General features: G+C 56.7%; 47 protein-coding genes, 1 pseudogene and 1 riboswitch (1 of these 49 running past the window's edge). Of the genes and pseudogenes, 17 read left to right on the top strand and 31 right to left on the bottom strand.

Translation table 11 applies throughout. From position 1 onward, the window contains the following. Positions 1 to 880, top strand: partial view of a pca operon transcription factor PcaQ gene (gene pcaQ / locus CU102_RS10825; RefSeq protein WP_106711114.1) — the 3' portion only. It extends 44 nt beyond the left edge of the window; 880 of the gene's 924 nt are visible here — the last part of the coding sequence; its start codon lies off the left edge, out of view; the stop codon is at positions 878 to 880. A gap of 12 nt (positions 881 to 892) precedes the next feature. Here pcaQ and pobA read toward each other — a convergent pair whose 3' ends face one another. Continuing rightward, positions 893 to 2,065, bottom strand: a complete 1,173-nt coding sequence (pobA, locus tag CU102_RS10820; protein ID WP_106711113.1) for a 4-hydroxybenzoate 3-monooxygenase — start codon at positions 2,063 to 2,065, stop codon at positions 893 to 895. A 109-nt stretch (positions 2,066 to 2,174) separates the two neighbouring features. Here pobA and CU102_RS10815 point away from each other — a divergent pair, with 109 nt between their 5' ends. Further along, entirely contained in the window at positions 2,175 to 3,068 is an 894-nt protein-coding gene (locus tag CU102_RS10815) for a helix-turn-helix domain-containing protein (RefSeq protein WP_106711112.1), read from the top strand. A gap of 9 nt (positions 3,069 to 3,077) precedes the next feature. Here the strand turns inward: CU102_RS10815 and CU102_RS10810 are convergent, their stop codons facing one another. Beyond that, positions 3,078 to 3,833, bottom strand: a complete 756-nt coding sequence (locus CU102_RS10810; RefSeq protein WP_106711111.1) for an IclR family transcriptional regulator — start codon at positions 3,831 to 3,833, stop codon at positions 3,078 to 3,080. A gap of 132 nt (positions 3,834 to 3,965) precedes the next feature. On the opposite strand from CU102_RS10810, the gene CU102_RS10805 reads away from it, so the two are divergent. From CU102_RS10805 to CU102_RS10770, 8 genes are all read left to right on the top strand, one after another. After that, a complete protein-coding gene (locus CU102_RS10805; protein WP_106711110.1) occupies positions 3,966 to 4,826 on the top strand; it encodes a CoA transferase subunit A in 861 nt (286 codons plus the stop codon). A gap of 11 nt (positions 4,827 to 4,837) precedes the next feature. After that, positions 4,838 to 5,611, top strand: a complete 774-nt coding sequence (locus CU102_RS10800) for a CoA-transferase subunit beta (protein WP_106711109.1) — start codon at positions 4,838 to 4,840, stop codon at positions 5,609 to 5,611. Then, complete coding sequence (gene pcaF, locus CU102_RS10795; protein ID WP_106711108.1) at positions 5,611 to 6,816, top strand: 3-oxoadipyl-CoA thiolase; 1,206 nt, start codon at positions 5,611 to 5,613, stop codon at positions 6,814 to 6,816. The genes CU102_RS10800 and pcaF overlap by 1 nt, the downstream gene beginning before the upstream one ends. A 119-nt stretch (positions 6,817 to 6,935) precedes the next feature. Beyond that, the gene (locus CU102_RS10790) at positions 6,936 to 7,607 is read left to right on the top strand and encodes an amino acid ABC transporter permease (RefSeq protein ID WP_106711304.1); all 672 of its coding nucleotides are present in this window, start codon (positions 6,936 to 6,938) and stop codon (positions 7,605 to 7,607) included. Further along, positions 7,607 to 8,278, top strand: a complete 672-nt coding sequence (locus tag CU102_RS10785; protein WP_106711107.1) for an amino acid ABC transporter permease — start codon at positions 7,607 to 7,609, stop codon at positions 8,276 to 8,278. Before CU102_RS10790 ends, CU102_RS10785 begins: the two co-directional genes overlap by 1 nt. Position 8,279: 1 nt before the next feature. Continuing rightward, complete coding sequence (locus CU102_RS10780) at positions 8,280 to 9,014, top strand: amino acid ABC transporter ATP-binding protein (protein WP_106711106.1); 735 nt, start codon at positions 8,280 to 8,282, stop codon at positions 9,012 to 9,014. A gap of 2 nt (positions 9,015 to 9,016) precedes the next feature. Continuing rightward, positions 9,017 to 9,952: an isoaspartyl peptidase/L-asparaginase gene (locus CU102_RS10775; RefSeq protein WP_106711105.1), complete on the top strand. Its 936-nt coding sequence runs from the start codon at positions 9,017 to 9,019 to the stop codon at positions 9,950 to 9,952. A gap of 10 nt (positions 9,953 to 9,962) precedes the next feature. Continuing rightward, positions 9,963 to 10,760: a transporter substrate-binding domain-containing protein gene (locus CU102_RS10770; protein WP_106711104.1), complete on the top strand. Its 798-nt coding sequence runs from the start codon at positions 9,963 to 9,965 to the stop codon at positions 10,758 to 10,760. 39 nt (positions 10,761 to 10,799) lie between these two features. Here the strand turns inward: CU102_RS10770 and CU102_RS10765 are convergent, their stop codons facing one another. The 17 genes from CU102_RS10765 to CU102_RS10685 form a co-directional block, all read right to left on the bottom strand. Further along, a complete protein-coding gene (locus CU102_RS10765; protein ID WP_106711103.1) occupies positions 10,800 to 11,798 on the bottom strand; it encodes a LacI family DNA-binding transcriptional regulator in 999 nt (332 codons plus the stop codon). Between the two features lie 121 nt (positions 11,799 to 11,919). Beyond that, the gene (locus tag CU102_RS10760) at positions 11,920 to 13,689 is read right to left on the bottom strand and encodes a CDC27 family protein (RefSeq protein ID WP_166648373.1); all 1,770 of its coding nucleotides are present in this window, start codon (positions 13,687 to 13,689) and stop codon (positions 11,920 to 11,922) included. Continuing rightward, positions 13,686 to 14,525 (bottom strand): glycoside hydrolase family 16 protein, encoded by an 840-nt coding sequence (locus tag CU102_RS10755; protein WP_106711101.1) that lies wholly within the window; start codon positions 14,523 to 14,525, stop codon positions 13,686 to 13,688. Before CU102_RS10755 ends, CU102_RS10760 begins: the two co-directional genes overlap by 4 nt. After that, on the bottom strand, positions 14,522 to 15,871 hold the full coding sequence (locus CU102_RS10750) for a polysaccharide pyruvyl transferase family protein (protein WP_106711100.1): 1,350 nt from the start codon (positions 15,869 to 15,871) through the stop codon (positions 14,522 to 14,524). The genes CU102_RS10755 and CU102_RS10750 overlap by 4 nt, the downstream gene beginning before the upstream one ends. Positions 15,872 to 15,873: 2 nt before the next feature. After that, positions 15,874 to 18,738 carry a glycosyltransferase gene (locus CU102_RS10745; RefSeq protein ID WP_106711099.1) on the bottom strand — a complete coding sequence of 955 codons (2,865 nt, stop codon included), beginning with the start codon at positions 18,736 to 18,738 and terminating at the stop codon, positions 15,874 to 15,876. A 6-nt stretch (positions 18,739 to 18,744) separates the two neighbouring features. Continuing rightward, a complete protein-coding gene (locus CU102_RS10740) occupies positions 18,745 to 20,271 on the bottom strand; it encodes a DUF6212 domain-containing protein (protein WP_106711098.1) in 1,527 nt (508 codons plus the stop codon). A 343-nt stretch (positions 20,272 to 20,614) separates the two neighbouring features. After that, entirely contained in the window at positions 20,615 to 21,631 is a 1,017-nt protein-coding gene (gene galE, locus CU102_RS10735) for a UDP-glucose 4-epimerase GalE (protein ID WP_106711097.1), read from the bottom strand. Between the two features lie 136 nt (positions 21,632 to 21,767). Then, positions 21,768 to 22,955 carry a polysaccharide pyruvyl transferase family protein gene (locus tag CU102_RS10730; protein WP_106711096.1) on the bottom strand — a complete coding sequence of 396 codons (1,188 nt, stop codon included), beginning with the start codon at positions 22,953 to 22,955 and terminating at the stop codon, positions 21,768 to 21,770. 39 nt (positions 22,956 to 22,994) lie between these two features. Next, the gene (locus CU102_RS10725; protein WP_106711095.1) at positions 22,995 to 24,320 is read right to left on the bottom strand and encodes a glycosyltransferase family 4 protein; all 1,326 of its coding nucleotides are present in this window, start codon (positions 24,318 to 24,320) and stop codon (positions 22,995 to 22,997) included. Next, a complete protein-coding gene (locus CU102_RS10720; RefSeq protein WP_106711094.1) occupies positions 24,317 to 26,557 on the bottom strand; it encodes a hypothetical protein in 2,241 nt (746 codons plus the stop codon). Before CU102_RS10720 ends, CU102_RS10725 begins: the two co-directional genes overlap by 4 nt. 18 nt (positions 26,558 to 26,575) lie before the next feature. Then, positions 26,576 to 27,349 carry a hypothetical protein gene (locus tag CU102_RS10715; protein WP_106711303.1) on the bottom strand — a complete coding sequence of 258 codons (774 nt, stop codon included), beginning with the start codon at positions 27,347 to 27,349 and terminating at the stop codon, positions 26,576 to 26,578. 10 nt (positions 27,350 to 27,359) lie between these two features. Then, positions 27,360 to 28,622 (bottom strand): glycosyltransferase family 4 protein, encoded by a 1,263-nt coding sequence (locus tag CU102_RS10710; RefSeq protein ID WP_106711093.1) that lies wholly within the window; start codon positions 28,620 to 28,622, stop codon positions 27,360 to 27,362. Beyond that, the gene (locus CU102_RS10705; RefSeq protein ID WP_245425294.1) at positions 28,622 to 29,464 is read right to left on the bottom strand and encodes a class I SAM-dependent methyltransferase; all 843 of its coding nucleotides are present in this window, start codon (positions 29,462 to 29,464) and stop codon (positions 28,622 to 28,624) included. The genes CU102_RS10710 and CU102_RS10705 overlap by 1 nt, the downstream gene beginning before the upstream one ends. After that, positions 29,461 to 31,722 (bottom strand): glycosyltransferase family 2 protein, encoded by a 2,262-nt coding sequence (locus CU102_RS10700; RefSeq protein WP_106711092.1) that lies wholly within the window; start codon positions 31,720 to 31,722, stop codon positions 29,461 to 29,463. Before CU102_RS10700 ends, CU102_RS10705 begins: the two co-directional genes overlap by 4 nt. A gap of 71 nt (positions 31,723 to 31,793) precedes the next feature. Then, positions 31,794 to 32,453, bottom strand: coding sequence for a calcium-binding protein (locus tag CU102_RS10695; protein WP_106711301.1), 660 nt, complete (start codon positions 32,451 to 32,453; stop codon positions 31,794 to 31,796). A 294-nt stretch (positions 32,454 to 32,747) separates the two neighbouring features. Beyond that, complete coding sequence (locus CU102_RS10690; protein WP_106711091.1) at positions 32,748 to 34,166, bottom strand: HlyD family type I secretion periplasmic adaptor subunit; 1,419 nt, start codon at positions 34,164 to 34,166, stop codon at positions 32,748 to 32,750. Further along, a complete protein-coding gene (locus CU102_RS10685) occupies positions 34,163 to 35,875 on the bottom strand; it encodes a type I secretion system permease/ATPase (RefSeq protein WP_245425293.1) in 1,713 nt (570 codons plus the stop codon). Before CU102_RS10685 ends, CU102_RS10690 begins: the two co-directional genes overlap by 4 nt. A 256-nt stretch (positions 35,876 to 36,131) precedes the next feature. Here CU102_RS10685 and CU102_RS10680 point away from each other — a divergent pair, with 256 nt between their 5' ends. The 3 genes from CU102_RS10680 (at position 36,132) to CU102_RS10670 (ending at position 39,354) form a co-directional block, all read left to right on the top strand. After that, entirely contained in the window at positions 36,132 to 36,701 is a 570-nt protein-coding gene (locus CU102_RS10680; protein ID WP_106711300.1) for a MarR family transcriptional regulator, read from the top strand. A gap of 47 nt (positions 36,702 to 36,748) precedes the next feature. After that, positions 36,749 to 37,969 carry a glycosyltransferase family 4 protein gene (locus tag CU102_RS10675; protein ID WP_106711089.1) on the top strand — a complete coding sequence of 407 codons (1,221 nt, stop codon included), beginning with the start codon at positions 36,749 to 36,751 and terminating at the stop codon, positions 37,967 to 37,969. A gap of 155 nt (positions 37,970 to 38,124) precedes the next feature. After that, positions 38,125 to 39,354 (top strand): adenylate/guanylate cyclase domain-containing protein, encoded by a 1,230-nt coding sequence (locus tag CU102_RS10670; protein ID WP_425351540.1) that lies wholly within the window; start codon positions 38,125 to 38,127, stop codon positions 39,352 to 39,354. A gap of 364 nt (positions 39,355 to 39,718) precedes the next feature. Here the strand turns inward: CU102_RS10670 and CU102_RS10665 are convergent, their stop codons facing one another. The 3 genes from CU102_RS10665 to CU102_RS10660 all read right to left on the bottom strand — a co-directional run bounded on the left by CU102_RS10665 (position 39,719) and on the right by CU102_RS10660 (position 41,739). Next, positions 39,719 to 40,126: a hypothetical protein gene (locus tag CU102_RS10665; RefSeq protein WP_245425292.1), complete on the bottom strand. Its 408-nt coding sequence runs from the start codon at positions 40,124 to 40,126 to the stop codon at positions 39,719 to 39,721. A 550-nt stretch (positions 40,127 to 40,676) separates the two neighbouring features. Continuing rightward, on the bottom strand, positions 40,677 to 40,832 hold the full coding sequence (locus CU102_RS29800; RefSeq protein WP_166648372.1) for a hypothetical protein: 156 nt from the start codon (positions 40,830 to 40,832) through the stop codon (positions 40,677 to 40,679). Positions 40,833 to 40,908: 76 nt separating this feature from the next. After that, complete coding sequence (locus CU102_RS10660) at positions 40,909 to 41,739, bottom strand: helix-turn-helix transcriptional regulator (RefSeq protein WP_106711088.1); 831 nt, start codon at positions 41,737 to 41,739, stop codon at positions 40,909 to 40,911. Between the two features lie 161 nt (positions 41,740 to 41,900). Here CU102_RS10660 and CU102_RS10655 point away from each other — a divergent pair, with 161 nt between their 5' ends. After that, a complete protein-coding gene (locus CU102_RS10655) occupies positions 41,901 to 43,031 on the top strand; it encodes a GSU2403 family nucleotidyltransferase fold protein (RefSeq protein WP_245425291.1) in 1,131 nt (376 codons plus the stop codon). A 194-nt stretch (positions 43,032 to 43,225) separates the two neighbouring features. Here CU102_RS10655 and gcvP read toward each other — a convergent pair whose 3' ends face one another. The 4 genes from gcvP to CU102_RS10635 all read right to left on the bottom strand — a co-directional run bounded on the left by gcvP (position 43,226) and on the right by CU102_RS10635 (position 49,056). Beyond that, positions 43,226 to 46,027 (bottom strand): aminomethyl-transferring glycine dehydrogenase, encoded by a 2,802-nt coding sequence (gcvP, locus tag CU102_RS10650; RefSeq protein WP_106711086.1) that lies wholly within the window; start codon positions 46,025 to 46,027, stop codon positions 43,226 to 43,228. A gap of 70 nt (positions 46,028 to 46,097) precedes the next feature. Then, positions 46,098 to 46,466: a glycine cleavage system protein GcvH gene (gene gcvH, locus CU102_RS10645; RefSeq protein WP_106711085.1), complete on the bottom strand. Its 369-nt coding sequence runs from the start codon at positions 46,464 to 46,466 to the stop codon at positions 46,098 to 46,100. Between the two features lie 5 nt (positions 46,467 to 46,471). Beyond that, the gene (gcvT, locus tag CU102_RS10640) at positions 46,472 to 47,590 is read right to left on the bottom strand and encodes a glycine cleavage system aminomethyltransferase GcvT (protein WP_106711084.1); all 1,119 of its coding nucleotides are present in this window, start codon (positions 47,588 to 47,590) and stop codon (positions 46,472 to 46,474) included. Between the two features lie 162 nt (positions 47,591 to 47,752). After that, positions 47,753 to 47,850, bottom strand: a riboswitch (glycine riboswitch). A 159-nt stretch (positions 47,851 to 48,009) separates the two neighbouring features. Then, entirely contained in the window at positions 48,010 to 49,056 is a 1,047-nt protein-coding gene (locus CU102_RS10635) for an adenylate/guanylate cyclase domain-containing protein (RefSeq protein WP_106711083.1), read from the bottom strand. Between the two features lie 287 nt (positions 49,057 to 49,343). Here CU102_RS10635 and CU102_RS30815 point away from each other — a divergent pair. After that, positions 49,344 to 49,394 (top strand): annotated as a pseudogene (locus CU102_RS30815) (hypothetical protein); the annotation flags it as partial. Positions 49,395 to 49,574: 180 nt separating this feature from the next. On the opposite strand, the gene CU102_RS30810 reads toward CU102_RS30815, so the two are convergent. Continuing rightward, on the bottom strand, positions 49,575 to 49,697 hold the full coding sequence (locus CU102_RS30810; protein WP_280951893.1) for a hypothetical protein: 123 nt from the start codon (positions 49,695 to 49,697) through the stop codon (positions 49,575 to 49,577). Between the two features lie 142 nt (positions 49,698 to 49,839). On the opposite strand from CU102_RS30810, the gene CU102_RS10625 reads away from it, so the two are divergent. After that, a complete protein-coding gene (locus tag CU102_RS10625; RefSeq protein WP_106711082.1) occupies positions 49,840 to 50,649 on the top strand; it encodes an ABC transporter permease in 810 nt (269 codons plus the stop codon). A 21-nt stretch (positions 50,650 to 50,670) separates the two neighbouring features. Here the strand turns inward: CU102_RS10625 and CU102_RS10620 are convergent, their stop codons facing one another. The 3 genes from CU102_RS10620 to CU102_RS10605 all read right to left on the bottom strand — a co-directional run bounded on the left by CU102_RS10620 (position 50,671) and on the right by CU102_RS10605 (position 55,254). Then, positions 50,671 to 53,070 (bottom strand): aldehyde dehydrogenase family protein, encoded by a 2,400-nt coding sequence (locus CU102_RS10620; RefSeq protein WP_166648371.1) that lies wholly within the window; start codon positions 53,068 to 53,070, stop codon positions 50,671 to 50,673. Positions 53,071 to 53,081: 11 nt separating this feature from the next. Further along, positions 53,082 to 54,086, bottom strand: a complete 1,005-nt coding sequence (gene deoC, locus CU102_RS10615) for a deoxyribose-phosphate aldolase (RefSeq protein WP_166648370.1) — start codon at positions 54,084 to 54,086, stop codon at positions 53,082 to 53,084. Positions 54,087 to 54,258: 172 nt separating this feature from the next. Further along, positions 54,259 to 55,254 carry a sugar-binding transcriptional regulator gene (locus tag CU102_RS10605; protein ID WP_106711081.1) on the bottom strand — a complete coding sequence of 332 codons (996 nt, stop codon included), beginning with the start codon at positions 55,252 to 55,254 and terminating at the stop codon, positions 54,259 to 54,261. A gap of 228 nt (positions 55,255 to 55,482) precedes the next feature. Between CU102_RS10605 and CU102_RS10600 the strand changes: the two genes are divergently transcribed. Then, positions 55,483 to 56,436 (top strand): threonine/serine dehydratase, encoded by a 954-nt coding sequence (locus CU102_RS10600; RefSeq protein WP_106711080.1) that lies wholly within the window; start codon positions 55,483 to 55,485, stop codon positions 56,434 to 56,436. 430 nt (positions 56,437 to 56,866) lie between these two features. Here the strand turns inward: CU102_RS10600 and CU102_RS29795 are convergent. Then, on the bottom strand, positions 56,867 to 57,671 hold an 805-nt coding region (locus CU102_RS29795; RefSeq protein ID WP_106711078.1), incomplete at its 5' end, for a relaxase/mobilization nuclease domain-containing protein.

Genomic DNA, 57,671 nt, shown 5'->3' with positions numbered 1-57,671 from the left:
GGAAGTCGCGCGCCAAAAGAGTGTGATGAAGGCTGCCTCCATTCTTAATATCAGCCAGCCGGCCGTCACCAAAACTATCCGTGAGATGGAAGAAGCTTTGGGTGTCTCCGTTTTTGAGCGGGACGGACGCGGCATCAGGATCACCCGCTACGGCGAAGTCTTCCTTCGTTACGCCGGCGCTGCCATCACCGCATTGCGGCAAGGCATCGATTCCGTCACCAATGAGCAGTCTGGTGAGGGAATACCGGTCCGGATTGGCGCATTGCCTACAGTCTCCACCCGGATTATGCCTGAAGCAATAAGCCTGTTTCTGCAGGAGAAAACCCAGAGCCGGTTGAAGATCGTCACTGGCGAGAATGCTGTCCTGTTGGAGCAGTTGCGGCTCGGCGATCTCGATCTCGTGGTCGGGCGGCTTGCCGCTCCGGAGAAGATGACCGGGTTTGCCTTTGAACATCTCTACTCCGAACAGGTGGTTTTCGCCGTGAGCGCCCGGCATCCTTTGATGCACGCACATGGGGACATCTTTGCCCGCCTCGCTGAATTTCCCGTATTGATGCCGACGCGAGCATCCGTCATCCGCCCCTTTGTCGACCGGTTTCTCATCGCCAATGGCGTCGCCAAGCTGCCGCAACAGATCGAAACCGTGTCTGATGCCTTTGGCCGCGCTTTCGTCCGCTCGAAGAACGCCGTGTGGATCATCTCATTGGGCGTGGTCGCCCGCGATGTCGAGGACGGCGCGCTCGCTTTGCTTCCCATTGACACAACGGAAACAAAAGGACCGGTCGGGCTGACAACGCGTGCGGATATAACGCCGTCTCTTCCGCTGTTGATCCTTATGCAAACGATCCGCGAGGCAGCAAACAGCGTGCGAGCCGGTTAATACCAACCTTCTCTAAAAAGGGAGCCCGACGTAATTTTCGGCCAAAGCTGTCGATGCAGCGCGAGAATGCACCAGATAGTCCAGTTCGGCGTGCTGGATCTTCTGTCCAAACGCGCCAGTATCCGGGAAACGGTGCAACAGCATCGTCATCGACCAGGAAAAGCGCACGGCCTTCCACACTCTTTGCAGCGCGCGCTGGGAATAGGCGTCGAGCGCCGCCATCGTCCCGTCGGCATAATGATCACGCAAGCCTTCGAACAGATAATGGACGTCACTTGCCGCCAGGTTGAGCCCCTTGGCTCCGGTTGGCGGGACGATATGGGCAGCATCGCCTGCAAGGAACAAACGGCCAAATCGCATGGGTTCAGCGACAAAGGAGCGGAGCGGTGCGATAGACTTTTCGAATGAAGGGCCAGTCGTCAACGCTTCCGCATCTTCTTTTGGCAATCTGCGCCGCAACTCGTCCCAGAACCGATCATCTGACCAGTCCTCAACTCTGTCATCCAGGGAACATTGCACGTAATAGCGGCTTCGCGTCGCCGAACGCATGGAGCAAAGGGCAAAGCCCCGCGGATGGTTGGCGTAAATCAATTCATGCGAAACTGGTGGCACCTCTGCCAGCACGCCGCGCCATCCGAAAGGATAGACGCGCTCGAATGTGCCGATCGCGCTTTCAGGGACAGATCGTCTGCTGACGCCGTGAAACCCGTCGCATCCAGCAATAAAATCACAGTCGATGCGGTGGGTCCTGCCGCCGCTTTCATATGTCACGAATGGCCTGTTCAAACCGAAGTCGTGGATAGCGACGTTGTCTGCCGCATAGATCGTCCTTGCCCCGTCGCTCTCCCGCTTGTGCATGAGATCCCGCGTGACCTCGGTCTGGCCGTAAACCGTGACGTGTTTACCTCCGGTCAGGCCCGCGAGGTCGATGCGATGGTTGCGTTCGTCAAAGGCCAGAGAGAATCCGCTGTGCAGCAATCCTTCAGCATGCAGCCGTTCGCTTGCACCCGCTTCGTCGAGCAGTCTGACAGTCCCTTCCTCCAGCACTCCGGCACGTACGCGGCCGAGGATGTAGTCCTTACTGACGCGATCGAGAATGACATTGTCGATACCCGTGCCGGTCAGAAGCTGGCCAAGCAATAGCCCAGCGGGTCCCGATCCAATGATTGCAACCTGAGTGCGCATTGTGCCTCCCAACAAATGATCGCATAAGCCTATGCCGCACGGCGGCAGCCGCAATGGATTATCCGGGCAAAAAATAGGATAATCCGAACATAGCTTTTGGGAGATAAAGATGCGCAGATCTGCTCCGACCTATGGTCTCTACGGCGAGAGCAATGCACAGCGTCCGGACTTCTGGCTGCACTGGGAGACGATCGCCTCACGTAGTCAATTGCACAATTGGGAGATCAAACCTCACAAGCATGATGCATTCTTGCAAATTCTGTACCTCCGGGGAGGAACCGGAGACGCTGTGTTCAACGGCGAAGTACATGCGATTCTGCCACCTGTCATGATCGCCATCCCCGCGAAATACGCACACGGGTTCAGATTCTCGAAAGACATGGACGGTGTGGTCATCACCATGGCCGCTTCACGCTTTGGTGCGCTGGGGCGCAGCTTTGTTGATGCGGAAATCGGCAAATGGTTCTCGACGCCACACCTGGTTCTGCTTCATCAGACTGAAGGCGACCGGGGCTTCCTTGCGCAAACCCTTGAAAAGCTCTGTCAGGAGCTCATGCAAGGCGGTCTGTTCCATGCCGATCTGGTAGAAGTTCATTTGCGAACAGCGATGCTGATGGCCGCTCGTATTACAGCGGCCGGGCAGCCAGAATTTAACGCTGGCGTCGAAATAAATGCACGTATGAAAGCATTGGACGCGCTTGTGAACCGGCATTTGCGCGATCATCATCCTGCAGAATTTTACGCAGGTCATCTCGGGATTTCGGTGACCCATCTCAACCGCATCGTCAAGGCAGCAACCGGGCAGAGTACCAATGCCCTGGTGGCAAGCCGCCTGATAGACCAGGCGAAGCGCGATCTGGTCTTCACGACCACTCACATCAAGCAGATTGCCTACGATCTTGGCTTTAACGACCCGGCCTATTTCTCGCGCTTCTTTACCAGGCAAACTGGATCGACACCCCGTCAATATCGTGCCGAGCAGCACGCGAAACTGACCGCGTGATGCCGGGATCTAAACCAGAAGGCTGGTGATCGTGTCGCGCGTCGACTGCATTATTGGAAGATAGCGTTCGATCATCTCATCGATCGTCACCCGCACGGCCTGCGTGCCGACATTGATGGCGGCGACTGTCGTGCCGCGCATGTTGCGGACTGGAATGGCGATCGAGCACAGGCCAATCTCCAGCTCCTGATCGATAACCGCGTAGCCCTGTGCGCGTACGCGCTGCAACTCATCCAGAAGATCTGCGATGGCCGTTTTGGTCGTTAGTGTGTTCGCCGTCCGATTGCTGTTCTCCAGAATGCGTTGTGCTTCATCCTCAGGCATCGCAGCCAGCAGAACCCGCCCCATGGAAGAACAATAGGCCGGGAGGCGGCTGCCAGGGTTGAGATTGATCGACATGACACGCTTGTGCGACGCACGGGCGATGTAGACGATCTCGTTGCCATCAAGCACCGACGCCGAAGCACTTTCACCTGTCTTTTCAGAAAGCTGATCGAGGAATGGCTGCACCAGGCGGGGCAGGGGTGTCGATGAAAGATACGAATGGCCGAGACGGAGTATGCGCGGGGAAAGCGTGAAAAACTTCCCGTCATAATCGGCATAGCCGAGTTCGGACAGCGTCAGAAGGCAACGGCGAGCCGTTGCACGCTCGAGGCCCGTAATCCGTGAAACGTCCGTGATGGAAAGGCGGGAATTGCCGGCATCAAACGCTTCGATGACCGACAGGCCCTTGGCAAAGCCGCTGATGAAGTCCGTTTCTCGCATTGATAAATCCCCAATTTCCGTACACGTTGTGCGATATACGAACAAAAGTCAAATAACGCACAAAATGATTTGACCACGGAATACCCGCGGGACTACGCGTACAGCCAAGCTACCAATAGCAGGGAGAGAGACGTGGCACGCATTTGTACGCTTTCCGAAGCGATTGAAGAGAATGTCCGGGATGGCGATACGCTCGCCATGGAAGGGTTCACCCATTTGATACCCTATGCTGCGGGGCATGAGATCATTCGCCAGGGCCGAAAGGAACTCTTCCTTGTCCGGATGACGCCGGACTTGATCTATGACCAGTTGATTGGTGTTGGCGCCGCACGGGGCATGAAATTTTCCTGGGGCGGCAATCCTGGCGTAGGCTCACTGCACCGGTTTCGTGATGCAGTCGAAAATCAGTGGCCCAGGCCGCTTGAGATCGAGGAGCACTCCCATGCCGCCATGGCGAATGCCTATGAAGCCGGTGCTGCCAACCTGCCTTTCGCAACGCTTCGAGGGTACATCGGCGCGGATCTCGCGAAGGTGAACCCCAATATCAAATCCGTCACATGCCCGTTCACCGGCGAAGTGCTGGCGGCGGTGCCGTCTATCCGCCCCGACGTTTCCATCATTCACGCCCAGCGTGCTGATCGAAAGGGCAACGTTCTTATCGAGGGCATTGCAGGTGTTCAGAAGGAAGCTGTTCTGGCGGCAAAACGCTCTGTCGTAACGGTGGAAGAAATCGTCGACGAACTCGATCCGCCTTCCCCCAATGCGGTGATCCTGCCGACATGGGCAATATCGTCGGTTGTCCATGTGCCGGGTGGCGCTTTCCCGTCCTACGCTCACGGCTATTACCCGCGCTCGAACGCGTTCTATATCGCGTGGGACAAAGTTGCCCGCGACCGCGACAGCTTTACCGCATGGATCAAGGAAAACGTGCTCGCTGGTACGCCAGCGGATTTCGCTCGCCATGTCACCAAACGCGCAGCCAACGCAGCATAGGGAGAAGCGCCATGTCGAGCGAATTCACGCCCACGGAAATGATGACAATCGCGGCCGCCCGCGCCCTTACCAGTGACGACGTATGCTTCGTTGGCATAGGCGCACCCTCAGCCGCTTGCAACGTCGCGCGGCTCACCCATGCTCCGGACATCACCTTAATCTACGAGAGCGGAACGATTGGCACCAAGCCGGATGTCCTGCCGCTTTCGATTGGCGACGGCGAACTCTGTGACACTGCCTTGTGTACCGTTTCCGTGCCCGAGATGTTTCGTTACTGGTTGCAGGGCGGACGCATCACCACCGGATTTCTCGGGGGCGCGCAGATTGATCGTTTTGCCAATCTGAACACCACGGTCGTGGGAGAGTACGACCAGCCGAAGGTTCGTCTGCCGGGCGGCGGTGGGGCGCCGGAAATCGCCAGCAATTGCGGACAGATCTATATCACGATGGCACTTAGCAAGCGTGGTTTCGTCGATCATCTCGACTTTATCACGTCGATGGGACACGGTGAGGGCGGTGACCACCGAAAAAGACTGGGCATGACGACGAAGGGGCCGACACGCGTCATCACCGACATGTGCGTTTTCGAGCCTGATCCTGTAACAAAGGAACTGTCCGTGGGGTCGATCCACAAGGGAGTCTCACGCTCGCAAATCGAGGAGAATTGCGGCTGGCCGGTTCGCTTTTCACCCAATCTGACGGAGACGCCGGTGCCGACGGAAAGAGAAATCTCCGTGTTGCGCGACATCAACGCCCGCACCAAGAAAGCGCATGAGGCTGCCTGATGACTGAAGTCTATATTTGCGACTATATCCGTACCCCAATCGGCCGTTTTGGCGGAGCATTGTCTTCCGTCCGTGCTGATGATCTTGGTGCTATCCCGCTCAGAGCACTGGTGGACCGCAACAGGAATGTTGATTGGGAAGCGATAGACGAAGTTATCTATGGCTGTGCCAACCAGGCCGGCGAAGACAACCGCAATGTTGCAAGGATGGCGCTGCTGCTTGCAGGATTACCGGAAACGGTACCCGGCACGACAATGAACCGCTTGTGCGGCTCAGGCATGGATGCTGTGATCACCGCCGCCCGGGCAATCAAGGCTGGCGAAATCGAACTCGCAATCGCCGGCGGCGTCGAATCCATGTCGCGCGCACCTCTCGTGATGCCGAAGGCGGAAAGTGCGTTTTCCCGCCACGCGGAAATCCATGACACGACCATCGGCTGGCGCTTCGTCAATCCGCTGATGCAGGAGCAATATGGCGTCGACTCGATGCCGGAGACCGGCGAGAATGTCGCGGAGGACTACCATATATCGCGTGCCGATCAGGATGCATTCGCCGTGCGTTCTCAACAGAAGGCCGGGGCTGCAATGGGAAACGGACGCCTGGCCCGTGAAATCACTCCGGTTCGTATTTCTCAGCGCAAGGGTGATCCGATCATCGTCGATCGCGATGAGCATCCGCGACCCGAGACAACCATCGAACAACTCGCCAAACTGCCGACACCTTTCCGCAAAGGCGGTTCCGTTACGGCGGGCAATGCATCGGGTGTGAATGACGGTGCCGCAGCACTCATCATTGCGTCCGAATCAGCTGCCAGGAAACACGACCTGACCCCCATCGCCCGCATTCTCGGCGGCGCAACGGCGGGTGTTCCGCCGCGCGTCATGGGAGTCGGCCCTATTGCCGCAACTCAAAAGCTTTGCGCACGTCTTGGCATCACGCCTGAAGATTTCGGCATCGTCGAACTCAACGAAGCCTTCGCGTCTCAAGGCCTTGCGACCTTACGCGCGCTTGGCATTCCCGAAGACGCCGAATTCGTCAATCCCAACGGCGGCGCCATCGCACTGGGGCATCCGCTTGGCATGAGCGGCGCCCGAATTACCGGTACTGCCGCGCTTGAACTCGGTGTGCGCGGCGCAAGACGGGCTCTTGCCACCATGTGCATTGGTGTGGGGCAGGGAATTGCCATCGGGCTCGAACGGGTATGAAGTCTCGAAGACATTATTGACGATGGGTAATTTCCCCCGTTGATGTTGGTGCGGTCGTCTTGACACTCTAATCTCATCCAGCAATAGTGAAACCGGTTTCACTATTGCTGGATTCCCGCTTGCCGTTTGATGTGACGATACTAGCGCCGCATGTGCCCTTTCTGCTGAAAGGGGCTTTGCTGACGGCTGAGGCCTGCGCGCTCGCGCTTGTTGGCAGCCTCATCATCGGACTGCTCGTTGCCGCGCTGAGAACGTCCTCCTCGCCGCTGCTCTCGCGCGCAGCCTTCGTCTACGTGGACCTGTTCCGTAACATTCCATTCATCGTCCAGCTTTTCTTCTTCTTTTACGGCCTTCCCGAAATTGGCATTTATGTGGATGCATTTACCACCGGCGTCATTGCCCTGTCGATTGCAGGCGGCGCCTTCAGCTCGGATGTCATCCGTTCCGGGATTCTGGCGATCGACACGGGTATCATCGAAGCAGCCGAGGTGAGTGGCCTTTCAAAGCCGGTCATATTTCGCAAGATCGTCATGCCAATCGCGCTCAGGACATCTATCCGGCCACTTGGCTCGGTCTTCATCAACCTCGTGCTGACATCGTCGATCCTCTCGACAATCACCCTGAATGAACTGACCGGGTCGGCAAAGATCGTGGCGTCGGACACGTTCCGGCCGTTCGAGGTATATGCGGTGCTGCTGATCGCCTATGCGAGCTTGACGTATCTGGTATCGCTGGCGATCGGTGTCTTGCATCGGAGGCTTAACCGCGACCGTATGCCGGAGGTCGCCTGATGCGATATACCAGTTTTACGCCGTATGATTTTGTTCTGTTAGCGCAGGGTCTGGGCGTTTCGCTTGCGCTCTTCCTCGCAACAAGTCTCATCGGCCTCGTCATCGGTACGATCTGGGCGGTGATCCGCTTCTATCGCGTACCGGTGCTTACTCCGTTCATCGCCTTCCTTGCTGAGCTTCTCAAGAACTCACCAGTTCTCGTTCAGCTTTTCCTGGTTTTCTTCGGCCTTCCGGCACTTCTGAAAATCAACGTAACACCGGTCGAAGCAGCGGTGATCACACTCTCGGGCAACACGGCCGCGTTCATCTACGTGATCGCCGTTTCGGCCATCGAATCGATTGGCCGGGACCAGATTGAATCGGCGCGCGTGTTCGGGCTGTCGCGCTGGCAGGTGCTGCACCACATCATTGCGCCCCAGGCAATGGCTTTTGCGGTGGGGCCCTTGACCGGTCTTCTGGTGAACCAGCTGCAGGTGACGTCGCTCATATCCGTTATCGGCGTAGTCGACCTGACAAAGATCGGCAACATCCTGAACCTGCGAACCCTCAAGCCCTTCATCGTCTGGACGATCGTCGGTGGTCTCTACTACGTGACGGCCAAGCTCGTCGCCCTTGGCGGTGCAATGCTCGAAAAACGGCTGCGCGCCCACACTGCATGGAAAGGTCTCTGATATGATCCGCGCCCGAGGCGTCCGCAAATCCTTCGGTTCGGCCATCGTGCTTGACGGCATCGATCTCGATGTCGAGAGCGGCGAGGTGGTTTCGATCCTGGGCTCAAGCGGCTCCGGAAAATCGACGCTGATCCGCTGCATGAACGGGTTGGAAAAACTTGACGCCGGCAGCATCACCATTGATGACTTCGATGTTTCAAGACCGAAAGACCTCGCCGAGGCACGAAAGCGTTCTGCCACCGTCTTCCAGCTATTCAACCTCTACCCGCACATGACCGCTGTGCAGAACATCACGCTGGCGCCGATCCAGGTCCTGAAGCGGTCGCGCGCCGAGGCGGAGGCAGCAGCACGAACCCTGCTCGACTCGGTAGGGCTTGGCGCGCGAGCCGACGCCTATCCAGCCCAACTCTCGGGCGGACAGCGTCAGCGCGTCGGGATCTGCCGGGCACTCGCCATGAACCCGCGCTACCTGCTTCTCGACGAAATCACCAGCGCGCTTGATCCCGAGATGACTGCGGAAGTTCTTAATATTCTCGCACAACTGGCGAAGAATGGAACGACGATGGTCTTCGTCACGCATGAGATTGAATTTGCGCGAACGATTTCCTCGCGCATCGTATTCCTCGACAAGGGCCAACTGGTCGTTGATTTGCCAACGGAGGAATTCTTCGCAGCCGATGGCGGCATGGCAAGGCCGCGTATTTCCCAGTTCCTCTCCAAGATGCGCAAAGACTGATCATGATCCTGTTGGCAAATTCTGAAGCCTGGCCCGGCTTCGACAAAACGGTCGAACTGCTGAAGAACAATAGCCACGGCATTGACGCCATGATCGCCGGCATCAGTGAGGTGGAGCGGGAGGTCAAGGTTCGAAGTGTCGGCTATGGCGGCTGGCCAAACATGCTCGGCAAGATGGAGTTCGACGCTGGTGTCATGGATGGGACGACCCGCGACGTCGGCGCGGTTGGCGCGGTTCCGGATACGCTGCCGGTGGCCGCTCTCGCACGCGAAGTGATGCAGCGCCTGCCACATGTCATGCTGACCGGCGAGGGCGCCCGCCGATTTGCCACGGAGATCGGTTTTTCGGTCGATGACACCTTGTACGAAGACAGCCGGAAGGTCTGGTGGAAGCGACTACAGAAAGAGCTGTCGGCGGCCGAGCTTTCGGCTTTTCCCGATATTCCGCTAGCTCCATTGAGCCGGACCATCACGGATCCTGAACGGGTTCGCGACACAACCGTGTTCCTCGCACAGGATTCAGCCAGTGGCATCCATGCTGTTACGTCCACTTCTGGCTGGGCGTGGAAGTACCCCGGCAGGCTTGGCGATTCGCCCATTCCCGGTGCCGGCTTTTATGCGGACAGCCGCTACGGCGCTGCCGCCTGCACCCATACCGGCGAAATGACGATGCGTTGCGGAACGGCACGAAGCATCGTCCTCGCTGTGCGCTTTGGCCATACGCTTCGGGCGGCGGTCGATATGGCCATCGAAGATCTTGCCGAGCTGAAAACGGGGTTTCTCGCCGGCGTCGTCATTCACGCGATTGATGCCGCGGGCAATCACGAGGTTGCAAGTTTCCAGTGCCCTGAAGACATCAAGTACTGGATCTGGGAACCAGGAATGGCCAATCCGCAAAAGCGGATTGCCCGGAAGTATGATCCACTGCTCACAACATAAGGGGAAGTTTATGAAAACGATGATGATCAAATTGGCCGCCCTTGCGCTGACGGCTGCCATGACATTCGCAAGCAGCGCCCATGCCGGAAAGATCGAAGAGATTCGCGATCGCGGCACGGTGCGTATCGGTGTATCACTGGGCGGGGAACCGATCGGGTTCCGCGACGACAAGAACAATCCTGTCGGCTACGATGTGGATGTCGCCACACAGCTGGCACAGAAACTCGGCGTTCCGGTAGAGTTCACCGATGTGTCCGGTGATGCCCGCATCTCGATGCTCGTGTCCGGCCAGCTCGACATCGTGGTCGCCAACACATCGGCGACGCTCGAACGCGCCAAGACAGTGGATTTCTCGATTCCCTACAATCGTGCTGGCTTGCGCGTCATCGTGCAAAAGGATGCCGGCATCGCAGATCTTAAGGACCTTGCAGGCAAGAAAGTCGTTGTCGGTCGTGGAACAACTGGAGAGAGCTTCATCAAGAAAACCGTGCCGGATGCCGAGCTGGTGTATACCGATACCTTTTCCCCCGACGGCGTGTTGTTGCTACAACAAAAACGGGCAGATGCAGCTATCGAGGATTCCTCGCTCCTTGATTATCTCGCCACCAAGAATGATAATCTCGTAACCCTGTCGGGGCTCTATTCGAATGATCCGATTGGCATTGCTGTTGCCAAGGGGGACCCGGAATTGGTTCGCTGGCTCGACATGTTCGTTTCAGATTACATCCAGTCCGGCGCCTATGAGGCCAACTACAAGAAGTGGTGGGGCGAAAAGTCCAATCCGCCGGCACTTACGCCTCTCTGGTAAGATGGAAAAGGCCGGGGCCATGCGGCCCCCGGCCTTTTATCAGGAACTCGACCGGGCGACGAAATACGTCGGGACTTGGACCAATATGCCGCCTGACTGGAAACGGTCTGGCGCCGTAAGGAACCCCAAAATTTCTTTGATATAGACCGTCTTGTCATAGCCGATCGAGGAAATCGGGTAGGCCTCATATTCCGCCAGTGTGACATCGTCGAAACCGTAGAGCCGAAACTCTCTCGCCCTGTTTTCAGAAAACGCATCCCTGTGAACATCAAGCACACCCATTGCCATTGCGTCTGACGTACAAAACACCGCGTCTGCCTTCTGCCATGCCGGAGATGCAGCGAGCGCTCGCCCGCTTTGATAGGAGTAATCCCCTCGCAACTCCGCCACCAATTCGATCCCGTGACGCCGTATCTCTGATTTATAATGCCCGATCCGGGCTTGCTCGACAGGCGAGGCCGATCGTCCTGTTACAAGCATCGCTGTTCGCACGTCCTTTCCTGCGGCGTCGGCAACTGCCGCCGCGATCCCGGTCAGTTCGTCTGGAATGATCGCGGGAGCACCTTCGTCGCGCATGCCATTCAACATCAATACCCGGTCGTTGCGAAACATCTTGCGCACTGTTGCCGCGTCGGCAAAATCGGAAAACACCAGGGCGGCATCGACATGGTAGGCGATGCCATTGCGCAGGAATTCTTCTATTCTCTCGGCAGATCCGACGCGCACGAAGATAACCTGCTTGCCGATCGACTGGATTTCGCTGATCAAGAGATCGAAAAGATCGAGATCGGATAGATCATGAATATGGTTGACGACCACAGCAACCAGATTAACTGTCTTGGTCGTGAGGCTTCGCGCCAGAAGGTTGGGTTTGTAGCCCAGTTGGTGTGCAGCCTGCAGGACGCGTTCACGTTTGTCTGCAGAGACGGGTCTTGGCTCGCTCGAAAGCGCGCGTGACGCTATCGCCCGGGAAACGCCTGCAAGCTCGGCTACATCGGCTATCGTGGGCTGATCATCGCTCTTGCGCGGTGCCATCATGTCGTCCTTCAACGGTCGACGTTACATGCTTTCCGAGCCGAGCGCGCACGGGCATGGGGCGACCAGCCCCATGCTTACCTGCTTCGCCACACTACGTTCAACGATAAAGTATGAGCAATTGCTATTCCGGCTTTACCCCGGAAGTCTGGCGGGTTTCCTGGGCACGCAAGCGCGCAAGCGTCTTGCTCGCCCATTCCCAGTCTGGCGCAAGTTCGGTACTTCTGAGAGCGGCTTCGATCGCCTTCTCGCGCGACCCATTAATCTCGTGCAGCTGAGACCGCAGAATGTAGACCTCCGCTCTCTGCCGCGCGTGGAAAAGAGTTTCGAGAAGCCGGTCCGTCGCCACCAATCCCTGTTCCGGGTTGGTCTTGCTATGCACACGAAGGTTGGCAAGCTTCAGAAGCGGCCATGTCCAATCAGGTTTGGCATCGGCCGCATGCACGAAAGCCTCGGCGGCTTCCTCGGTATCGTTCAACGCCTCATAGCAACGGCCGAGCAATTGCCACGCGTCTGAGGAATCCGGGCGGCGGTCGAGATATTCTTTTATGCAATCGATGCAAGGCGCATATTTCTGCTGTCGGTACAGCACCTGTGCCAACTGATAATTCCACCAATCGACGCCGGCATCGAGTTCAATCGCTTTGCGCAATTCAACCTCGGCCTTATCAGCCCGTTCCAGCCGCATCAAAGTCAAGGCGAGCTGGTGTCGTGCACGGGCATTCCAAGGTTCTGCCTTGACAGCGCGTTCGGCAAAGAGCCGTGCCTCGTCGAGCCGCTCACCCAGCCGAGCAAGCTCCACTGAAATCATATGGTGCGCTTCGGGGTTGTTGGGATGATGCTTTTTCAGATCGGCGATGAGGGCAGGGCGGATTGACTTGCCCTCATGCGCCGACAATATCGCATCATAAACCGGGCGCACGGGGAATAAGTCAAGATCGACCGATCCGGTTTGAGATTTCACATGCGCCAGATCGTCCTTCGACAGGAGCTTCAACTTGGTGCGAACCACCGACGCATAGCTGAATGTCGGCGTATCCACTGGCGGGTCGATCAGGAACCGTTCGACGAACTCCGAGAGCACGACGTCCGGCCGGTATGCCTCGATCAATTCCCGATCGAACGTTTTGCCATAGACATAGACCAGCGTGCTGAAGCTTTCTTTCAGGAAGGGCAGCAGGTTGCCACCAAATGAATCACCGAACATGACACAGCGCGGCAGGGTTGCATCCTTATTGACAAAAACCCTGATCCTTCCCCGGTTTGGTATGCGATTATCGAAGTCAAGTTTACCAGCTGCATGTTCGATCCGGGCCGATAGCGTGGGAGCCGATACCGGCGGTTCAAACTTGATGCCGAGATCGCCGACATAAGGAACCTCTTCGAAGCTCAGGCGTGAGCCCTCGACTCGCAATGGCTCGATTCCGCAGTCCGACAAGGCGTTGCAGAAAGCCAGGTATCCGATGTACGCGCCAAAGCCGCTCCAATGGGTATCGGTTTTCGGATAGGTCAGGCCATGGGCCTTCCCCGCCCGAATTTCATCGAGAGGATAGATGACCTTGCTTGCGCGTGAGGGGCCAAGTGCAGCCATGATCTGATGGATGGGGCGTTGCTCAGCAATCTCCACCCAGTCTGGAAGCTGTTCGGAATAGACAAGTTCCTTGTTGGGGGCGACGAACATCAAATGCTGCGCTCCGGTAGAGGCCACATATGCATCGCGTTCGGCGATCAGACTACGCCAGGATTCAATGCCCCGCGAATCCAGGACATGGCGGCCCGTGATCTGGTCGATAACCCGGTTAGAGTCATGATCCAGGAATATCCATCCATTCTTGCCAAGCAGATATTTTTTGCTTTTGTCAGCGCGTGATGTCGAAACGAATTCATCGTTCATGAACACCTCCAAATTGGCACGTTTTGCCATTCCGTATTTTGAAAGACACGAATGTTGCGAATGGAGGTTGCCGCCCCATTCACATCTCCATCATCTTTCCCCGCGAAAGAAGCTACCGCATTGCTAAAAAGCAACTGAGCTGGTGTGTGAGCGAACGTGTTCGCAACTTCGTAAATTTTCTTGTCATCGAAGAAGAATTGGAACTGATCTTGGCTCCACAGCATGCCATAGCGATGGTACGCATCGGCCAGACGTGTCCGCCGCGGTCGATAAGTCTTCGAGAAAACCTCCCGGTCAGGGAGCCAGCGCCGGGCCGTGACCTGAACGACATTCGGGTACTTTGCTTCGATCACATCAAGTTCAAAACGTGTGTCGCCTTCTGTCTCGCGAGCGGACGTCAGCCAGAAAGCGTTGTTAACACCCGGTTCGTTAGCGATCTGCATCTCACATTCGAAATATCCATAGCACTGCCGAAAATCCCGCGTCCGGACATAGCCACCCGTAAATGGCCGCTTTCCGTTAGTATCGCGCGTATTACGCCCGAGCTTGAGTGACAGGCCTCCACCCGATATAGCAACGTTTCCCGGCAGGCGGACAGACTTGGTCTCTCCGCCGCTGTCATTCACCCTCAGCCAGCGCTGATCAAAACCCGCATTGTCGGTGAAATCATCGTTAAACGACAATTGCCATTTACCATCCGCGCCCTTGAGAGGCGCGGGGAGATCCGAGCAAAGTGCGCGTGCAAGACCTGGCCGCGCGAGCAACCCAGCCGACGCTATTCCGAAACCGGCAAGTCCCAGAAATGAACGCCGACTGAATCGCAAGGGCTGTGTCATACGGCGACCTTTGCCGGGGCCTCCTGCTTGGTGTTCAGGCCGCGCAATGTGGTTTCAAGGTTCCATGCACGATTACGCAGCGTCTCAACTTCTCCGGTCATGAAATCGATCTCGCTACGGAACCAGGCCACGGCTTCGTGGATGTTGTGCGGTACCTGGACCAGATTGGGCGTGGAAAGAGGCTTGTCTGCCGGTGCGGCAACAGGCTTGGGCAATACGTGATTGAGCTTGTTTTCCGTCAGGAAGCGATGGTACTCGGCGAAATTGGCCCTGTAGATGTGCTGAACTTTCGAGAAATCGGCACGCTCGAGCAACTTCTCAAGATTGATCGGCAGATAATCCTCGATCTCAATCGACGGGATGGCGAAGAGCGACGCCAGTTCCCGAATACGAGAATCATAGGTGAAGAAAATTGCCGGGATTCCCTGATGCAGGGCGATGACGTTGCCATGCAGCCGGAAGCCGACCATCACATCCACATTGGCCGCCGCATCAGCCGCCCACTCCTCGATATCGAAGAAGGCGCTCATACGGTTGTTGAGCATCTCCTCGGCCTCGGTGTGGCCAAGCAGATTGAACTTGGTCAGGATCGCCTTGATGTTGTCCTGCTTCTCCTTGCCCGTGGAGAAGATTGCGAGTGTCTCCTCGCGCTCACCCTGCGAATAGAGCTTGCTTGAAGGGCGCTTGGCCACCGCGTCGATCAATGCACGCTGCATGCGATTGGTCTTCGTCGCATTGCTGGCGTAATCGGCGGAAAGATATTTATTGAGTGTAAGGCCGATACGAGCCTGCGCCGGGTCGATTGACTTGATGGTGATCGAAGGACGCAGCGAACGGTAAAAGCTCGGGCAACCGATGACCCGCACATTTTTGATGCCGAGGTCATTGAAAATTTCCGCGCTGTAGAAACCACGCACGCCAATTGTCTCGCACTTGTCCGCGATGATTTTCCAGGCCTCTACCGTTCCTTTAGGAACATTGAGTTTCTTGTACTTGCCGGCCTGCGCGCCAACACCGATCGCAACGACCGGACCTTTCAATTTCTTGAGCAAAGGCACTACGTGGGCCAAATCGACGGTTTCCGTCAGATAATTCGACCCGCGAACGACGGTCGCATCATAGGTCCCATCCTGGGGCCAGAGCTTCTCATTAGCCGCATGCGAGAACTGCACGTTGCGGATGTCGTCGTAGGCAAGCGCCTTGAGCGTGGCATCATAGACGAGAACGTCGCCTGTATTGATGCCACCCTTGTTGAAGGCCGCGAGCGGATCCTCAAACTTCAAATAGGCGGATTTGTTGCCAGGCTTTACGGCAGCACCACCATTAAGAACAAAAAGTTTTTTCATCGCTAGTCCCTCAAATTATTCATGTTGACTGATCCGGCAGCGGCTATCTGCAGCGGCCTTATTTCGGAAATATCGTCGCGCTCCCTCGGTCCCGGCTCGCGCAACAGACGCTCGATTGCGGGTGGCCGGTCCGGCGAAGTTGGGGAGGCTGTTTGTTCCACGAGCTTCAAGCCCGGGGCTTGGGAGCGCGTGGCAAGACGGTCTGGGAACCACGCCATCAACTGCTGTACCAGCGGCTCGACGCTTCGATCCCAAGCGAGTGACGCGCCGCGTTCTGCCGCGGCTTCCGACAGGCGGCCAAGTGCAGCCGGATCTTCGGCCAATGCCGCGATCATCTCGGTCATTTCGCTGATGATGACATTGTCGTCAGTCGATTCGATCAAGAGCCCGTCGACACCATGTTCGATGAGTTCGCCAACCGCGCCGACGGCTGTTGCGACCGGCACACAGCCGAGCCGTTGCGCTTCGATGATGGTCAATGGCGCACCTTCCCAACGCGATGGCAGCACCACCACATCGGCCCAGGCAAAAGCTTTGTTCAAATGGCGGCTGGAGTACACCGGCGCATCCACATGTACGTCGATTTCGGCAAATCGTTCCTTCCACGATCCGCCAGCTCCCGAATCCATGACGTCGCTGCCAATGATCTTCCACTCGATCGGCACAAAACGTTGCTGCAAATCGCGAACGGTAGCGTACAGACGTTCGATACCTTTCTGCGCGTCGAGACGGCCCAGGAAGAGGACGTTAAGCTTATCCTTTTGGGGTTTGCTGCGCCGGGCGGCCAGCAGAGCATCCCGTTCCTTCGGGGCCAACACATAGCTGGCGGCGTTCTGGATATGCATGAGCTTGGCGGATGGCACACCCATTGCGTGCAGCCATTCCGCCATATCGTTGGAACAGGTCAGGATGGTGTCATAAACATGCTCGAAGGCGAGCGACAGATAGGGATGTCCGGCATCTCGTCCCATTTTCGACTTGTCGAGCACATGGACGTAGTTCAGTACCTTGATGCCGCGGCGGCGCAGATCTCCGAGTACGGCGTTCACCGGCGCGACATGATTGTTGATCACAACATCGAGCCCGGCAAGGAAGCCCATGATCTGCTCAGCTCTTGCAGCCTCATCATGGCCCATCATCAGGTCATGACCAGCAAACTGGTGCGGGCCGCCCCAAAGGGGATAGTCGTCCGCGAGGAAATTAATCGTCTTGAACACCCCGTCATTCTCAGGAACCCGGTTATAAACCGGTTTTCCGAGCAGAAAGAGGTGTACTTCGCAGCCTGCATTCTTGAGCGCATGAGCCACTGCGTAGGCGACTTTTTCAACACCACCGAAGCTCGCGATCGGGAGGAGGAAGCCGACCCGGAGTGGGTTCGATGTTTGTGGCAGCCGCGGCATGACGGGCTTTGCTCCGACAGCATGCCGCAGCAATTCGAAATACCGGCTGCGATTTGGAAAATAAACCGACCGCCAGATCCATCGATTCCTGGATTGCGACCGATATCCGGAATCACGCAATGCACCCAGCGTAGCGAGAAGCGCATTCGTCGGTGACAGAGCGGTACTCTGCATCTCCCGTGCAGTGAAGGGTCCGCTGACGACGATCTCTACCACATCGGGAGAGGGTACCGGCTTGTGCAGCGAGCGTGCCCAATCGTCGGACGCGTCATCGGCGCAGGTCGAAAAGATATCGGACGTACACATCCAGCCAAACGGTTTGTCGGCGAGCGGTTCCGCTTCGCTGATCTTGCGGATATCGAGCCCGATCTTTGAATTGCTCCGCTCAAAACGAATGGCCACAAAATGATGCTTCTGAGCAAACTTCTCGCCAAGCCAGAGCAGATTGTGGATCAGACCCAGCCGCGTCAAGGCATCGCGGTGAGCTGCCGTCATCCATAGCAGGAAGGGTGGGACGCCAAAGGTTTCCGGTTCCGCCTTGGCTGCCCAAAAGCGCGTTACGAAATCCTCCAGGCTGCATTTGGCGTGCTCGACAGTAGGATCAGTAAACAAATCAACAGCATAAGTGCCCATGCCTATTGCGGCGTATCGGGGGGCTTCCTGGTGCTCCCAATCGAGCAGGGTTTCGGTAGCGAAAAGCTTCTTATGCTTCTGGCGGATATAGGTCAGAATGCCTTCACGGGTCCGGTTTGAATCCCGAAGCATGCTCTCGGCACGTTGGCGATACTCGAACCCGAAGAACGGATAATTTGCACCCAGGAAGCCGCGTCCGATCGCCTGGAGCCAAAATTCCCAGTCTTCAAATCCCGACTTCATGCTCTCGTCGAAGCGAATACCCGCATCAAGCATACGTCGCGATACCAGGCTACCCGCCTCACAAATATTATCGAAGGTCAGGTGCAAGAGACGCGAATATTGCGTTGTATAGTTCCCGTTCCATTCGATGCCGAACTTGTCGATGTTCGGGTAGATCCAGTCGACTTTGTCGTCCGATTTCATGAACTCGAGAATGTCGCGGATTGCCGTCGATGTGATGCGGTTGTCCGCATCCAGGAAATAGACGGCCTCAAGATCCGGGAAATTGCGCAAGGCGAAATCGATCCCGTAGTTGCGCGCCGAACTCAATCCGCCATTGGCCTTGCGCAGATAGAAAACGCTTTGATGGGCTAGCGCGTAGGTTCGCCCGACTTCGCCTGTTTCCGGAAACGGGCACCCGTCATCAACAATGACAACGGCAATATCGAAAGGCGCCTCCTGAGCCAACGCGGATTCAATGGCCTCAGCGAGCAGCACTGAATGCTTGTAGGCCGGAATGAGCACTGCAACCTTCGGAGAAACCGAACGTTCAACGTCATCCTCAGACGGCGGCGGCGCGACCTGTTCGAGATGTTTGACTTGGTCCAGCATGAGACGTTACCCGTTGACCATGAGGCTGATGTCGCGGAATTTGGCCCAGGCGAAACTGTTGTCACCCGGATTTTTCATCCGAGTCGCAAAATAGATATTCTGCCAGACGCCAACCTGTTCCGTGATGAAGGCGTTAAGACGCGGTTCCTCGCCATGAGAAACGCTTGTCCAACCAGAGAATGCCTCGCCTGCGCCTGCAGGGCGCGCTTCGCTGAAGAGTTGCCGGGCACTATCGAGGTCACCTGCAATGACAAGTGCGAAATCGACATCCTGGGACTCATCGTTGTCGATGATCGCAGTTGATGAGATGCGCAGAATCTTGGGCGGGCATGCAGCTGGAAGCCGGCCGATCGTGATACCGGTCGCCGGGGGATGACAACCGATGGCCCTTTCCTCCGGTAATGGCAGGATTGCAGCGAACTCGAACGAAATTTCCTCTGTATTGGCCAACGCTGCGAGGTCAAGAATGCCTATCGCTATCGGCATCTCCCGGAATCCGCCATCGCTTGTCTGGCGAGATTGAGACGGCAAATAGTTCGCCCAACTCGGAAGCAGCACACCGGGCATGCCGCACCAGACCTGCAGCGCTAAACTGTTCTTCAACAACGGCGTGTTGTTCGCTGCATCCTGGACCTGGAACATCTCCAGAGGCTGGAGCCCGCCAAGCGAGAGCAGGGGCATTTCATCGTCCACACCCTCGATGTGCAGTTGCAGGCTCAACGTCCGCCGGAGACCGGCAAGCGTGCGCGACAAACCCAGATAGTTCCATCCCTGATGAAGCCGCGAAAGTGGAACAACCCAGCTTTCAACGACCTGTCTGTCCTCAAGTGTCACCAGTTGAGCGTGGAGCGTGGCGTCATCACGGCGGGCCAAGCGTTCAAAATGGATTGCAATCGCGCTCACCCCTGCACTGGCAACGGGAAGAATTTGTGAGACACCCTCGAAAGAAGCGTCAGCCAGCACATTGGAGCGCGACGAACTGCTGACGGGCTCGTTCGAGAAAGCCAGGTCAAACGGCTGCAAACCCTGTCTGTCGACAAAGCTTTCGATCGTAGCAAAACGGTTTTGCAGGTTGTCATTCAAGGTTCGCAGGGCGAGTAGTTCGCGATTTGACTGAACGATTTTCCGGGCGTCGGACACTAATAAGCCGGCAAGCTTCTGGATAATGACCGCTGTCGTTGCGACCTCCTTGCCTGCTTGCCACTCAAGGACTGGCGGCTCATCCACGACGCCCCGATCACGCAACCAGTCGAGAAGACGCTTTTCGCGGCCCCGATGCGCGGGATTGATGATAATGGCGAGCGTGCATAACGGTGCTTCGTGAAGTTCGAATTTTTTGCCAGAGTTATCGGACAGCATAGCGGCATCGTCCTTGACACCTTCGAAACCCAATATCTTGACCGCTTTCGACAGGTCCTGAGGAAGTTCATCATGGTCTATTCCCATGCGAAGCAGGACCGGTTCCTTCAATAGATCAATTTCTCTTAGAGATTTCGCAGCTGGTGAGAGCTTATACGAAGTCTGAACCGTCATTTCCTACATCCCTGCCCAATCCATTGGTGCCAAACCGCATTTCTATCCAAATATAATGGCGACTTCATGAAGCTTGTCAAACAATTATATTGCAGTGCAATAGAAAAACATTTTGACCATTTGATGATATTCTATTCAGAATATGGTTTTATTCTTGATACAACTTAAAAATAGTTTACGTGTAATTTACTTCAATATTTGAAGTAAATTCTGCACTTGAAATTTGACTGAGAAATGGGCGCGCGAACACCCGCTGCGGCGGCGATATCGCAAACACAGCGGGATATTGCGCGAATAGGGGGCAAGACCGAAAGATCATTTGCTCACCCTGACAATCAGCCAATCAGACAGCAATACGTTCTTCGGGTTCGTCGTTACGCTTGTCGATCAGCTGACGCTCCCACGCCAACGCATCCCCGACGATCAGATCGAGATCGGCTCGTCTTGGAACAAAGCCAAATTGATTCCGGACACGTTCATTTCCGGCCACCAGGATAGCCGGATCGCCAGCGCGGCGTGGTGCTGTGCGAACCGGGAAGTCAACTCCGGACACCCGCTTGACCGCATCGATGATCTCGAGCACCGAATATCCGTAACCATATCCGCAATTGGCGGCTGTACTCTTGCCGCCGGCTTCGAGGTAGTTCAGTGCACAAAGATGCGCCTGAGCAAGATCGCTGACATGGATGTAGTCTCGAATACAGGTTCCATCGGCTGTTGGATAATCAGTACCGTAGACCTCGATGTGCGAGCGCTCGCCCGTCGCCGCCTGGCTGGCGATCTTGATCAGATGAGTTGCGCGCGGAAACGACTGACCGGAACGCAATTGCGGATCGGCGCCGGCTACATTGAAATAACGGAGCGCAACATAGTTGAAGTCCGAATGGGCAATGGCGGCGTCGCGCAGCATCCACTCCGTCATCAGTTTGGATGTACCATAAGGCGAGATCGGCTGGTGAGGCATATCTTCCGTGATTGGCGTCCGTTCCGGTTCGCCGTAGACCGCTGCCGTCGAGGAGAAAATGAAATGCTTTATTCCTTCGGCAACGGCTGCCTCAATCAGTGCTCGCGATTGCACAGTGTTGTTTCGATAATAGAAGAGCGGATCGCGCACGGAATCCGGCACCACGATTGAGCCGGCAAAGTGCAGGATTGCTGTGATATTGTGCCTGCGGATCAAGTCGCGCACCAAGCCCTGATCACCAATGTCGCCCTGCACAAAAGGAACATCATCTGGCACCAGCCAAGCGAAACCGCAGCTCAGATCATCAAGGACGACAACGGATCTGCCGGCGTCTTTCAATGCGAGAACCATGTGGCTGCCTATATAACCTGCGCCACCTGTAACAAGAACGGTCATGGGGAAACTCCTGCAACGCTGTTTGGGGGATTGTTTGTAAGAAGACGGCCTTTGCCAATTAAAGAATTTTGCTTATTCCCTCCCGGTCGTGTTGTACTCCTCCCATGAAAATCTTAGCGTCGGTCAGACATCCGGTCTAAGCAACCCGGCGCACCGAATCCGAATCGCGCTGCCGGCCTTCAACCATTTTGTGATCGACTCCGTTTTCTGTAAGGAACCGGTGCATCTCTCCATAGGTCTCGGACCAAGCGCTATTGTATTTATCGAACAACGATTGATCCCAGTAATCTTCCAGCCTGAAGACCTTGTCGCCAAAAACATCGAAACTGGGAATCTGATAGGTCTCGGCAAACTCGGCAGTGCGGCTGTCGTAAGTGAAATAGATCGATGGTACCCCATTCGCCAGCGCCATCAGATTGCCGTGCAGCCGGTAGCCGAGAACCAAATCCTTGGATTTGACCAGGTTTTCATAATCAGCAACGACGTCGGAGTAGAAGAGACGTTCACGATAGAGTTTTTCGACCGTCTCGTCGAGGAACCAGTCCGAGGCCCACTGGTTTGCCTTCAGTGCTGCAATCGCTTCTTCCTTTTGCTGCTCTGTGCCAAAGACCAATTTCTTTTCTTCGACTTCGCCCTGAGCCATGAGAGTCGCGTCAAAGCGGCTCGCCATGCTCTTGATGAGGTCGCGTTGAGACGTGAGATAGCGCTCGATGTTCTGCGCGTAGGTCGGCGACACTTCCCGGCGAACTGTGACCCCCACTTTGCGTACGTCATCCAGTGCGGGGAGCGCTATTTTCATACTCGGGTCGTTGCGGCGGAAGGCAGTTGGACAGCCGATAATACGAACATTCTGAATGCCAATATCGTTGAGAACCTGGGCCGAATAGGCCCCGCGTACGCCAACAGAAACGGTAGAATCCGCCATGACGCGGAGCACGGCTTTGGTTGCATCCGATAGTTCGATCTGACCTTTTACTGGGGCCTGGGCTCCAATGCCGAAAGCGACGACCGGCAGACCAAGTCGCTTGAGAACTGGCACGGCATCGGTCCAGTCCATGTGTTGGTGCACATAGTTGGAGCCACGCAAGATCACATAATCATATTCCTCGCGCAGGCGATCGATATGCTCCATCTTCGGGTTCATGATGGGCAAATCCGACAGCTTGTCGTAATTCATCAATTTCAAGGACGAGTCGAAAACGAAAGCGTCCCCAATATTATGATAATGATCAATATTCCCCTGCACATTGCCGTATTGGTACCAGCGAACGCAGTCGTGGTCGTAAACCTCGCCAGATGGGATCATTACGAGTACACGTGCCATGAGGTCTTCCTTCTTTTGGCGGTAGAGGCTGACAAACGATCAGCTTGCTTGCGAAAGAACGACGTCGGTTCTCGCGGCGATGTTGAGTGGCTGGCGCCTGGCTTTGAGCACGTCGCTATACAGCGCGAGGTGCTCCTCAGCGCAGTCGATATAATTTGTTGGCTGGCGGATGTCGTTATGCAGCCGATCCCAGATAAGGGGATCGCTCAGGACTTCCGTAAAACGATCCGCGAGATCTTCGGCACTGCGTACGCGGAAATGTAGTCCGTCCTGGCCATCGCGGACCTTTTCCGCCATTCCGCCAATGTTGGAACAGATGATGGGCCGGCGATGGTGCAGTGCCTCCTGAATCACAATAGGCGAGTTCTCCCACCAAATCGAAGGCATCACCACCCAATCGACTGATTGCATCAGACGGGGCATTTCCGTGTTTTGATAAGCGCCGTAGAACCTTACGCGCGTACCGGCTTCCTCGATCAACTTCTCCATGCGTTCTTGAAATTCACGCGGTTGTTTTTCGAGATTCCCTCCGAAAATCATCAGGCGGGAATCCTCGCCCCATGTTTCCTCCGGTACTCGCGACACCGCGTCAATCAGGACATCGATTCCCTTGTAGGGCGTTATCTGCCCAAAATACGCGAAGCGATTGCGACGCGGCTTGGGCCCTGTAAGTTCGCGCGGGGGCGTCACGCTCTCAATGGCGATTCCATTCTCCATCACGCTAAGCTTGTTCGGATCGAGACCCCATTCTGCATATTTCCTCGCCAGGAACACACTTGGCGCAACGAAGGCGTCAGCAAGTTCGAGCATACCGCGGACAAACCGCTCCCGCTTAAGGAAGCGTGCCGGCGGGATATCAGGGAAGCACGCATGGCAATCGATTGGTGATGCCTCATTGCAGAGCTTTGCAGTGCCCGCTTTCACCATTTGACCGTCATTGTTGCAGATTGATAAATACTCATGGAACGTCACAAGGATAGCTGTGTCCGGTAGCGCTTCACGAATGGCGTAGAGCGTCTCAAGGCCAAGGCCAAGTACATGGTGGAAGTGGACAACATGCGGATTGAAATCCCCGACAAACCGCAACAGATCACGACGGATTTCATCCGTATTCTTGTTGGATAAATAGAAATGATCGTAATCATCCGCATGAAAGAGGATCTCATCGCTACTGCGTCGCAAACTCATTAGTGCCGTTGTGCCGTGGCGCGGAATTGGATGTCCCGCCCGAGCGAGGTACACGGATTGTACGCCAGGCAGCGTATTCAGCCCCTTGTGCAGATTGTATGATGCGATCTCACCGCCGCCGAGCGAAATGCTCGGATGGGCATGCGAAATCACCAGAACCCGAAGCTGTTCTGTCATGCCGGTACCTCCGGCGCTGGGCGCGCTTGTGTGAGAATGTTTGCCCACCTTGCATCGAACACCTGGCGGTCGATTCCTTCAATGAGGGCGATCGTCGATGCCTTGTCGGAAACTGAAATATCGTCGGAACCCAGCATTTGGGCTGAGGGCAGCCAATAGGACTTGAGGCCCGACTGCTTGAGCTTCAAGCCTAGATCGAGACCCTTTTCGTGCGTGCCAAGATATCCGCGCGTGAACCCGTTGACTGAGAACAACGCGTTCCTTGGCAGAACACAACATTCAAACGTCGCTGTTGCGACTTCCGTCGTTCCCATGCCCGTAACGGCATCGATGGGATAGCCGGCATAACGGCTGATCAAGGCGCGATCGGATTGCGCACCCGCGACCCACGTACCAGCCCACCGGATTGAGTCATCTTCATACGCAAGAGTAGGCGACAATACACAGTCCTTACGCGCATCGTAGGCAGCAAGCAATTTATGGAACCAACCTGCGCTCCGGGGCAGAAGCGACGCCGCAAGGAACACAACACAGTCTGTCGAAACGGCGCGAGCGCCCACCTCCAACGCGTCATAAAGATCTTCCGAACCACTTGCTGAAACTAGGCGCAAGCGCAGACCGTAGAAATCGGCCAGCCTGCGCACCTGTACACCTATGCGGTCGATTATCTCCGTTGACGCAGCAATGACGATCGGGGCAACGCGGGTTTCAGGATCAAGCGCGAGCAAGGCAAGGAGCGGAGCGATCTCTTCGACGCGCTCATCGACGCCGATTATGAGCGCGGGGCCGGTGGCTTCCTCAAACGCACCCAAATCCACAACGCCAAATATCTCAGGCGCTGGCCGGCTGACGCCACGCAACAGCGGCACAAGTTGCTGGTCGACAATGTGACGGAGTGCCCAAGCGTTTGGATCAATAGCGCGAATTTGTCGAACCACTGCATCACGCGACGTGATCCTGGTCGGCGTCAGCGGCATGAAGGCACGCCGTGCGTCGCTCAAGGTGAGTTCCAGATAAAACGGCGCGGTGCTGTCGCCTTCAAGCTCGGGAGCAAACGCCACAAAACCATGCGCATGCCGATTGGGATCGAGCCCTGCGTTGAATGGTGGCTGATTGTCAAATTCGCGGGTGACGTCCGGCCTATCCACGCGTGTCCAGTTACTGTCTAATTGTGTCTCCCCGCGATGGCGGCGGAGCTTCACGGTCTCCACATGGCTGTCAGGATCAAGCAGCCACCCGGAAACAAGAACGCCGCTTCCCTCTACACGGTAGGCATTGTCGATACCCATGCGCACGGGGAACGGCAGGCTCGAGACCGTTTCCGTCCCATCAAACCGGTTCGCCGCCGAACGCAGGCGCAGGAGCACTTCGGTCGAACTGCGCACCTTGGGCAAAATTGCCCTTACATGGCTGGGGGTTTCCCGTGAACCCACCATCAACCGCCGGTCGTAGACTTCAGTAAAGCGCCAGCCCCTTCGTCCGCGGAACAACAGACGCTCGATGTCGTTTGGCTCGACCCGTTCATTTGCGAGCAACAGGCCGGCAAAACCAGACGATTGCTCATTCAGATCGGGTCTTGCAAAGACGCTGATCGCGCATTCAGCAAGGGAAGGGGTCCGGCCGCTGATCAACAGCCGCGTGACTGAGGGCGTCAGATCCTGCGCCCAACCCTGGACGAAAATCTCACCTTCATCGCTTCCGCCAATCAGCTCGATGCAGCCATCGGACCGAGCACCCGCCTGCAACAGCACTGTGATTGCTGAGAGTTTTTTGCGGCCAATCGGTCCTGAAATCAGCCCTTCCACCAGACCATCGATAACGGACGGCAAATTGGACCCGGCAAGATCGGTGATCATCGCGATCAGATCGCCTGTCGAAGCGGCGCGACTGGCAAACGCGTAACGCATCGCCTTGGCCTTGTGCTGGAACATTATCGTCTTCAGCGAGCCTCGGCGCAGGATGTTGGTGGGGACGATCGCCACGAAGCCGTGCGTACCAGCGGGCGAGGGTTCCTTGAGGGGCCAAGTGACAAGCGTCACCTTTATACTCATGGCCGGATCGCCATTGAGGAACGCTGCGATCTGTTCGGATGTCATGCTTCCGATGCCCAGGGCGAGGACAAGGGTGTCGTCGACAGGACAGCCAACCACCATCTCGCCTTCCATCACCATTGGATGGCGTTCGGGCGGTTTACCGGTTCGCGTCACTGGCAGCACGTCTTTTTCGTCTCGAAGCATCTAGGTCGCTCCATGAACTCACGGAAGGAGCGATATTGAAACGAGCGCTCCGGCGGCAAAGCCAACCAGAACAAACAACAACAGGAACAATGGCTTGATATCGCCGCTGGACCGCTTCTGAAAAACCTCTATGCGCTTCTCCAACCCGGCCACAACGCCATCGAGGCGCATGAGATGAACATCAAGCTCAGTCAGACGCTGATTGACGTCTCCACGCAAGCCCTCGATCGAACCACTGATATCAACCAGATCAACGGCAGGCCCGTTGCCGGCTGCGTCGATGACGGGCGCAGGCCTTTGTAGCGACCGCTGGTTGACCTGCAGTTGCCGTTGAGCGGCCATCAACATATCAAGCTTGTCGAGAATCCGCGTCATGGGAGCGGCTATGAGTGCTTCGGCCGCCTGTTCGTCGGGCTTCGGAACGCGCAAGCTTTGCTCTACGCCTGCACCATTGATTGCAATGACGACCAGTTCACCGGCACGGATCGTAGCGAATTGCGGCAGCATGACATCAAATGCGTGCCCACCGTCGCCGATACCGCTACGTTTCAGATCAGGCCGCTCCTTGTCCGCTATTGCTTCCGCTATCGGCTTTCCATCCAGAAGCACGCGGATGGTCAGCCTCATGTTCGGAGCAGCGGGATCGAAGGCCCAACCGAAAAGCCGGCCGTCATCGATGGCATCGACGCGGCCTTTCATTGGCTCAGCCTTGTTGGACTTGGAATTGTCTTGCTCAGGGATGGCACTCGGCTTGGATGGCGCCTGTGCCGACACGTTTGTCACGATAGACATCATGTACCTCTCAGGCTGCTTCAACACGCAGCGGGCGTAGCGTCTCGATCAGATCGAGATATCGCTCCGCAGTCGTGTCGATGGTATCGGGGTGGCGGGCCCCAAGTGAAAGAATCTGACGCAATTCAGGATCCTCGGCGATACGCCGCATGGCAGCCGCCAGTGCCAGCGGATCATTTGGCGGAACAGTAAGCCCGTTGACGCCATTTTCGATCATCTCAGCCATGCCGCCAATGTTACTGGTTATCACCGGACAGTTTTGTCCCTGCGCCTCCTGGATGACCAAGGGTGCGTTTTCCCACCAGATCGAAGGCATGATCGCACAATCAACCGTTGCGATCAGTTCCGCAATGTCTTCCCGGCGGTACGCGCCACGCCGTTGCACATTGGGCGACGTCTCGGCGAAAAGACGATCAATATCGGCAATGAAACTCTCGCTCTGGAACGGAGCAGCGCCATGGACACGCAATTCGAAATCGGCGCCTTCCGAAATGAGCTGCTTCGCCGCTTCAAGCAAGACCTTCGTACCCTTCCAGGGGTTCAGGTTACCAAAATAACCAAAGACTGGTCGCTTGCGCGTTGGGCTCTCTGGTTTCTTCGCTAACGCCCGCGAGGGTTGTCCGTTAGGAATAACGTTGATCAACTGCTCCGGAAGGCCCCAATCAACATAGCGTTGCTTCAGGAATTCACTCGGCGAAACGAACCCATCCACCGTGCTCAACAAGGACTTCAGATGGCGTTCGCGCAGGACAAATTTGTCAAGCGCGATGTCCTTGAAACAAGCGTGGCATCGATCCGGGCTGGCACCGTGGCACAATTCCTTGTTTGCAGTGCGTACCATCAATCCATCGTGATGACAGATGGGGTAATAGTCGTGCAAAGTCATGACAATCCTGCATTCGGGCAGGGTGCGGCGCACGATATGGGGAAACTCGGCGCCCAAAAGCAGCAAATGGTGCAGATGGACAATATCTGGCCGGAAATCGCGTAACAATTCGACAATGTCCGGTACGATCCCGTAAAGGTCGACCTGACTCATGAAGAAGCGGTCGAAATGACCAGACCAAAGCAAAATTTCATCGCCATTTGTGCCGATGCTCTGAAAACTCGTTCCTGGCCGCGCCTCGCGATGGATATGATTGGTGGCGCCGAGAAAAAGAGCTTCGCATCCCTTCCGCTGGTAGGCACGAAACAGATCATGGGCAAAAATCTCTGTGCCGCCAGGGTGCAGGGCAGGGTGGTTGTGAGCGGCAACGAGTACACGGGTGGCCATCACGTGTCCCCCTTGCACTCGGCGATGAAAAGATCCTGATAGTGGTCAGATGCAACGCCGCGCCAGTGTCCAAGTGATTTGGTCGTGATCGACAATCCGGCGCGTGTCAGGGAGTTGTCCAGGAACCCGTCATCAAATCCTACGGCCGCCAGTGGAGGTAATTCCGGAACGAACCAGCATGGACCCTCGTCGTAGCGCTGAAACCCGAGGCGGGCATCACGCTTGTTGAAAGCATTCTCCTGTGCCGTTTTATCAACGACAAATGCCGTCATGAACAAGCGCCCGCCCGGCGCAAGAACACGCTCCACCTCTTGCAGGTAAGCATTGACTTCTTCATCCGGCAGATGAGTGACAACCGACGTCATGATGATGAAATCGAACTGCCTACTCTCAAATGGCAACTTGAGCTCAAGACCGTTGACGGCACCCTTCGGATTGTAAAGGGAGTGGGCAATATCCAGATGACGAAACTCAAAGTTGGGATATGCAGGGCTGATCTTCTGCTGGCACCAGTTGATACCACCGGTCACCGGATCAATGCCGCGATAACTGCCCTTTGCCGGGTCCAGATATTGGGTCAGTGGGACGGCCATTCTCCCGATGCCACAGCCGATATCAAGAACGCGGCTCTCCGGCTGTACACCGCCCTTGCGAATGAAATGGCCAAGAAACTCTGCGCCGACTGCCTGAAAATTGCCGTCACCTACAAAAATGCTGTCCGGATCGGGCCGGGGCAAGAACCGATTGCGCTGTACCGCCTCCATCAACCATTCGACATGGTCATTATTGAAGGTCGGGGTAAATTCAGGTTCAGCTTTCTTGAGTGCAACGATTTCAGTCAAGCGGCGCTCCTTTCAGATTTTCCAACGACAAAGGGAGCGATGGTGTCGTCCACCACTTCGTCGAGATAGGTCGTCATTAATTCGGTAATGTCGTCGTTCCAGCGCTTCGTATGAAGCCACGAATTGTACTGGCTCGCCAATCCTCGCATGTAGTCGGCGCTACGGCGGATCGACCGCCGTTCAAAGTGATAGAGTGATACACTCGGTTCATAGGCAATCTGGAATCCAATCTGGCGGATTTTGAGGCACAGATCGCTATCTTCGTAGTCTCCGATGACATAATCATCGGTAAAGCCGCCAACGAGATCATAGATATCCTTGCGCGTGACGAGGCAGGCGCCTGTCACTCCGGGGACACTGCGTGTGATCTGAGCCGGCGAATAATCGCCTGGCATTCCCTTGTAGAAATGATGATTGAGCCAGACACCACGCTGGTCCCGGGCGAAATACAGCCCGGCATGCTGCAGCGAGCCATCTTCAAACAGAAGCTTCGGGCCGATTGCGCCCAGCTTTTTCTGTTCGAGCAGGGGCCGAATCAAATCGCCCAACCATCCGGCCCTGCATGGCACCACATCAGAATTCAGCATGACCAGGACGGTGCCGCTGGCGAGACTAGCACCAGCGTTGCAAGCGCGAGCGTAGCCGCTATTACGGTTCATGGTTGCCAGTTTCATGGGAAGATCATGAAGGATATGCAGGCCGCCAAGCAGATGTTCCGTATCATCCTGAATTTCAGGAGAATCGAGTACGAAAATGATCTCGGCATTTTCCACGAGCCATGGATCCGTAGCCATTGCGGAAAGCTGAAAACGCAGAAAATCGAGATTGCGGTAAAGCGGAATCACGATCGAGACCAAGGGGGAATTTGGCATTGCACCATATTCCTTGACGTCCGCAATCCTGACCGTTTGACCGAGTTTATGCTCCACTTCCCTTAAGGCTGGCGCCAGTATGCTCTCGAAAACCTGATGCCGTGCATGTTGCGGGGGCACAGCCCGCAGAATGCGATTACGCTGCGCGGCCGGCTCAAACGGCTGCAATTGCGGCACAAGCATTGTCGTCGCGCCAGATGCCAGCCGCATCTGGAAACGTGGCTGCAGCAGTGGCCCAAGGTTCTTGCTCTGCGGAAGCCAAGCGGCAAAGCCAGTCACATCGGCGCCAAGCCCATCCTCACGTTCCCCGGTTTTGCCGGGAAACTTGTAGAAGTTTGGCTGCAGCGGCAAAGCACTTCCGTTTTCGGAAAGGTATTCAATTCGTGACAGCATCGCCGACGGATCATGAGTCCAGCCGCCCACGAGGAGACCTCCGTCAAGCGCCAGCGCCAGATCAATTTCCGCGGCAGGATGCGCGGAAGACTTCGCAATTTGACGGGCTGTAAGAGGCGCACGCATCTGCATGTCGATGGCTGTCGCAATACCGGCGCCCGGCACCTGCGCCAACTGCCGCACAAGAAACTCACGCAGTTCCGCGTCGCCTTGACGCTTTCCCCACCATTTCTGGAATTCGACAGGCTGTCCACCATTGTCGGATAGTTGTCGTACCGCGATACCATTCTTGCCGGAGAGGACAAGGTGGAATGATGGGGGTAGCGGGCGTACCGACTCCACAAGCAAATGGCATGATTGCCAGGCTTTCTTGGGTTGGTTACCCATTACAAATTTAGTCGGCAGCACCGTTACGGAATTGGCCGTAATTGCGTAGATCGCGGTGACATCGCCGAGCTCTGCATCGATCGCCGTTTCAAGGAGGTGCTGCCCATCGATCGGCTGGCCACAAAAGCGGACCGGGCGCGGCTCGGGCGTAAGCGCCAATGTGATCTCGCGCGCGACACTGGCGAAAATCTGGTTCTGCGACAGGCGAAACGTGCTGCGCCATGTACTCAGAATATTGTTAAGCAGCTTGATGTGTCCCGCCGCTGTCAGATTGATGACGGCGCTGTCAACATCGAAGGAAGCCAGCTCAACCGCCGGGTAAAGCGTAACCTGCTCGGTAGGGCCGAGCGCCCCGGCTGAAAGAGTGAGATGGATCGGCTTGTCCTTGGTACGCATGACCCAAAGAACCCGCTGACCGCCAGTTTCCAGAGGAATACTCAGACTGACGAGCGGAACCGGCAATTCTTGCGTTACCAGCGTGCATTTTGTCGAGGATCGAGTTGCGCCAGGAAGATCCCAAATCACAACGGCCACATCCGCACAGAGACGCGAGATCGAAATGCTCTCTGTGTCGCCTGCAACATCCGTCGAATGGTCGAGGCTCAATACGTTACCCTTTCATTCACATCGGAAAGAAAAGCGTGCCCGGCCAGAGGCAGGGCACGCCATATTCGCTATCAATGAACGACGAAGTAGTCGCTCGGGTTACTGGTGACCTCGTCGGCGCTTACGCCCACGAGTGTGACGGAATCGCCATGTCCGAGATCGACAACAACATTGTCGCCAACCTGCGTGACACGTGATGCCAGGTCGTCAGCAGATTGAATGTCCTGACCGTTGATACCGCTGGAGATCTGGAGGATGTCTTCACCAGGGGTAAAATCAAGCACGACGTCGTTGCCGCCGCCGCCATTGAACAGGAATACGTCATTGCCGGCACCGCCAACGAGCACGTCGTCGCCTGCGCCGCCTGAAAGGAGGTCATTGCCGGCACCACCGAGAAGCACGTCGCTTCCAGCGTCACCGAACAAGGTGTCAGATCCAGCACCGCCCTGGAGAACATCTTCTCCCTGGCCACCGAACAAGACATCACTTCCGTCACCACCGCTCAGCACATCTGAGCCGTGTTCCCCGAAGAGAATGTCGGAACCGTTACCGCCGAACAGGGCATCATCGCCCTTGTCGCCGAACAACAGGTCGTTACCGTCATCCCCAAATATCGAGTCATCGCCTTTCCCACCAAAGACAACATCATCACCGCCATTGGCGCGGATGAAATCGTCAAAACGCGAGCCAAACAAAACGTCGTCGTAGGCGCCGCCTTCTAAAGTGGCCATCTGCTTCTCCTTCTGTCCTGCATATATGAGTTTACAAGTTGCCGGAAATGCTCCGACGATCGATGCTCTGACGATTGTGCGTTGCAACAAATCGAAATGCAACCCAAACTAAGAATATAAATGTGGCATTCCATAGTAACAATTTATTACAACAATGTATTACAGCAATTAAATGTTCGTGATATAATTGATGATTAAAATAACAATAATTCATTTATATAGATTGATTATAAGTAATTTAGTTCAAAATTTGAAATACCACCGTATAATGCCCAGTTTGTTCGATTTTTCCTCCTAATCTTCTCTAAACGCACGATTGAAGCTGTCCGAAATCGGGGACATGATGTACTCGATCGCTTTCCGCGCCTTGTGGACGATCAACACTTCCGCCGGCATGCCGGGATAAAGTTTTACCGTAGGATTGGAGGCAAGCGCCTTGGGCTCGATTTCCGCACGCGCGACGAAATAGGCCGTATCGTTCTTTTCATCGAGCACTTGATCCGCTGCGATATAGATGACCTTGCCATCGAGCGGTGTTAGCGACCGCTGATTATAGGCCGTGAGCCTAACTTGTGCCGGAGATCCAACCATCACACTGTCAACGTCGCGCGGACTGATCTTCATCTCCACGACCATCGGCTCGTTCTCGGGGACGATATCGAGGATAGGTTCACCGGCCGCCACGACACCGCCAGGTGTGCGCAAGCGAATATTGGCGACGATACCGGCCTGCGGTGATCGTATCTCAACTCGTCTCATCACATCCTTGGCGGCCACGATCCGCTCCTCCGTGTCCGCCAATTCGACCTGGGCTGTCGTAATTTCTCCTGCAATCTCCGACTGTTGATCGCTTTCAATACCTGTAAGAGCGAACTCGGCCCCGGCTTTTGCCTGTTCAGCTTTCGCCTTGTCGCCGGCATACTCACCGCGATCGCCAGCGAGTTCACTGAGCCTTGTATCAAGCTCGGTCAGCTTCGACTTTTGCGCAAAGCCCTTTTTGACAAGACTTGCGATCGCGTCGCGCTGCTCGGTCACCAGCTCAGTCTGGCGATCAGTTGCCGCAATCTGGGCCTCTGACGCTTTTGCCTGCTCCGTGTATTGTTCAATAGTCTTTTGCTGGATATCAATCTTGCTAAGCTTCTGGGTGTAGCGCTTCTGAAAGAATATCTGCTCCGCTTTTATTGCTCCTTCAGCGGAAATATTTCCCAGCTCACCAAAATCATCTGGGAATTTGATTTCCTTGTCACCGGCCTGTTCCGTGCGCAGGCGCGCCAATTTGGCGATCAGGCCAATCCGGCGGCTCTGCAGGGATTGCAGCTCCGATCTTGCCCGTGTGTCATCCAGCCGAACAACTGGTTGACCCGCTTTCACTTCGTCCCCCTCCTGCACCAGCAGGCGATCGAGGATGCCGCCTTCAAAATGGCTCACGGTCTTGGGCTTCGAATCGACGATCACAGTACCCAGTGCAACAGCAGCACTTCCAAGCTCCGCGGAATATGCCCAGCCGAAAAATCCGCCAAATGCCACCCCAATTGTCGTTATGCCGGCAATTATCAGTCGCCGTAGCGGAGAACGCTGATCCTCCCGCTCAAGATCAGTGACCCATTCGGGACGGACCGTTCCAAACTTGGTCGGCAGGTGTTCACCCATCGATGTTGCGCGTGGCGTCAAAAGTTGCGTGACGCGTTTTGGCAAATTGGTTTTGCCGGTCATGATCCTGCTGCTCCCATTTTCGGGCCAGTTGGGGTGATGGACGCGACCACGTCGGTTCGCGGACCAAACTGGGTAATACGGCCATTCTCGAGGACAAGCAGCTTGTCAGCCACCTGCATGATTGTCGGACGGTGGGCAATCATAATAACAATTGCCCCATCATCCCGGGCCTGTTCGATGGCACGCATCAACGCGCGCTCGCCGACTGCATCGAGGTTGGCGTTAGGTTCGTCGAGAACGATGAGGCGCGGGCGATTGTAAAGGCAACGCGCAAGACCGATGCGCTGGCGCTGGCCACCGGAAAGGGTCAACTTCCCATCACCCACCGGTGTGTCGTACCCCAGAGGCAAGCGCCCAATCATTTCATGAACGTCGGCAAGTCGTGCCGCCTCAAGAACGCGGTGGGGGTCACTGTCTCCCATGCGGGCGATGTTATCCTTGATGGTGCCTTCGAGAAGCGCGACCGATTGCGGTAAATAGCCAGCAATCTCACCGAAGGAACCTCGTTCCCAGAGGTAAACATTGTTCCCATCAAGGAAAACGCCGCCGGACGTTGGTTTGACGATGCCGATCATCAATCGCGCCAATGTCGATTTGCCGGCAGCGGAAGGGCCAACAACTCCGAGCACTTCACCGGGTGACAAGGCGAATGAGATGCCCTTGATGATCGGCATTTCGACGCCCGGAGCAGCATAAACCAGCCGGTCGACAATCAAATCGCCATGTGGCCTGGGGGTCGGCATCGTTTGCCGAACAGCGAGGTTTTGCGCGAGGAGCGCCTGAATTCGCTGCCAATTGCCAATCGCCAGTACCCATTGACGCCAGGTTTCGACGATGTGGTCAAAGGGCATCAACAATCGGCCAATGATGATACTTGTCGCGATCATCGCGCCCGGTGTGATTTCCTGCTCCATGGCCAGAAGGGTTCCGGCGCCAAGCGATGCGACCTGAACCATAAACCGCAGTGTGCGGGCAATGGCTGTCATGGCGCGACTTCTGCTGCCGCCAAGGTCGAGCAGGTCAAGCGCATTCAATTGCAACCCGCGCCAGCGCCTGGCCAAGGCCGGCAGCATGCCCATGGCCTCGATTGCTTCGGCATGGCGAAATGTGGAACCGATTTTCGATATGGCCTCGATGTTCGCCTGATTGGCATCCTTGAGCAGGCTGCGAGTCATAAGGTCGGTAATCACGCCACAGCACACGAGTACAATCACAGCGATAACACCGATAATTCCAAGGACCGGGTGCATCAGGAATAGCACCGTAAGGAAAATTGGTGACCATGCAGCATCAAGCGGCGCGCTTACCGCCGAGGACGTCAGGAAGGTCCGCAATTCGGACAGGTCGCGCAACGATTGCGTCGCCTTTGGAAGGCCTTGGTCGACCGATGCCTGGACTGCAGCGGTCAGCACGGGAAGGTTAAGCCGGCGAACAAGCGCACTGCCCATCGCCTGAAACGACAAGGCGCGAATGAACTCGAGAACGCCAAAAACGACGAGAGCGCCGACAGCCAGCATCGTCAACATGAGCAGCGTGTCGGTGCTACGGCTATTCAACACCCTGTCATGGACCTGCAACATATACAGGGGTACGGTGAGTTGCAGGAGGCTGATGCACGCACTCAGCAATACGGCATAGAGTAGGCCTGCCAAAAACACCCGGCGGGCCCGGAAAATCAGCGTTTCAGGCGTCGGTACGGTAGACGTCATCGATTTTTTTCCAACATTGCTCTTGCCATTTGCATTGATTTGACGAGTATCAGTCATGTGTTATCTGCCTTGGAAATGACACAGCTGCCGGTTAGCCATACGACCATGGTCTAGGGCCACAGACTAGTAAAGTAATACCGTGTAGAATGTGACAGAAAAAAGTTCATTCGGTGGGGAAAAAGATGAAGGAGGAACGAAAATATATTCGTAACTTACTTCAAATTTTGAAGTAAAATTGACCATGGAGACCAAGATGATACAAAAACTTCTACGCGAAGGAGTGGAAGTCGAAACATCTATTGACGGCTATGAAGCCGCCGATTTCCCTGAAATTACCGCAGAAAAACAGGGACATAGACACCCAGTTCATACGGTTGTGGTAACGCACTTCGAGCTGGCGAGAATGATAGAGCGGGTGAATCGCCGCTTCGCCAGTTTGTTGAGAACAGAGATGACGAAGCTTGGGATTGAGGACGTTGGTCCAGCCCAGGCGATGGTTTTGATGGCCATCGGTGACGTTGAACTTTCAGTCGGGGAACTGCTGGACCGGGGTCATTATGTCGGTTCAAATATTTCCTATTATCTGAAACAGCTTGCCGATGGGGGATACATTGACAGGGTGGCATCCCAGCGTGACAAACGGTCTGCCCGAATCCGGCTGACAGAGAAAGGGGAGCAGCTTTGTGCTAATTTGCGCAACGCAGGCGGAGCGTACAACCGCGTACTCGCCAGGGATGCCGATGACCTCCGGAATCTCGAAATCGCTTTCCAGACCTTGCACAGACTCGAACTGGTTTGGGGCAATGCCGCTCGCTACGGCATCTGATCCCGACGTGACGTGTGTTGTTTTAGTGTTTGAAAAGGACTGACGCCGTGCATGTGGCTTTTGTTCACAGGCGTGGCTTCGGTCAATTTGCGGCCTTGGCCGAACATCTCGGCGCAAACGGACATGATGTCAGCCTTATCTGTGAGACGGTGGACCGACGCCTCCCATCGGTCCGCGTCATCCGGCACAGGGTCGAGCCCGGCCCTCGTGCCGACGAAATGATGGCAAGACACCTGGGTATTCCTGACCATCATGTCCGTATCGGTCACCGGGTAGCAGAAACATTCGATTCGATGGCGCGGCATGGTGAACGGCCCGACATCGTGATCGGCCACATCGGCTGGGGCAGTATGATGTTCGTGAAGGACGTTCTGCCGCAGGTACCTGCCATCGGATATTGCGAATTTTTCTACAGGGCCGAGGGTGCAGACGTTGGATTTGCTCCTGATGACAATCCGGATGCCGATACCCGTAAACGCTTGAGGCTGCGCAATATTGCGCAGCTTCTCTCATTGGATGCCATCGATGGCGGTATCAGTCCGACGTATTGGCAAAAGAGCCTGTACCCCGCGGCGGCCCAAAATCGCATTGCAGTTTGCCACGAAGGAGTAGACACGCAGCGTTTTCGCCCCGACCTGAACGCAACACTGAAACTGCCGGACGGACGTGTTCTTAAAGCGGGGGATCCGCCGATCATTACGTTCGTGGCCCGGGACCTCGAACCGTATCGGGGCTTTCCGCAGGCACTTGAGGCGGCGGCGAAAGTCATCCGCAAAAATCCGGACGCGCTATTCGTGTTTGTCGGTGGGGACGGTGTCAGCTATGGCAATCCACCTCCCGGCGGCGGTTCATGGAAGGACGCACTCCTCGCTGCACATGATATTCCGCCTGACAGAATACTGTTCCCCGGACCGATTGCGCACGACCTGCTGCGCAAGCTCTACCAGATATCGACCGCCCACATTTATCTTACCTATCCTTTCGTGCTGTCCTGGTCGGTGATTGAGGCGATGGCATGCGGTGCACTGGTTATTGGATCCGACACAGCGCCAGTCAAGGAAGTCATCCGCTCGGGTCAAAACGGCCTCCTTGTTCCGTTTTATGATACAGATGCGCTCGCCGAGACAATTCTTCGCGTGCTTCACGAACCAGGTGATTTTCTACCCATGCGTCTGGCTGCGCGAAAAACGATCGAGAGGCGCTTTCGATTGATTGATTGTATTTCGCGACAGAAGTCGCTGATCAATTCCGTACTGCGAGCAGGGTGATCCGCCAACTGCAGAGCTAGCGATTGCTACTTTGCCGCGTGACTGTATCCGGCGACGGAGTTTGCGAATGCACGACCGTATCAAGCGTCATGAATGCTTTGGCAAACGGCCGGAGCGTGATACCCATTGCGAAATTGCAGTGCGAGTGCATGACCATGACCATAAGAGATGTCGACATCGTTGATATAGAGGCGTGGCTTGATATGCAGGGGTTATCCGGCGCGTCAGAGACACTACTGGTGAATGGATTCTGTGAGCGATGCCTCGCAGCCGGGATCAGGCTCGAACGTGCCAATGCTTTTGTGGATACGCTGCATCCGATCTATGAGGGGAGGGTGTTTCTCTGGCGCCGGGAAGGCGAGCTCGAGAAGCCGATCATTGAGTACGGTTCCTCGCAAATGGGTGAGAGTGCTGAAAACTGGCAAAATTCAACCTTTTTCCATCTTTTGCAGATCGGCGAGGACGAACTGCGTCAACGTATCGATATGATTGATACGCCTGCTTTCAGGCATCTTGTCACGTTGAAAACGGAAGGATGCACGGACTATCTGGCTCTGATCAATCGCTTCTCAAGCGAGGGCACGATAGGCGAAATGGACTGCTTTTATTCGTCATGGGTAACAGACGATCCGCAAGGTTTTAAGGATGCAGATCTCGCGGCATTGAGACGGCTGGTGCGTGGATTGGGGTTGGCGATAAAATGTGCCTCACTGACCCGTATCGTGCGAACACTGGCAGACGTCTACCTTGGCCGCGATGCAGCAACGCGCGTTCTGGCAGGGCGCATGAACCGCGGTTCCGCCGAACGTATCGAAGCCGTACTTTGGTACTCCGATTTGAGGGACTACACACGCATTTCCGACGCGGCGGCGCCAGACGCTATCATCCCTATGTTGAACGACTATGCTGAGGCAGTCATTTCATCGATACAAGAAGCTGGCGGCGACGTTCTCAAGCTTATAGGAGACGGCACGCTGGCGATTTTCACCGATGGCGACTCCGCGACAGCCTGCACCGCTGCTCTGAAAGCTCAGAAACAGTTGCGGCGGCGGCTGGCTGTCTTGAACGAGACGCGGGAAGCCGCTGGCCAGCCTGCAACCAATGTCTATCTCGGCGTGCACATCGGCGAGGTCTTCTATGGCAACATCGGCAGCGACACGCGCCTGGATTTCACCGTCGTTGGCCCAGCAGTCAATGAGGTGAGCCGAATTGCATCGATGTGCCGGTCTGTCGACCAGGATATCCTTATTTCGGAAAGCTTTGCGGCGGCGCTACCTGCCGAATTGCGTACCAAGCTCGTGTGTGTAGGCCGATTTGCGTTGCGAGGCGTGGGGAGAGCGCAGGAACTGTTCACGTTGGACCCCGCGATTATCAGGAGATTATAAGATCCGCAACATCGGCCACGGACCTGTTTGGAACCTGTAATTGCTATTAGTGCGCACCACAAAGCGATTTAGAGACGCGGCACCGCCAGCAAGTTAGAAATGCGACAGTGACCGGTGGGGCGATAGCGATCCCTGCAAAGCAGTATCCGCGTTGATCAAGCCCTAATTTCGGACCACTTTCTCCCGTCACGCAGCAATGCATTCGCGATAATCTGATCAATTCATTGTCGGCAGGGGCCTCTGCAGGTAATTGAACCCTTCACCCGTCATCCTCATAGCGAGACTGAGTTATGTTATAGTATAACAAATCACATAAGCTAAATTATGGAACTGTTTCAGCCGAATTAAGCGGATACCACTAGCTTCAGGAATTTGTTCGGCGGGCTAAATGTTCATACGTGATTTGCCAAGGATCGCTCTCGGAAGATCGTTCCTCACCGATCCAATGGAAGCTGTTGGCAGTGATCTCAGTGAAACGCCATCGAGTTTTCAGACCGCGCGAGTCATTGCCGAGCTGGACAATGTCCTTACCATCGGCCCTCCCGATCTGACGCGAGTGATCTTGGTTGAGCGGGTCGCTCCAGATGATGTGCCAGCCACCGATCCCAGGATCGAAAATGCGCAAAGTTGTGCCATACATCGTGGACGGCGCAGGGCGCTTGGGCCTGATCCAGACGTCCTGAATCGCGCGGCCATCGAGCACCCAGCCAAAATGGCATTCTCCATTCCATTTCTGGATTGTGCCGTCGTCGAGGTAGCAGAACGAGTCCATTTCCCAGCTTCCAATTAGCCATCCATACAGGCCCATGTCTTTCGCTCGGTCGGCCGGGGGACCTTCGGATCCGAGAGCGGTGAGAAACGGAGAAATCGTCATCGTCATACTGCCTTTCATTTCCCAGTGATTGTTTCAACCCATGATAACCGATTGATTTTGGCACTCACGAAGCCACTCCCAGATCCTTTGAGCGGCAAGCGGGAACATCCATACGTGTCCGATGGTTGGCGTCGCAAGCTGACGCCCAGATCCCGGCGTTGGTTCTATCGCTTGGATCCCCTGACCGTTCTGCACATGCAGCCGGCCATCCGATATCCTTAAGAATGTGCTCGGGAAGGTCGTTGACGTATCGTCTGGTGCGCTGTCGTTGCACCGAAACCGCCAAGTCCGAAAGCAACTGGCCCAACCTTCGAGCAACATTGAAGTCTAGATAAGCCATATTTCATCTCCTGGGGTCCACCTGGCGCCGCGGCCGCGTCAAAGCTTGATCCGCGAGGCCAAGTGGGATTGCCGAATAACGAGACCAATGATTCCGCTTCGTTGCAACTCAAACAGCTCGTTGTTCGTGACCCTTAGCGCTCGCTTCGCGCAACTTCTGAGCGCACTCTTCGCAGCAGACCTCCACAACGTGGGTTCCGATTTTGACTTCGATGGCGTTTGCATCGAGTTTGTCGTCACAGACGGCGCAAGTTTTCTCAGTCATCTTTCATCTCCTAGTTAGCCCGACTATCGGGCGTACTCAGGAGACCATTTGATGGCTGTAGCCGCTATCGAGATCTTTAGGCGTTTCGCGTGGATTGCATGAAGGCAGTCGGTGACCGGCCATATGCCTGGCGAAAGGCCGCTGTGAAATGGCTGTGGCTTGAAAAGCCCAGATCCAGGGCCAATGCCGAGAGATCGTCATATCGCGCAATCAGATCGAGAGCACGAGCGAGGCGAAGATGCAGGTGATAGCGGTACAACGGAACGCCTTCGACCTGTCGGAATACCTGGGTCAGATAGACAGGCGAGCCACCGGTTTCCGCGGCGATGTCTGCCAATGTCCAGCGCCGGGAAAGGTCACTCGCAAGGAGAACCTTGACACGATCGGCCAGCCGGCTGCGCGCATAGGTTGCCCGGGGGTCATGTGACGAGCGTAGCCCGAGACTACGGGACACCAGCGTCAGCAACAGGCTCTCAGCCTCGAGTGGTTCAACGGTGCCGTTCGTCAGGCTGTGCCGCAGCAGCGCAACCAGGACCTGTGCGCGGGAATCGATACGCAGATGCTGGCGGCGAAATCCAGGCCTACCATGGTCATTGAGAAGAGATTTGGGTGCCAGTTCACACAACATGGATTCCGGCAGGCTGAGCGACAGGCTTGCATCTCCACCTTCTACCGGGTGACTGACCTGATAGGTCTCATCGGCGTTGAAGAACAGCACGTGGTTCGCATCTGCCACGGTTTGGTCGCTGCCGACATGTCGCACGTAGACACCACGGTATGGGAACACGAGATGCGTAACGGAAGCGCATTCCTCCGCACTACGATGACGACATGCGCCACTGCAGCGCACATCCTGTACAGCTATTGTATCGGTATCCAGCAGATGGCTGATCTCAAACCCTGACAACGCGCTAATTCTCCGATCCAGATGGCATGACGAACCATACAGGGATGCTCCTGACATCGGTCTGTCAGGAGCGATGCGTTACAACATTCAATCCGAAGTTGAATGGGAGGGCTCAGAATATCCCTTTTGCGCTGAATTTTGCATTAGTCAGGGATAATTCGTTGAAAATCAGCTTTTTAATTCAACCAAACTCGGTTATTATCCCTATTGCTCTACCTGGAACGCATATTAGGGATAAGATGAATAAATTCAATGAATTATCATCAGATCAAATCCGCCAGCATGTTGACACTGAGCAGACTTATGAGGTGTACGCGAAAAGCCTGAGAGAGTACGACCAGCGCTTTTCTGGATCCATGTCGTGGAAGACGAGCACGAATGGCAAGGAATACCTCTATAAAAAGACAGGCAGCATCTGGAAGTCCCTGGGACCGAGATCGCCGGAAACCCAAACAATCCATGATCACTTTCACTCTGGCCGCGACAGTTCCAAAGCCCGCCTGGCACGTTTGGCACAACGCCTGGACGAACTTGCGCCGGTCAATCGGGCGATGGCGCTGGGACGTGTGCCGCTTCTGACGGCGCGCATTATCCGCGCGCTCGACAAGCTCGGGCTAATGGGTACCGCGGTCGATGTCGTTGGAACCAATGCACTTTTTGTCTATGAGCGTCTCGCTGGCGTCCAGATCACCAGCGGACTGCTTTCAACGCAGGACGTCGATCTCCTGATGGACTCGCGCTTCAGCCTCCGGTTGATCAGCAAGGAATTCGGGGCGAAGGGATTAATCGGTCTCCTGCAAAAGATCGACCACTCCTTTGCACCCTTGGCCAGGAACAGCTATCGAGCGGCGAACCGCGAGGGTTTTCTCGTCGACCTCATCAAACCGACGCCCAAAAACATCATGTCAACGAACGGGAAATCGCGTTTCAGCGCCGATGAAGAAGACCTGCAGGCCATCGAAATAGAGGGACTTTCATGGCTGGTAAACAGTCCAAAGGTGTCGGCCGTCGTGATCGATCAACGGGGCTATCCGCTTGAATATTCCTGTCCGGATCCGCGCGCATTTGCGCTACACAAATTGTGGCTGTCGCGCCGTGCCGATCGCGATGCCGCCAAACGGGTCCGTGACGGTATGCAGGCGCTGGTCGTGGCGGACCTCATCCGGGCGCAGCTTCCACATCTTTCCTTTGACTCCAATGACCTGCAAGCCCTCCCCCTAGCCTTGCGGCAACTTGCGCCGGAACTCCAACCGGTAGACGACGAGAATCAGAGAATCATCCCCAACTGGTAATCAGCTCGCCTTAGCACAACCAGGGGTTGAAAATCTGATACCAAATCCGAAGGTTCCGTACGATATTCATGTAAGGAATTCGCACCACTCTATCCGAAAGCCATCCGCAGAGTCAGAAAAAGGGTGCCAAATAGCTTTTTGGCACCCTTTCATTCGTGAAAACCAATCGAACAAGCGTTCGATTAAATCCAGACTCAACTATAAGCTTGCATTGGCGGGCAGGAGCAAACCAGATTGCGATCGCCGGCGACATTGTCGATGCGCGAAACCGGCGGCCAATATTTCGGGTTCTCCTCGCTCTCCCCTGCCGGCAGGCTTGCGACGCTGCGGCTGTAGGGATGCAACCAGTCGTCGGCGAGGACGTCTCCGGCCGGATGCGGCGCGTTGACCAGCGGATTGTCATCCTTTGGCCATTCGCCGCTTGCCACCTTGGCCGCCTCACCCGCAATCGCAATCATCGCGTCGCAGAACCGATCGATCTCGCGCTTCGATTCCGACTCGGTAGGCTCGACCATCAGCGTTCCGGCAATCGGCCACGACATGGTCGGTGCGTGGAAGCCATAGTCTATGAGGCGCTTGGCAATATCCTCGACGCTGATCCCGGCGCTTTCCTTCAGGACCCGCGTATCGAGGATGCACTCATGCGCGACACGGCCATTGCGGCCCTGGAACAGCACCGGATAGGTGTCCTTCAGCCGATCGGCGATGTAGTTGGCATTGAGGATCGCCATTTCGGTCGCGCGTTTCAATCCAGCACCACCCATCATGCGGATATACATCCAGGTGATGGGAAGGATCGATGCGCTGCCGAAGGGAGCTGCCGACACTGCATGGGCCGATCCCTTGGCAACATGTCCGGGCAGGAAGGGAGCAAGGTGTTTCTTGACGCCGATCGGACCCACGCCCGGTCCGCCGCCGCCATGCGGAATGCAGAAGGTCTTATGCAGGTTCATATGACAAACGTCGGCACCGATATCGCCTGGACGAGCCAGACCAACCAGCGCATTGAGGTTGGCTCCGTCGAAATAGACCTGCCCGCCATGGTCGTGGATAATCTTACAGATATCCTTCACACCCTCCTCGAAGACGCCATGCGTCGAAGGATAGGTGATCATCAGCGCCGCAAGATTGGCACCGTGGAGTTCGGCCTTAGCCTTCAGATCGTCGAGATCGATATCGCCTTCGTCTTCACAAGCAACGACAGCCACGCGCATGCCCGCCATATGGGCACTGGCGGGATTTGTGCCATGGGCCGACTCGGGAATGAGGCAGACATCGCGATGGCCGTCACCGCGGTCAAGATGATAGCGGCGGATCGCCAGCAAGCCGGCATATTCACCCTGACTGCCGGCATTGGGCTGCAACGACACTGCATCAAAGCCAGTAATTTCGGCAAGCCAGTTTTCCAAATCATCGGTCAGCGACTTGTAGCCGAGCGCGTGATCGACCGGGGCAAACGGATGCACATTGGCAACGCTCTGCCAACTGACCGGCAGCATTTCGGCAGCCGCATTGAGCTTCATTGTGCAGGAGCCCAGCGGGATCATGGCGCGGTCGAGCGCAAGGTCCTTGTCGGCAAGCCGGCGCAGGAAGCGCATCATTTCGGTTTCGGAGCGCTGCTGGTGGAAGACGGCCTGGGTCATGAAGCCCTCAGCCGGCCGGGTACCTGGCAATGTTGCGTCGGCAGCATCCGGCAGGCGTGCACCGAAGAGCGCAGCCAAAGCATTGAGATCTTCGTCGGTCGTGGTTTCATCGACGGTGATGCCAATGCGGTCCTCACCGACAATGCGTACGAGGCGTCCGTCCTTTTCGGCGGCGGCCGCAATGGAACCAGCCTTCCCCGGGACACTGACCGTGATTGTATCGAAGAAATGCTTGCCACCAAGTTTGAGACCCGCGGCTTCAAGGCCGGCGGCCAGACGTACGGTCCTCGCATGAACCTGGCTCGCAATCGCCCGAAGGCCCTGGGGGCCGTGCCATATCGCGAAGGACACTGCCATGTTGGCAAGAAGCGCCTGCGCCGTGCAGATGTTGGATGTCGCCTTGTCGCGTCGGATGTGCTGCTCACGGGTCTGCAGGGCCAGGCGGTACCCTGCCCTACCTTTGGCGTCGACCGACTGGCCGACGAGACGACCCGGGATAAGCCGCGTCAGCGCATCGCTGACGGCAAGATAGGCCGCATGCGGTCCGCCATAGCCGATGGGCACACCGAAACGCTGCATGGAACCAGCGGCAATATCCGCGCCAAGTGAAGCGGGGGAAGCGCTGATCGTAAGCGCCAGAGGGTCAGCCACGGCAATAACCAGTGCGCCGGCCGCTTTCGCCGCCTTGATGATTGCGGAATGGTCGCCATAGACGCCATAGGTATCCGGCCAAGGCACGATGATCGCTGCAACGTCTGCGTTGATCTCGCCGCCATTTACCGACATTCCCAGCGGTTCCGCGCGGGTCCTGACAACGTCGAGAATTTGCGGATGCACATCACCGGCAAGGACGATACACGAGCGCTTTTCGCGGTGATGACGCCAGGCGATGCCCACTGCCTCTGCGACAGCTGTCGCTTCGTCGAGCAGAGAGGCCGATGCAACGGGGAGGCCCGTCAGTTCGGTCACCAGCGTCTGGAAATGGAACAGGAGCTCAAGCCGTCCCTGGCTGATCTCGGACTGGTACGGCGTATAGGCCGTATACCAGGCGGGGTTCTCGAACAGATTGCGCTGGATTACCGCCGGCACATGGGTGCCGTGATATCCCTGTCCGATGAAACTCTTGTGTGTCTTGTTCTGGCTCATTTTGGCGCTGAGTTCTTCAAGCGCCTCGGCCTCGTTGACCGCTTCTGGGATATTCAGCGGCCGCTCGAGCCGGATGGATTTCGGCACAGCTTGCGAAATCAGCGTCTCGAGCGAAGGAATGCCAATTGCGGCCAGCATGGCGCGCGAGCCCTGAATGCTGGGGCCAATATGGCGATCGGTAAAGGGGAAGATTGTGTTGTTGTTCATGGTGCGCCTTTGTGTCTGCAATTCAAAGACCTCTCCTGTCGCCGAGGCTCAGGAAGAGGTCCTGGTCATCTCACCCAATGATCGCGTTGTAACCGGCCTCATCGAGCAGGCCGGCCAATTGGTTTGTGTCGGACAGTTTCATCTTCCACAACCAGCCGTCGCCGGTTGCTGAGGAATTGACTAGCGCCGGATCGGTTGCGGCGGCTTCATTGACCTCGGTGACTTCGCCATCAACCGGGGCATAGACATCGGAGGCTGCCTTGACGGACTCTACGACTACCGCCGGATCTCCCTTCGACAACGACTGACCGATCTCTGGCAATTGTACGAAGACGAGATCGCCGAGCTGATCCTGCGCGTGATCGGTAATGCCGACTGTGGCTACGCCGTCCTCGACGCGTACCCATTCGTGATCTTCAGTGAAATAAGTGGATGCCATCGGTATTATCCTTTGTGGTAGCGATGTGGCGTGAAAGGAAGTGAATGAACGTGGAGCGCTATGCGATTGCCGCGCACCTCGGCGAAAACATGGGAACCAATGGGTGCGAAATCCTTGCCGATATAGCCCATCGCAACGGGAAAGCCGGCCGAAGGACCGAAACCACCTGAAGTCACCACACCAACTGCATTGCCGTTGATATCGACCAGAATGGAATCAGACCGAACCGGCTGGCGGCTGTCAGGTTTCAAACCCACGCGCTTTCTTGTTGGACCCTTGGTGATCTTGTCGAGAAGCGCCTTTGCCCCGATGAAACCGGCCTTTTCGCGCACCGGCTTGGGAATGGCCCAGGTGAGACCAGCGTCGACGGGATCGATCTCCGGCGTAATGTCATGGCCATGCAGGCAAAGGCCCGCTTCCAGCCGTAAACTGTCACGCGCAGCAAGGCCGACCCACTCAACGCGCTCATCAGCCAACAGCGTGGTAACAAGTTCACGGGCATCAGCTTCCGGCAGGCCGATCTCGAAGCCGTCCTCGCCGGTATAGCCCGAGCGGCTCATGAACCAGCCAGGCCTTGGCTCGAAGCCGTTCATGAAGGGAAGCTCCGTACCGGCAAGCCCGGCCGTGTGCAACACGTCTGCCGCTTCCGGCCCCTGGATCGCCAGGAACACGCGATCCAATGCGTCGATCCTGCAATCATATCCCTTGGCCACGGCGCGCAAATGCGCTTCGTCTGCAGCAGCATTGCCGGCATTGGCAACGACCATGAAGCGGTCTTCACCCAGCCTCGTGACGATCAAATCGTCGAGGATGCCAGCCTTCTCATCAAGGAAAAAGGTGTACTTGGATTGCCCAACCGGTAATGAGGCCGCATCAAGCGGACATGCGCGGGAAAGCAGCGCAGCAGCGCCGGCACCCGATACGTCAAACAGCTGCATATGCGAAATGTCGAAAAGTCCGGCAAGCTCGCGCGTGTGCAGATGTTCCTTCATCACCCCCAGCGGATAGGTGATCGGCATTGACCATCCCGCAAATCCGCCAAAGCGCGCATTGGCCGCTTTGTGCAGATCCTCAAGAGGCAGTGACTTCAGATTTTCTGTGTTATTATTTTCGTCGGCGCCCATTTCTACTCCAGAGACATGCAAAGACCTCCGCCACGATGACGGATCCAGTCTTTACCCCTCTGTCGGAAGCCTGAGAGACTCGCTCAAACCAGAACCTTCACGTTGGTCTGGCAGAACTTACACCTTCGGCGCAGGGTTTCCCCCGACTTTCCAGAGTTGTCTTATCCGTTTGCGGTTCCTGGTACCTGAGAGATTTCGGGCGATTTCCCCTTCGGTGGCCCTGCGCATCACTGCGCGGGACGCTCTCCCGCAAACTGACAGAGCCCTATGAACTGCAAACAAATTTCGCAAATCATCAGACCCTCGACAAGCTGGACCATAGCGCACCCGCATCAGGCTGTCATGGTCAAAACCACCGATTTGCCGTTTTGTGGACAGAAATTGTCGAAGAACGGATACTGTGCTTTGGTCATACGACTTCAGGCCCGCTGGGCGACAAGCTTTAGCGCCTGATCCTTCCCTCTCGACAGGGCTATCACGCCGAGTGACTGGCCTTTGCCGCGCACTGCGTGTGAACCGAGGTATGTTGTAGTGATGTCATTCGACAAATTCATCTGCGCGGCGAGCTCGCTTGAAATCAGTACCGGGGCGTTAAGCGTACGGCACAGGCTTTCCAGCCGCGCCGTTGTGTTCACGGTGTCACCGAAATAGGTGATCTTGTGATGGTCGACACCGATTTCGGCAGTAATGACCGGGCCGCCATGTAGCGCTGCCCGTAAGCGCGGAATGCGGCCGAAGCGCTTGGTCCATTTGTCTTTGTTGGCCTCGATTGCATCAAGGATGTCGAAGACACAATGAACGCAATTGCCATCCCTGATACCCCGCCTCATCGGCCAGGTAATGATGGCCGCATCGCCGACATAATCGTCGATAGTGCCATGGCGGCGACGGACAGGTCCGGCCATTTCTGCGAACAGGGCACTCAAATACTGCTGAGCACGCAGGTCACCGAATTCTTCGGCAAAGGAAGTTGAGCCGACAAGATCGATGAACAGGAAAACGCGCGCCTCCTCGATGGGCCGGCGATAGCGTCCGATGAGCAAATTGGCGAAGATATCGCGGCCGAGCAGCTCGCGAACGCGCGTAACAAAACTCAGGATCGCCGAGACGCCAAGCGTATAGAACAGCACTCTCGGCGGCAGGACGACCTGATGCCACCACTCGCCCGGAAGATGGCCGATTGCCCAGAGCAATGTGCCGCAGATCGTGTAACCCACGCTGATGAACAGATAGAAGACCAGGAACGCACAGACGATGAATGCTGGCGTCGGCAAAGCATTGATCCAGTTGTAGAGCCGCGGGAATAGCGTTCCGCGCTCAAATGCAATCACCGGAACACAGATGAACAGCGCGAAAATCGCCCCGGTCAACGACGCTTCACCGTAGCCCAGATATCCGTAAAGCACGCCGCTGGCGGCAACGGCACAAAGCACGAATATCCAGAAACCGAAAGAGTATCTGTTCATTGTCCTGGCCCTAACGCGCCTATCATTGACCTTATATCCATCTGACCGGCGGAGATATAATCGATTCACGTAGGAACTATGGCGGGAAGGCGTCATTTTGACATGCCGTCATAGCGTTGCTATCAGTGGCGCGCCCTCACGCCGCAACCAATTGCCGCCGTTTCAAGTTGACGAATTTGCAAATGGAGAAGGATTGCGATCATGCATGACACTTCGCGGAAAGATGCAGGTGCTGCGGCAAGCGCCGCAGGCTCGATATAGCGGCGTCTCTCGTCGTCACACCAGGCGTGCTGTTTCTCGATGAGCCGACGACGGGGCTCGACCCCAAGGCCCGCAAGAGTGTTTGGCGGATGATCCGCTCGCTCGCCGATGCGGGTGTGACAATTCTCCTGACGACGCAATATTTGGAGGAAGCCGACCAGCTGGCCGCCCGTATCGCGGTGATCGATCGCGGGAAGAAGATTGCCGAGGGCACCAGCCGTGAGCTGAAAGCAGCGACAGGATCCGGGTTCCTGCACCTAAATCTTGTCGAAGCCGATCGCCTTGGCGAGGCGGAACGCCTGCTCGAGACGGCGATCGGCAGCAAGGTTCAACGCAGCTCGGAAGGCACGGCCTTGTCGATCATGGTCGAGACGCCGCAAAAGGCCAATCGCGCATTGGCCGCCCTGATCGATGCCAATATCGAGCTCTCGGATTTTTCGATGGCGCTCCGAGCCTCGATGAAGTGTTCTTCGCCCTCACGGGACAGATCACCGAAAACCAGCCTTCGACGGGAGAGAGCTGATGGACGAACAGAAAAGTGTTTCCTCTCTCATTTATGCGGAGCGTCCTGCACAGCCGTCGGCACTGTCGAATGCGCTTGTGTTCGGCTGGCGGGCGGTGCTGAAATTCAAACACATCCCAGAACAGCTCTTCGACCTGGTCATGACCCCGATCATGTTCACGCTGCTGTTCACCTTTGTGTTCGGCGGCGCCCTGTCGGGATCGACCGATACCTATCTGCAATTTTTCCTGCCAGGCATTCTGGTGCAGACCGTTGTGTTCAATTCGCTCTATTCCGGCATGGGTCTCAGCACCGATCTCGGCAAGGGATTGTTCGACCGTTTCCGCTCGCTGCCGATCTGGTCGCTCTCGCCATTCGCAGGGCTGATGGTCGGCGATATCCTACGCCATCTCATTGCGTCGCTGATCATTCTTTTCATCGGCATCCTGCTCGGCTACCGGCCGGAAGCGGGCATCGCCGGGGTCATTGCCGCGTTGACCCTGCTCGTGCTGATCGGCTTCGGGTTTGGCTGGATCTTCCTTGTGCTCGGACTGATCATGCGCACGCCGAACACTGTCATGACCATGGCCTTCACCGGTATCATGCCGCTGGTCTTCGCGTCCAATATCATGGTTGATCCCGCGACGATGCCGGGCTGGCTGCGCCTCTTCGTCGACGTCAACCCGGTGTCGCTGATGACGACTGCCATGCGCGGTCTCATGGATGGAACTGTCACGATGAGGCAACTGGGACTGGCGTTGCTGACCCCTGCCCTGCTGACAATCTTGCTGGCGCCGCTCACACTCTGGCTCTATCGCCGCCGAAACTGACGGCGATAGAGCAGCGAATGTCTATTCGCCGTAGGGTACCCAGATATTTTTTACCTGCACTGCCCGTCGCAGATAGTCCCTGCCCTGACCCTGACTGGTGCCCAGCCAATCACGCTGACGGCCATTGCTGACCCAGGTCGCCTTGAGGTTGCCGCACGAGGCCTTCTCTACCATGGCGCTGCCCTCTTTCGAGCCGACATACCAGAGCGCATCCACCTCATCGTGATCGGCCAGCGTCCTGGCCAGCACGTCGCGCTCACCAGTGACAATATTCACTACGCCGCCCGGAACATCCGAGGTGTCGAGCACCTGGTAGAGGTTGGCAGCCAGCAACGGATGGCGCGTCGAGGGCACGGCGACCACGCGGTTGCCCATGGCAATCGCCGGCAGTACCAGCGAAACGAACGACAGCAGCGGCAATTCGTCGGGGCAGAGAATGCCCATGACACCCCATGGCTCGTTCATGGCCAAGGTCACATGACGCGATTTGGTCGAGTGGACCGCGCCATCATACTTGTCGGCCTGGGCCGCGTAATAGAAGATACGGCGCAACGCGACTGCAAACTCTTGCCCTGCGGCCTTCGCCGAAACACCGGTGCTTTCCACCAGCAGGGCTTCGAACTCGGGCTGGCGGGCACTCAGGTTTTCGCCGAGATAGTAAAGCACCTGCGCGCGGTTATGCGCCGTTGCGCCGCCCCATGAGCCGGCTTTGGCCGCCGCCTCGACGGCATTGCGAATGTCCTTGCGGTTGCCGAGCCCGGCCTGGCCGATGACCTGTCCGCCCTTGCCCAGGACCGAATAGCTGTAACCCCCATCCGGGCGTGCCTGCTTGCCGCCGACATAATTCTTGACGGTGCGGTCGATTGTGCCGCTGACTGCAAGCTTCGCGTCTCCATCCGGTGCCGCCGAAGGCTTGAACGCCGGTTCGGTCTTGGCCAGAGGCAGGCGCTTTTCCCAATCCGCCGTCAGATATTCGTAGAGACCCTCGCGGCCGCCTTCACGGCCAAAACCACTTTCGCGATATCCGCCAAAACCGGCACCTGCATCGAGCAGGTTGGTCGAGTTGATCCAGACGACACCGGCCTTGACCCGCGCTGCCATGTCGAGCGCGAGATTGATGTTCTCTGACCAGATCGAGGCGGCAAGCCCGTATTTGGTGTTGTTGGCAAGGGCGATCGCTTCGTCCGGAGTGCGGAAGGTGGTCGCAGTGGCGACAGGACCGAAGATCTCGACTTCGCAAACCGTCGATGCGGGTTCCACGTCGGTGAAGAAGCCGGGTGCGAAGTAGCTGCCCTTGGACGGCAGTTCTCCTTTCGCCTGCCACAGAGTGCCGCCGTCGGTCTTGCCTTGCTCGACCAGCGCAGAAACGCGTTTTAACTGTCCTGCCGAGACAAGCGCACCGATATCCATGGTCTTGTCGAGCGGATCACCGACCCGCAACGTTTCCATACGCTTGCGTAGTTTGTTGTAAAACCGGTCTGCGATGCCTTCCTGCACGAGGATGCGCGAACCGGCGCAGCAGACTTCACCCTGGTTAAACCAGATGGCATCGACCACGCCTTCCACCGCCCCGTCCATATCCGCATCTTCGAAGACAATGAACGGTGACTTGCCGCCGAGCTCCAGCGACAGCTTCTTCTCCGAGCCGGCTATCTGCTCGCGGATGATGCGGCCGACTTCGGTCGAGCCGGTAAAGGCGACCTTGTCGATGTCGTCATGGCCGCAGATCAGTGCGCCAGTCTCGCCATCACCGTGGACGATATTGACCACGCCGGCGGGCAGCCCGATTTCATGGCAGACCTCGGCAAAAGCGATCGCTGTCAACGGCGTCAATTCTGCCGGCTTGAGCACGACCGTATTGCCCGCTGCAAGTGCAGGGGCAATCTTCCACGCCAGCATCAGCAGCGGGAAATTCCACGGGATCACCTGTCCGCAGACACCGACCGGGGAGAAGCCTTCAAACTCGGTCTCGACCATCTCCGCCCAGCCGGCGTGATGGTAGAAATGTCGGGCGACGAGCGGGATATCGATATCACGTGTCTCGCGGATGGGTTTGCCATTGTCCATGGTTTCGAGGACGGAGAAGAAGCGCTCCCGCTTCTGGATGTGACGCGCGATGGCATAGAGAAATCTAGCGCGCTCGTGTCCCGACAATTTGGACCACTTGCCGAAGGCGGTGCGCGCGGCCTTTACGGCCGCATCTACGTCCTCGGCTGTGCCGTGCGCGACCTTGGCCAGCGCTGCGTCGTTAGCCGGGTTGATCACGGCGAACGTCTTGCGGCCTTCAACCCGCGTGAACTTGCCGTTGATAAAATGGCCGAACCCCTTGGAGTTGATCTCAAGCCAGTTCTTGACGTCGGTGTTGCTCTCCGGAGCGGGGCCATATTCCATGGTGCGAAGGATGTCCTTGATCTGTCCCATGATTTTGTTCCTTAAGCGAGGGCGTGGCGCGAAGAAGCGGCGTAGCGGCCCGTCACATAATGTTCCAGCTGCCGTTCTATGTCGGCGAGCATCGAACTGGCGCCGAGACGGAACAGATCCGGCTGCAGCCACGGCAGCCCAAGCTCTTCCTTCATCAGGATCAGCCAGTTCATAGCATCCTTGGCGGTCTTCATGCCGCCGGCCGGCTTGAAACCGACCGTTTGGCCCGACAATTCCCCGTAATCCCGCAGTGCACGCAGCATGATCAGGCTGACGGCGAGCGTCGCATTGACTTCCTCCTTGCCGGTCGATGTCTTGATGAAATCGGCACCGGCCTGCATTGCTACCATCGAAGCACGATAGACATTGCGGAGCGTGTTAAGATCGCCCGTTGCGAGAATGGCCTTGAGGTGGGCATCTCCGCAGGCCTGCCGCATCTGCACGATCTCGTCATAGAGTGCCTGCCAGTTCTGCGTCAGGACGTGCTCACGTGTGATGACGATGTCAATCTCCGCGGCGCCCTCGCCTACAGCATAATGAATCTCCGCAAGCCTCTGCGGCAACGGCGTCAGGCCTGCCGGAAATCCGGTCGCCACCGAGGCAACGGGGATTCCCGAGCCATGTAGTGCTTTCACTGCGTGCGGCACCATCGTTGGATAAACGCACACGGCACCGGTTGTGATGTTTTCACCTGCCAGTCCGAGCGCTTCGAGGATATCGTCGCGTATGGGGCGGCGAGCCTTGGCGCAAAGACGGCGGACACGGCCTGCCGTATCGTCGCCAGCAAGTGTGGTCAGGTCGATGCAGGTGATTGCCTTGACCAGCCACGCCGCCTGATATTCCTTCTTCACCGTCCGGCGCGTCGTCAGTGTCGCAGCACGGCGTTCAGTCGCCGAACGATTGACCGCTATGTCCTCGAACCAATCCGGCTTGAGCTTCGTGCCGGCATTGCGCCCGCGGGAATGTGCCAACTTGATTTCCGTTCCGTCTGGAACCCTTGCGTGTTGCGTGTTCATCCCCGACCCTTCCTATGATCTGTAAAGCGATTGAGCAGGATGGCTGCAACGATGATGATACCGGTTACAGTCATCTGGTAGAAGGAGCCCAACCCGAGAAGTTTGAATATAATTGCGCGAGATCAGGTTCCTGGTGATCCCGAAAATCCAAGATCGCTGGACGGTCCGGATATCATTGACCATCTTCTATCCCCAGCGAGTAACGGGCAGTCGCTTCATCGGTAACGACGACGGACACATAGCCGGCCCTGAGGGCGGACACGGCGATCTGCAATTTTTCTGCGCCTGCAACGACGCCGATCGACCACTGTTTTGTCTTGAGGAACTCGAGACGAAGGCCAACGGTCCGCTCGTCGATGGCCGTATCGACAATTCTGCCGTCGCGGTCAATGAAACGGCCAAGGATGTCACCCACGGCACCGGCGTCCTTCAGCCTGTCGATATCGGCCTCATCAAGATAGCCGGAGGTAAGCAGCACGGACTCGTGCGTGATGCCGCCCATGCCGAAACAGACCACCTCGGCCTGCTTGGCCAGTGTCAGTACACGTTCGATGATCGGGTCTTCCTCCAACACGTCGCGGGTGCTCTTCTTGCCAACGATTGCCGGAACCGGAAGGAGCGTTGCAACGCCATTGCCGGCCTTGGCAAATTCTTCAGCTACAGCGCTCGTTTGGGTTGCCGTCGAGCGGAGATTGGTGGAGCCGTTGACGAGAACGACATGCACGCCCGGGTTCCAGTTGCCCGGCAGGAACCGTGCGACCGCAGACATGGTGCGGCCCCAGGACACGCCGACCAGATCCGGCTTGGGGTTGAGCCCGGCAAGATATTTGGCGGCCGCCTGCGCGACGCTTTCCGTCAGCAAGGCCGGGTCCGTCGTGCCGCCGGAAGGAACAACAATTGCGTCCTTCAGGCCGAACTCCTGCTGCAGCCGGACTTCCAGTTCGGTCCTGCGGTAGGCCCTCGGGGTGATTTCGATGCGGACGATACCGAGTTCCCTGGCCTCGGTGAGGAGCCGGCCCACCTGCCAGCGGGTCAATCCGAGTTCCGTCGCAACCTCGTTCTGGGTCCGCTCAAGGTCATAATAGAGCTTGGCCACCCGTACCATGAGATGCTCGCGCTGCTCATTGGATGGAAGGCGGACAGAAGGATTGAGGCGTGGATCGTTCAATGTTCAGCTCTCGTAACCTGCCGTGTGACCACCGGCGTCAGTGATCTCGTTACAGTTTCAGCAAAACAACAAAAGTGCATTTCTTGCTCATATGTTGCAACATAAGCAGAAGTCATTCTGCTGTCAACGCACCCTTTCATATTGACGGGATGGGTGATCCGTACTTGCCTTTGACGGGACAGAGGAACTAAGCTCGCTTATCTCTTCTCCTCAACATATGAGTCCTCCATGCCCCTCGAGATCACGCCTGAACGAATCGCCGGGATCGAGCGGTTGATTCGGCCGCACATACGCCACACGCCCGTCATGCGTGTTGATATGAGCGATTTTGGCCTTGCGCAAAGAGCCGTCGACCTCAAGCTGGAATACCTACAGCATTCAGGCTCGTTCAAGGCGCGCGGTGCTTTCACCAATCTTTTGACCCGGACCGTGCCGGCAGCCGGTGTGGTCGCGGCCTCCGGTGGCAATCATGGCGCCGCGGTCGCCTATGCCGCGATGCGGCTGGGCGTGCCGGCAACAATCTACGTGCCAAGCGTCACGTCTCCCGCCAAAGCCGAGCGCATCCGCGGCTATGGCGCCAAACTGGTTGTTGGCGGCGAACGGTATGCCGATGCACTGGCAGCAAGCGAGAGCTTCGCCATCGAGAGCGGCGCCCTTGCCATACACGCCTTTGACCAGCCAGAAACCCTGCTCGGCCAGGGAACGTTGGGCGCTGAAATCGAAGCGGATCTTCCGGAGATCACGACACTGCTGGTGGCGGTGGGTGGCGGCGGCCTGATCGGCGGCATCGCCGCATGGTTCAGCGGCAGAGTAAAAGTCGTCGCCGTCGAACCGGAGGGCTCGCCGACCTTGCATCGCGCACTTGCAGCTGGAGAACCAGTCGACGCTCCGGCTGAAGGCATTGCCGCCGATTCACTGGCGCCAAGGCGTGTCGGCAAACTGATGTTTCCGATTGCCGAAGCATTTATTGCCCGTTCGATGCTCGTCTCCGATGACGATATCCGCGCGGCACAGCGTGCACTGTGGGACAAGGTGCGTATCGTGACCGAACCTGGCGGCGCCGCGGCTTTCGCTGCCCTCTTGTCCGGCAAATATGTTCCCGGGTCGGACGAGCGCGTCGCAGTGCTGATTTGCGGTGCAAATACAACGGCTGTTACGTTCGACGAGCCTCTAGCACGATAATCCAGTCCAGGATGCGCGAGGCAACGGGGCGGCGTGCGTGCGCACGAGATTCGTTTTCGAACAAAACGGAACAATGAACGCTTGCAGCAATCCCCTCCGACTCGTGCCGGCAAATGCGATGGCCCGAGCTAAAATTGGACGGCAGCCAGACAAAATCATCGGCAGGACCAGGCAGCCGAAGTCGATCCAATCATTGTTCTCGACGCCCATTCATTCTGACATCTCCATTCCCGTAGCCATCATGCGCAGGAGCCATCGGGCCCCTGCTCTATCAACCGTCCTTCATTCGGCGGCCTGGTCGATGAGGGGAGGCGCCTGGAGGAGCGTCCATATCCATGAGAAATTCACCTGGCCGGGCGTCGATTGAAATTGCACGATAAAGGACTGGGCACGATTCCAGCACTTAGAGCATCTGCATAGCCACGTTCGGTCACCGCTCCGGTCCATCCCGCTGCTTCACGGCCGTTGGTGCTGGCTTTGCTCTTTGTGCAAGTTGTCGCTCAAGCGCCTGCTTGTAGAGATCGTGAGCGAACATGGGCGCCGGCATCGATTGAACGAACTGCTCGACCTGTTGGGCAAGCTGTCGATCGGAGGGGTTTGCGCTTGCAGCCAGTTCACGCGCGGCGGCGGTATACACCGCCTTGACGCCCGCATGGCGCTCCCGCACCGCCTTGACCCATGGGCGCGGTTTCCCCTCGTCTTCGGGATGTGAGGCGCCGTTCCTCGCGCGCTCGAGATCCCGGAACGCATCCAGGATGGCTGCACTCTCGGTGCGGGGCATCAGTCCTCTGGCGCGCATATGGCGCACATGCGACCGCTCGGACTTCATGGTATGCCCGCGCGCACACCGCGGCGTTGCTTCCGCCTCGATGCCGCGATGGCGCAAGGCGCCGGCAAACTGCTCCCGATAGCGCGCAAGCACCGGCGGTCCCGGATTGAAGGTCTTGCCGTCGTGCTGACGACCGCGCACGGTCACATGCGCGTGCGGGTGTTCCGTGTCGTCGTGAAACGCCACCATGACATCGACACGCGGCCGCAGTTCGGCGTCGACGAAATCGCGCACCGCATGGCGGAAGGCGTCCCGGTCGACGCCGGGTGGCATGGACAACACCATGTTCACCGACGGCGGCGCCTTGCGGACCTGGTGCTGACCCGCGTAGATGATTTCATCGTCCGACCAGTCGGCATGGATATCCCTGACGGCGTCCTTGCCTTGCATGGCGCCGTAATCGGTC

This window comes from Phyllobacterium brassicacearum (assembly GCF_003010955.1).
Lineage (GTDB): Bacteria > Pseudomonadota > Alphaproteobacteria > Rhizobiales > Rhizobiaceae > Phyllobacterium > Phyllobacterium brassicacearum.
Note: the sequence above shows the minus strand (reverse complement) of the source record. Positions and strands in the feature narration are given on the sequence as shown.

Excerpts from the sequence above, each read along its gene's own strand:
- pobA (WP_106711113.1), bottom strand. The coding sequence starts at position 2,065 with ATGCGCACTCAGGTTGCAATCATTGGATCGGGACCCGCTGGGCTATTG.
- CU102_RS10815 (WP_106711112.1), top strand. The coding sequence starts at position 2,175 with ATGCGCAGATCTGCTCCGACCTATGGTCTCTACGGCGAGAGCAATGCA.
- CU102_RS10810 (WP_106711111.1), bottom strand. The coding sequence starts at position 3,833 with ATGCGAGAAACGGACTTCATCAGCGGCTTTGCCAAGGGCCTGTCGGTC.
- CU102_RS10800 (WP_106711109.1), top strand. The coding sequence starts at position 4,838 with ATGTCGAGCGAATTCACGCCCACGGAAATGATGACAATCGCGGCCGCC.
- pcaF (WP_106711108.1), top strand. The coding sequence starts at position 5,611 with ATGACTGAAGTCTATATTTGCGACTATATCCGTACCCCAATCGGCCGT.
- CU102_RS10785 (WP_106711107.1), top strand. The coding sequence starts at position 7,607 with ATGCGATATACCAGTTTTACGCCGTATGATTTTGTTCTGTTAGCGCAG.
- CU102_RS10780 (WP_106711106.1), top strand. The coding sequence starts at position 8,280 with ATGATCCGCGCCCGAGGCGTCCGCAAATCCTTCGGTTCGGCCATCGTG.
- CU102_RS10775 (WP_106711105.1), top strand. The coding sequence starts at position 9,017 with ATGATCCTGTTGGCAAATTCTGAAGCCTGGCCCGGCTTCGACAAAACG.
- CU102_RS10770 (WP_106711104.1), top strand. The coding sequence starts at position 9,963 with ATGAAAACGATGATGATCAAATTGGCCGCCCTTGCGCTGACGGCTGCC.
- CU102_RS10765 (WP_106711103.1), bottom strand. The coding sequence starts at position 11,798 with ATGATGGCACCGCGCAAGAGCGATGATCAGCCCACGATAGCCGATGTA.
- CU102_RS10760 (WP_166648373.1), bottom strand. The coding sequence starts at position 13,689 with ATGAACGATGAATTCGTTTCGACATCACGCGCTGACAAAAGCAAAAAA.
- CU102_RS10755 (WP_106711101.1), bottom strand. The coding sequence starts at position 14,525 with ATGACACAGCCCTTGCGATTCAGTCGGCGTTCATTTCTGGGACTTGCC.
- CU102_RS10750 (WP_106711100.1), bottom strand. The coding sequence starts at position 15,871 with ATGAAAAAACTTTTTGTTCTTAATGGTGGTGCTGCCGTAAAGCCTGGC.
- CU102_RS10745 (WP_106711099.1), bottom strand. The coding sequence starts at position 18,738 with ATGCTGGACCAAGTCAAACATCTCGAACAGGTCGCGCCGCCGCCGTCT.
- CU102_RS10740 (WP_106711098.1), bottom strand. The coding sequence starts at position 20,271 with ATGACGGTTCAGACTTCGTATAAGCTCTCACCAGCTGCGAAATCTCTA.
- galE (WP_106711097.1), bottom strand. The coding sequence starts at position 21,631 with ATGACCGTTCTTGTTACAGGTGGCGCAGGTTATATAGGCAGCCACATG.
- CU102_RS10730 (WP_106711096.1), bottom strand. The coding sequence starts at position 22,955 with ATGGCACGTGTACTCGTAATGATCCCATCTGGCGAGGTTTACGACCAC.
- CU102_RS10725 (WP_106711095.1), bottom strand. The coding sequence starts at position 24,320 with ATGACAGAACAGCTTCGGGTTCTGGTGATTTCGCATGCCCATCCGAGC.
- CU102_RS10720 (WP_106711094.1), bottom strand. The coding sequence starts at position 26,557 with ATGCTTCGAGACGAAAAAGACGTGCTGCCAGTGACGCGAACCGGTAAA.
- CU102_RS10715 (WP_106711303.1), bottom strand. The coding sequence starts at position 27,349 with ATGTCTATCGTGACAAACGTGTCGGCACAGGCGCCATCCAAGCCGAGT.
- CU102_RS10710 (WP_106711093.1), bottom strand. The coding sequence starts at position 28,622 with ATGGCCACCCGTGTACTCGTTGCCGCTCACAACCACCCTGCCCTGCAC.
- CU102_RS10695 (WP_106711301.1), bottom strand. The coding sequence starts at position 32,453 with ATGGCCACTTTAGAAGGCGGCGCCTACGACGACGTTTTGTTTGGCTCG.
- CU102_RS10690 (WP_106711091.1), bottom strand. The coding sequence starts at position 34,166 with ATGACCGGCAAAACCAATTTGCCAAAACGCGTCACGCAACTTTTGACG.
- CU102_RS10685 (WP_245425293.1), bottom strand. The coding sequence starts at position 35,875 with ATGACGTCTACCGTACCGACGCCTGAAACGCTGATTTTCCGGGCCCGC.
- CU102_RS10670 (WP_425351540.1), top strand. The coding sequence starts at position 38,125 with ATGACCATAAGAGATGTCGACATCGTTGATATAGAGGCGTGGCTTGAT.
- CU102_RS10665 (WP_245425292.1), bottom strand. The coding sequence starts at position 40,126 with ATGGACTCGTTCTGCTACCTCGACGACGGCACAATCCAGAAATGGAAT.
- CU102_RS29800 (WP_166648372.1), bottom strand. The coding sequence starts at position 40,832 with ATGACTGAGAAAACTTGCGCCGTCTGTGACGACAAACTCGATGCAAAC.
- gcvP (WP_106711086.1), bottom strand. The coding sequence starts at position 46,027 with ATGAACAACAACACAATCTTCCCCTTTACCGATCGCCATATTGGCCCC.
- gcvH (WP_106711085.1), bottom strand. The coding sequence starts at position 46,466 with ATGGCATCCACTTATTTCACTGAAGATCACGAATGGGTACGCGTCGAG.
- gcvT (WP_106711084.1), bottom strand. The coding sequence starts at position 47,590 with ATGGGCGCCGACGAAAATAATAACACAGAAAATCTGAAGTCACTGCCT.
- CU102_RS10635 (WP_106711083.1), bottom strand. The coding sequence starts at position 49,056 with ATGAACAGATACTCTTTCGGTTTCTGGATATTCGTGCTTTGTGCCGTT.
- CU102_RS10625 (WP_106711082.1), top strand. The coding sequence starts at position 49,840 with ATGGACGAACAGAAAAGTGTTTCCTCTCTCATTTATGCGGAGCGTCCT.
- CU102_RS10620 (WP_166648371.1), bottom strand. The coding sequence starts at position 53,070 with ATGGGACAGATCAAGGACATCCTTCGCACCATGGAATATGGCCCCGCT.
- deoC (WP_166648370.1), bottom strand. The coding sequence starts at position 54,086 with ATGAACACGCAACACGCAAGGGTTCCAGACGGAACGGAAATCAAGTTG.
- CU102_RS10600 (WP_106711080.1), top strand. The coding sequence starts at position 55,483 with ATGCCCCTCGAGATCACGCCTGAACGAATCGCCGGGATCGAGCGGTTG.